The sequence below is a fragment of the Ciceribacter sp. L1K22 genome (genome assembly GCF_017599385.1).
Classification (GTDB): Bacteria; Pseudomonadota; Alphaproteobacteria; order Rhizobiales; family Rhizobiaceae; genus Allorhizobium.
The window spans coordinates 3,015,927-3,071,029 of record NZ_JAGFPK010000001.1; the positions used below are offsets into that span (position 1 = coordinate 3,015,927).

The 55,103-nt window shown below is 63.4% G+C and carries 57 protein-coding genes and 1 other annotated feature (2 of these 58 cut by a window edge); of the genes, 25 read left to right on the forward strand and 32 right to left on the reverse strand.

The window, feature by feature from the left end:
• Together J5J09_RS14975 and J5J09_RS14980 are read left to right on the forward strand one after the other, a co-directional pair.
• Positions 1–338, forward strand: the end of a protein-coding gene (locus J5J09_RS14975; protein WP_208551718.1) for an RNA-directed DNA polymerase. It extends 1,477 nt beyond the left edge of the window; the window shows 338 of its 1,815 coding nt (coding positions 1,478–1,815); its start codon lies off the left edge, out of view; it ends in the stop codon at positions 336–338.
• 132 nt (positions 339–470) lie between these two features.
• A complete protein-coding gene (locus tag J5J09_RS14980; protein WP_208551719.1) occupies positions 471–974 on the forward strand; it encodes a hypothetical protein in 504 nt (167 codons plus the stop codon).
• On the opposite strand, the gene J5J09_RS14985 is transcribed toward J5J09_RS14980, so the two are convergent.
• Positions 971–1,744, reverse strand: coding sequence for a pseudouridine synthase (locus J5J09_RS14985; protein WP_208551720.1), 774 nt, complete (start codon positions 1,742–1,744; stop codon positions 971–973). The two genes, J5J09_RS14980 and J5J09_RS14985, sit on opposite strands and share 4 nt — an antisense overlap.
• Before the next feature lie 117 nt (positions 1,745–1,861).
• Between J5J09_RS14985 and prmB the strand changes: the two genes are divergently transcribed.
• Positions 1,862–2,773, forward strand: a complete 912-nt coding sequence (prmB, locus tag J5J09_RS14990; protein ID WP_208551726.1) for a 50S ribosomal protein L3 N(5)-glutamine methyltransferase — start codon at positions 1,862–1,864, stop codon at positions 2,771–2,773.
• 3 nt (positions 2,774–2,776) lie between these two features.
• Here prmB and J5J09_RS14995 read toward each other — a convergent pair whose 3' ends face one another.
• Positions 2,777–3,643 carry a DMT family transporter gene (locus J5J09_RS14995; protein ID WP_208551728.1) on the reverse strand — a complete coding sequence of 289 codons (867 nt, stop codon included), beginning with the start codon at positions 3,641–3,643 and terminating at the stop codon, positions 2,777–2,779.
• 112 nt (positions 3,644–3,755) lie between these two features.
• Between J5J09_RS14995 and J5J09_RS15000 the strand changes: the two genes are divergently transcribed.
• Together J5J09_RS15000 and J5J09_RS15005 are read left to right on the forward strand one after the other, a co-directional pair.
• Positions 3,756–5,171: a PLP-dependent aminotransferase family protein gene (locus J5J09_RS15000; RefSeq protein ID WP_208551731.1), complete on the forward strand. Its 1,416-nt coding sequence runs from the start codon at positions 3,756–3,758 to the stop codon at positions 5,169–5,171.
• A gap of 195 nt (positions 5,172–5,366) precedes the next feature.
• A complete protein-coding gene (locus J5J09_RS15005; protein WP_208551733.1) occupies positions 5,367–5,582 on the forward strand; it encodes a DUF2798 domain-containing protein in 216 nt (71 codons plus the stop codon).
• Positions 5,583–5,622: 40 nt separating this feature from the next.
• Here J5J09_RS15005 and J5J09_RS15010 read toward each other — a convergent pair whose 3' ends face one another.
• The 5 genes from J5J09_RS15010 to J5J09_RS15030 all read right to left on the reverse strand — a co-directional run bounded on the left by J5J09_RS15010 (position 5,623) and on the right by J5J09_RS15030 (position 11,058).
• Positions 5,623–7,098 (reverse strand): SulP family inorganic anion transporter, encoded by a 1,476-nt coding sequence (locus J5J09_RS15010; RefSeq protein WP_208551734.1) that lies wholly within the window; start codon positions 7,096–7,098, stop codon positions 5,623–5,625.
• Positions 7,099–7,170: 72 nt separating this feature from the next.
• Positions 7,171–7,226: a sequence feature (sul1 is cis-regulatory element that is thought to sense ions involved in sulfur or methionine metabolism; They are found in Alphaproteobacteria), on the reverse strand.
• A gap of 106 nt (positions 7,227–7,332) precedes the next feature.
• A complete protein-coding gene (locus tag J5J09_RS15015; RefSeq protein WP_208551737.1) occupies positions 7,333–7,569 on the reverse strand; it encodes a DUF2798 domain-containing protein in 237 nt (78 codons plus the stop codon).
• 185 nt (positions 7,570–7,754) lie between these two features.
• Entirely contained in the window at positions 7,755–9,446 is a 1,692-nt protein-coding gene (locus J5J09_RS15020; protein WP_208551739.1) for a PAS domain-containing methyl-accepting chemotaxis protein, read from the reverse strand.
• Positions 9,447–9,613: 167 nt separating this feature from the next.
• Entirely contained in the window at positions 9,614–10,198 is a 585-nt protein-coding gene (locus J5J09_RS15025) for an ATP-dependent Clp protease proteolytic subunit (protein ID WP_208551741.1), read from the reverse strand.
• 170 nt (positions 10,199–10,368) lie between these two features.
• A complete protein-coding gene (locus J5J09_RS15030; RefSeq protein ID WP_208551745.1) occupies positions 10,369–11,058 on the reverse strand; it encodes a TetR/AcrR family transcriptional regulator in 690 nt (229 codons plus the stop codon).
• A gap of 162 nt (positions 11,059–11,220) precedes the next feature.
• Between J5J09_RS15030 and J5J09_RS15035 the strand changes: the two genes are divergently transcribed.
• Positions 11,221–12,090, forward strand: coding sequence for an NAD(P)H-binding protein (locus J5J09_RS15035; RefSeq protein WP_208551750.1), 870 nt, complete (start codon positions 11,221–11,223; stop codon positions 12,088–12,090).
• A gap of 7 nt (positions 12,091–12,097) precedes the next feature.
• On the opposite strand, the gene J5J09_RS15040 is transcribed toward J5J09_RS15035, so the two are convergent.
• A complete protein-coding gene (locus J5J09_RS15040) occupies positions 12,098–12,529 on the reverse strand; it encodes an Lrp/AsnC family transcriptional regulator (RefSeq protein WP_208551751.1) in 432 nt (143 codons plus the stop codon).
• A gap of 127 nt (positions 12,530–12,656) precedes the next feature.
• On the opposite strand from J5J09_RS15040, the gene J5J09_RS15045 reads away from it, so the two are divergent.
• Both J5J09_RS15045 and J5J09_RS15050 read left to right on the forward strand, forming a co-directional pair.
• Positions 12,657–13,760: a saccharopine dehydrogenase family protein gene (locus tag J5J09_RS15045; protein ID WP_208551752.1), complete on the forward strand. Its 1,104-nt coding sequence runs from the start codon at positions 12,657–12,659 to the stop codon at positions 13,758–13,760.
• A gap of 245 nt (positions 13,761–14,005) precedes the next feature.
• Positions 14,006–15,385: an EAL domain-containing protein gene (locus tag J5J09_RS15050; RefSeq protein WP_208551754.1), complete on the forward strand. Its 1,380-nt coding sequence runs from the start codon at positions 14,006–14,008 to the stop codon at positions 15,383–15,385.
• An 11-nt stretch (positions 15,386–15,396) separates the two neighbouring features.
• Here the strand turns inward: J5J09_RS15050 and J5J09_RS15055 are convergent, their stop codons facing one another.
• The 7 genes from J5J09_RS15055 to J5J09_RS15085 all read right to left on the reverse strand — a co-directional run bounded on the left by J5J09_RS15055 (position 15,397) and on the right by J5J09_RS15085 (position 22,477).
• Positions 15,397–16,827 (reverse strand): coniferyl aldehyde dehydrogenase, encoded by a 1,431-nt coding sequence (locus tag J5J09_RS15055; protein ID WP_208551756.1) that lies wholly within the window; start codon positions 16,825–16,827, stop codon positions 15,397–15,399.
• Positions 16,828–17,951: 1,124 nt separating this feature from the next.
• On the reverse strand, positions 17,952–18,251 hold the full coding sequence (locus J5J09_RS15060) for an addiction module antidote protein (protein ID WP_208551758.1): 300 nt from the start codon (positions 18,249–18,251) through the stop codon (positions 17,952–17,954).
• Positions 18,238–18,549, reverse strand: coding sequence for a type II toxin-antitoxin system RelE/ParE family toxin (locus J5J09_RS15065; protein ID WP_208551761.1), 312 nt, complete (start codon positions 18,547–18,549; stop codon positions 18,238–18,240). Before J5J09_RS15065 ends, J5J09_RS15060 begins: the two co-directional genes overlap by 14 nt.
• A gap of 86 nt (positions 18,550–18,635) precedes the next feature.
• Complete coding sequence (locus tag J5J09_RS15070) at positions 18,636–19,064, reverse strand: HIRAN domain-containing protein (protein ID WP_208551762.1); 429 nt, start codon at positions 19,062–19,064, stop codon at positions 18,636–18,638.
• 157 nt (positions 19,065–19,221) lie between these two features.
• Positions 19,222–19,539, reverse strand: a complete 318-nt coding sequence (locus J5J09_RS15075) for a BrnA antitoxin family protein (RefSeq protein ID WP_208551763.1) — start codon at positions 19,537–19,539, stop codon at positions 19,222–19,224.
• Positions 19,515–19,799, reverse strand: coding sequence for a BrnT family toxin (locus tag J5J09_RS15080; RefSeq protein ID WP_208551765.1), 285 nt, complete (start codon positions 19,797–19,799; stop codon positions 19,515–19,517). Before J5J09_RS15080 ends, J5J09_RS15075 begins: the two co-directional genes overlap by 25 nt.
• Positions 19,800–19,915: 116 nt before the next feature.
• Positions 19,916–22,477, reverse strand: a complete 2,562-nt coding sequence (locus tag J5J09_RS15085) for an FAD-dependent oxidoreductase (protein ID WP_208551767.1) — start codon at positions 22,475–22,477, stop codon at positions 19,916–19,918.
• 419 nt (positions 22,478–22,896) lie between these two features.
• Between J5J09_RS15085 and J5J09_RS15090 the strand changes: the two genes are divergently transcribed.
• Positions 22,897–23,952 carry an AraC family transcriptional regulator gene (locus J5J09_RS15090; RefSeq protein WP_208551769.1) on the forward strand — a complete coding sequence of 352 codons (1,056 nt, stop codon included), beginning with the start codon at positions 22,897–22,899 and terminating at the stop codon, positions 23,950–23,952.
• A 21-nt stretch (positions 23,953–23,973) separates the two neighbouring features.
• Here the strand turns inward: J5J09_RS15090 and J5J09_RS15095 are convergent, their stop codons facing one another.
• Both J5J09_RS15095 and J5J09_RS15100 read right to left on the reverse strand, forming a co-directional pair.
• Entirely contained in the window at positions 23,974–24,408 is a 435-nt protein-coding gene (locus J5J09_RS15095; RefSeq protein WP_208551771.1) for a pyridoxamine 5'-phosphate oxidase family protein, read from the reverse strand.
• Between the two features lie 141 nt (positions 24,409–24,549).
• On the reverse strand, positions 24,550–25,374 hold the full coding sequence (locus tag J5J09_RS15100) for a helix-turn-helix transcriptional regulator (protein WP_208551772.1): 825 nt from the start codon (positions 25,372–25,374) through the stop codon (positions 24,550–24,552).
• A gap of 99 nt (positions 25,375–25,473) precedes the next feature.
• Between J5J09_RS15100 and J5J09_RS15105 the strand changes: the two genes are divergently transcribed.
• Entirely contained in the window at positions 25,474–26,361 is an 888-nt protein-coding gene (locus J5J09_RS15105) for an SDR family oxidoreductase (protein WP_208551775.1), read from the forward strand.
• 14 nt (positions 26,362–26,375) lie between these two features.
• On the opposite strand, the gene J5J09_RS15110 is transcribed toward J5J09_RS15105, so the two are convergent.
• The gene (locus J5J09_RS15110) at positions 26,376–27,833 is read right to left on the reverse strand and encodes a protein adenylyltransferase SelO (RefSeq protein WP_208551778.1); all 1,458 of its coding nucleotides are present in this window, start codon (positions 27,831–27,833) and stop codon (positions 26,376–26,378) included.
• Between the two features lie 221 nt (positions 27,834–28,054).
• On the opposite strand from J5J09_RS15110, the gene J5J09_RS15115 reads away from it, so the two are divergent.
• Positions 28,055–28,609: a DUF612 domain-containing protein gene (locus tag J5J09_RS15115; RefSeq protein WP_208551780.1), complete on the forward strand. Its 555-nt coding sequence runs from the start codon at positions 28,055–28,057 to the stop codon at positions 28,607–28,609.
• 103 nt (positions 28,610–28,712) lie between these two features.
• Here J5J09_RS15115 and J5J09_RS15120 read toward each other — a convergent pair whose 3' ends face one another.
• The 3 genes from J5J09_RS15120 to J5J09_RS15130 form a co-directional block, all read right to left on the reverse strand.
• On the reverse strand, positions 28,713–29,615 hold the full coding sequence (locus tag J5J09_RS15120; protein WP_208551783.1) for a DUF4238 domain-containing protein: 903 nt from the start codon (positions 29,613–29,615) through the stop codon (positions 28,713–28,715).
• Between the two features lie 332 nt (positions 29,616–29,947).
• Positions 29,948–30,571, reverse strand: coding sequence for a hypothetical protein (locus J5J09_RS15125; protein WP_208551785.1), 624 nt, complete (start codon positions 30,569–30,571; stop codon positions 29,948–29,950).
• 343 nt (positions 30,572–30,914) lie between these two features.
• Positions 30,915–31,106, reverse strand: a complete 192-nt coding sequence (locus tag J5J09_RS15130; protein ID WP_246745849.1) for an XRE family transcriptional regulator — start codon at positions 31,104–31,106, stop codon at positions 30,915–30,917.
• Positions 31,107–31,160: 54 nt separating this feature from the next.
• Between J5J09_RS15130 and J5J09_RS15135 the strand changes: the two genes are divergently transcribed.
• Complete coding sequence (locus tag J5J09_RS15135; protein WP_208551791.1) at positions 31,161–32,336, forward strand: peptidase S41; 1,176 nt, start codon at positions 31,161–31,163, stop codon at positions 32,334–32,336.
• A 12-nt stretch (positions 32,337–32,348) separates the two neighbouring features.
• Here J5J09_RS15135 and J5J09_RS22880 read toward each other — a convergent pair whose 3' ends face one another.
• Positions 32,349–33,392, reverse strand: a complete 1,044-nt coding sequence (locus tag J5J09_RS22880) for an XRE family transcriptional regulator (RefSeq protein WP_246745850.1) — start codon at positions 33,390–33,392, stop codon at positions 32,349–32,351.
• Between J5J09_RS22880 and J5J09_RS15150 the strand changes: the two genes are divergently transcribed.
• The 4 genes from J5J09_RS15150 (at position 33,277) to J5J09_RS15165 (ending at position 35,710) form a co-directional block, all read left to right on the forward strand.
• Entirely contained in the window at positions 33,277–33,828 is a 552-nt protein-coding gene (locus J5J09_RS15150) for an NADPH-dependent FMN reductase (protein ID WP_208551796.1), read from the forward strand. The genes J5J09_RS22880 and J5J09_RS15150 overlap by 116 nt on opposite strands.
• 109 nt (positions 33,829–33,937) lie before the next feature.
• Complete coding sequence (locus J5J09_RS15155; protein WP_208551798.1) at positions 33,938–34,264, forward strand: metalloregulator ArsR/SmtB family transcription factor; 327 nt, start codon at positions 33,938–33,940, stop codon at positions 34,262–34,264.
• A 2-nt stretch (positions 34,265–34,266) separates the two neighbouring features.
• Positions 34,267–34,725 carry an SRPBCC domain-containing protein gene (locus tag J5J09_RS15160; RefSeq protein ID WP_208551804.1) on the forward strand — a complete coding sequence of 153 codons (459 nt, stop codon included), beginning with the start codon at positions 34,267–34,269 and terminating at the stop codon, positions 34,723–34,725.
• A 184-nt stretch (positions 34,726–34,909) separates the two neighbouring features.
• Positions 34,910–35,710: an endonuclease/exonuclease/phosphatase family protein gene (locus J5J09_RS15165; protein WP_208551805.1), complete on the forward strand. Its 801-nt coding sequence runs from the start codon at positions 34,910–34,912 to the stop codon at positions 35,708–35,710.
• Positions 35,711–35,745: 35 nt separating this feature from the next.
• Here J5J09_RS15165 and J5J09_RS15170 read toward each other — a convergent pair whose 3' ends face one another.
• Complete coding sequence (locus tag J5J09_RS15170) at positions 35,746–36,645, reverse strand: AraC family transcriptional regulator (protein ID WP_208553600.1); 900 nt, start codon at positions 36,643–36,645, stop codon at positions 35,746–35,748.
• A gap of 98 nt (positions 36,646–36,743) precedes the next feature.
• Here J5J09_RS15170 and J5J09_RS15175 point away from each other — a divergent pair, with 98 nt between their 5' ends.
• From J5J09_RS15175 to J5J09_RS15200, 6 genes are all read left to right on the forward strand, one after another.
• Positions 36,744–37,496: an SDR family oxidoreductase gene (locus J5J09_RS15175; RefSeq protein WP_208551809.1), complete on the forward strand. Its 753-nt coding sequence runs from the start codon at positions 36,744–36,746 to the stop codon at positions 37,494–37,496.
• Positions 37,497–37,831: 335 nt separating this feature from the next.
• Positions 37,832–40,762 (forward strand): PAS domain-containing protein, encoded by a 2,931-nt coding sequence (locus J5J09_RS15180; RefSeq protein WP_246745980.1) that lies wholly within the window; start codon positions 37,832–37,834, stop codon positions 40,760–40,762.
• Between the two features lie 217 nt (positions 40,763–40,979).
• A complete protein-coding gene (locus tag J5J09_RS15185) occupies positions 40,980–41,552 on the forward strand; it encodes a HupE/UreJ family protein (RefSeq protein ID WP_208551816.1) in 573 nt (190 codons plus the stop codon).
• A 243-nt stretch (positions 41,553–41,795) separates the two neighbouring features.
• Positions 41,796–42,569: an amino acid ABC transporter substrate-binding protein gene (locus tag J5J09_RS15190; RefSeq protein ID WP_208551817.1), complete on the forward strand. Its 774-nt coding sequence runs from the start codon at positions 41,796–41,798 to the stop codon at positions 42,567–42,569.
• A gap of 252 nt (positions 42,570–42,821) precedes the next feature.
• Positions 42,822–43,502, forward strand: a complete 681-nt coding sequence (locus J5J09_RS15195; RefSeq protein WP_208551821.1) for an amino acid ABC transporter permease — start codon at positions 42,822–42,824, stop codon at positions 43,500–43,502.
• Positions 43,499–44,254: an amino acid ABC transporter ATP-binding protein gene (locus J5J09_RS15200; RefSeq protein ID WP_208551825.1), complete on the forward strand. Its 756-nt coding sequence runs from the start codon at positions 43,499–43,501 to the stop codon at positions 44,252–44,254. Before J5J09_RS15195 ends, J5J09_RS15200 begins: the two co-directional genes overlap by 4 nt.
• A 126-nt stretch (positions 44,255–44,380) precedes the next feature.
• Here J5J09_RS15200 and queF read toward each other — a convergent pair whose 3' ends face one another.
• Complete coding sequence (gene queF, locus J5J09_RS15205) at positions 44,381–44,845, reverse strand: preQ(1) synthase (protein ID WP_208551826.1); 465 nt, start codon at positions 44,843–44,845, stop codon at positions 44,381–44,383.
• Positions 44,846–44,863: 18 nt separating this feature from the next.
• Positions 44,864–45,772: a cation diffusion facilitator family transporter gene (locus tag J5J09_RS15210; protein ID WP_208551828.1), complete on the reverse strand. Its 909-nt coding sequence runs from the start codon at positions 45,770–45,772 to the stop codon at positions 44,864–44,866.
• Between the two features lie 253 nt (positions 45,773–46,025).
• On the opposite strand from J5J09_RS15210, the gene J5J09_RS15215 reads away from it, so the two are divergent.
• Positions 46,026–46,592, forward strand: coding sequence for a dual specificity protein phosphatase family protein (locus J5J09_RS15215; protein WP_208551830.1), 567 nt, complete (start codon positions 46,026–46,028; stop codon positions 46,590–46,592).
• Between the two features lie 12 nt (positions 46,593–46,604).
• Here J5J09_RS15215 and J5J09_RS15220 read toward each other — a convergent pair whose 3' ends face one another.
• The 3 genes from J5J09_RS15220 to J5J09_RS15230 all read right to left on the reverse strand — a co-directional run bounded on the left by J5J09_RS15220 (position 46,605) and on the right by J5J09_RS15230 (position 49,486).
• On the reverse strand, positions 46,605–46,937 hold the full coding sequence (locus J5J09_RS15220) for a type II toxin-antitoxin system RelE/ParE family toxin (RefSeq protein ID WP_208551832.1): 333 nt from the start codon (positions 46,935–46,937) through the stop codon (positions 46,605–46,607).
• 5 nt (positions 46,938–46,942) lie between these two features.
• Entirely contained in the window at positions 46,943–47,203 is a 261-nt protein-coding gene (locus J5J09_RS15225; protein WP_208551833.1) for a hypothetical protein, read from the reverse strand.
• Positions 47,204–47,296: 93 nt separating this feature from the next.
• The gene (locus tag J5J09_RS15230; protein ID WP_208551834.1) at positions 47,297–49,486 is read right to left on the reverse strand and encodes an anthranilate synthase; all 2,190 of its coding nucleotides are present in this window, start codon (positions 49,484–49,486) and stop codon (positions 47,297–47,299) included.
• Between the two features lie 464 nt (positions 49,487–49,950).
• On the opposite strand from J5J09_RS15230, the gene J5J09_RS15235 reads away from it, so the two are divergent.
• Positions 49,951–50,814, forward strand: coding sequence for an extensin family protein (locus tag J5J09_RS15235; RefSeq protein WP_208551835.1), 864 nt, complete (start codon positions 49,951–49,953; stop codon positions 50,812–50,814).
• A gap of 19 nt (positions 50,815–50,833) precedes the next feature.
• On the opposite strand, the gene J5J09_RS15240 is transcribed toward J5J09_RS15235, so the two are convergent.
• From J5J09_RS15240 to J5J09_RS15250, 3 genes are all read right to left on the reverse strand, one after another.
• Positions 50,834–51,223, reverse strand: coding sequence for a nuclear transport factor 2 family protein (locus J5J09_RS15240; protein WP_208551838.1), 390 nt, complete (start codon positions 51,221–51,223; stop codon positions 50,834–50,836).
• Between the two features lies 1 nt (position 51,224).
• A complete protein-coding gene (locus J5J09_RS15245; protein WP_208551840.1) occupies positions 51,225–52,052 on the reverse strand; it encodes an MBL fold metallo-hydrolase in 828 nt (275 codons plus the stop codon).
• 68 nt (positions 52,053–52,120) lie between these two features.
• Positions 52,121–52,756, reverse strand: a complete 636-nt coding sequence (locus tag J5J09_RS15250; RefSeq protein ID WP_208551851.1) for a DsbA family protein — start codon at positions 52,754–52,756, stop codon at positions 52,121–52,123.
• Between the two features lie 110 nt (positions 52,757–52,866).
• Here J5J09_RS15250 and J5J09_RS15255 point away from each other — a divergent pair, with 110 nt between their 5' ends.
• Positions 52,867–53,778 carry a LysR family transcriptional regulator gene (locus J5J09_RS15255; RefSeq protein WP_208551860.1) on the forward strand — a complete coding sequence of 304 codons (912 nt, stop codon included), beginning with the start codon at positions 52,867–52,869 and terminating at the stop codon, positions 53,776–53,778.
• Positions 53,779–53,842: 64 nt separating this feature from the next.
• Here J5J09_RS15255 and J5J09_RS15260 read toward each other — a convergent pair whose 3' ends face one another.
• Positions 53,843–55,103, reverse strand: the 3' portion of a protein-coding gene (locus J5J09_RS15260; protein WP_208551862.1) for a xanthine dehydrogenase family protein molybdopterin-binding subunit. The gene runs 932 nt beyond the window's last position; 1,261 of the gene's 2,193 nt are visible here — the last part of the coding sequence; its start codon lies beyond the right edge, outside the window; its stop codon occupies positions 53,843–53,845.

Here is a 55,103-nt window from a genome sequence, read left to right on the forward strand (position 1 = left end):
GGTTGGCTCGGGCAGCGGCAGGGGCGATTCCACGCTTTATTCACTCGAAGGATTCGTTTTCCGGTTTTCATGACCTAATTTCCGAGCTCCAAAACGAGGAAGCTCAGAATGTGGCGAGGTACTTGCTGGATATTTCTGAAATGGGATCAATCCCGCAAAGCCTTAAGCTGTATCTGAATGCTCCGAACAGCTCTTACCCGCAGAATATCTATTTCCCGAAGGTGATCATCCTTCTCGCTGCATGCAAAAATGCAGAATGGAAGAAATTACTGCCAAACATACACAAGACGCATGTCGCGTTGCGGGCAGATCCGTTTTTCAAGGATATGGGCTTTTAGCCGTCGGCGAAATCGGTGTCGGCTCGGAATGTACTACGCCTCGGCTAGGGCATCCACAACGCCCCCATATCCACCCCGCCCCCACCATGCTACGAGGCCGCCACACACCATTCCACGCTCGCCGAGACCCTGATGCCCCCAGCCCTCCACCCCGACCTCACCGCATCCCTCCGCCCCCTCCTCACCGAACTCCACCACACCCCGGACCTCTTCCAGACCTGGGACGCCCATCTGGAGCTCGTCGCGGCCGGTGGTCTCGTTGTCGTGAAGTCGAAGCGGGCGAAGGGGCTGGTCGACAGTCTGTTCTGGGGCCGCGCGCCGAATAGCCAGGAAAACAAGCAGCTTCCGGAGGCGACGGCCTTCGCCGCGATCGATCGCTTCCTCGGCCTCGGCGCCCATCTCGCCCTGTCGGATGCCCTGCCGGAAGGCGCCCTGCTGGACGCGGCCTATCCGCATTGCGCGGTGAAGATGAACTACCGCAAGAAGGGTGCGCCCAAGGCGAAATCGCTGTCGATGATCCTCATCGGCTTCAACGACGAGGGGGATGCCCTGGCCTATGCCGAGCGCGCCGGCACAAGCCTGCCGCTGGGCACATCCAGGCCGCTGATGGGTGACAAACTGCACGAGTGGCGCTAGCGCCTCAGCCCCCTCACCTCCGCCTCCGTCAGCGCCCGCACCGCGCCTTTCTCGAGTGTGCCCAGTTCCAGCGAGCCGATCGCCACGCGCACTAGCCGCAGCACCTCGATCCCCATCGCCTCCAGCATGCGGCGGATCTGGCGGTTCTTGCCCTCGTCCAGCACCACCTCGATCCAGGCGTTCCTGTCACCCTCGCGCAGCAGCGCCGCCTTGCGCGCCCGCAGCAGGTCGCCGTCGTGCATAACCCCAGCCATCATCGCCGCCAGCACGTCCGCATCGACCAGACGGTCGACCTGCACGTGATAGGTCTTCGGCACATGCGTCTCGGGGTCCAGCAGCCGGTTGGCGAAGTCGGTGTCGTTGGTGAAGATGAGCAGCCCCTCGCTCGCCTTGTCCAGCCGCCCGACCGGCGAGATATGCGCCCCGGCATGGTCCCCAAGGCAGTCGTAGACCGTCGCCCGCCCCTCCGGATCGTGCCGTGTGGTCACCAGCCCGCGCGGCTTGTTGAGCATCAGGTAGATTGGCTTTTCCGCCGCCACCCGCGCGCCGTCCACCGCGATCGCCGCCACGGCCAGATCGACCCAGGCCTCGACATCCGTCACCACCCGCCCGTCGACGCTGACGCGCCCCGCCGCAATCAGCGCCTCGGCCTGCGTGCGCGAGCAGTAGCCAAGCTTGGAGAGCGCCCTCGGCAGCGTCACGCGCTTGCCCTCGGCCTGCGCCTTGGGCTTGCTGTTGGCGGGCTTTGTCCGCTTCGGCTTGTCCTTCATCAGTCGCGTCCTCGACGTGGCGACGGTTGACCCGCCGCCCCCGGCCTTCTAGAGCGAAGGCACAACCTTTGTCCCCCGCAATAAGCGAGCGGGCCGCCATTGAAAAGCGAGAATGCCGTGGACGACATCACCAGAGACCTCGTGACCCTGCGCGATTACTGGCGCTATGCGATCTCCCGCTTCAACAAGGCCGACCTGAGCTACGGCCACGGCACCTCGACCGCCGGCGACGACGCCGCCTTTCTGCTTCTGGATTCGCTCGACCTGCCGATCGATGCGCTCGATCCCTTCCTCGACGCCCGCCTGCTGCCGTCGGAGCGCAAGCTGCTGGCCGAGCGCATCGAGACCCGTGTCACCACCCGCAAGCCCTCCGCCTATCTCACCGGCCGCTCCTATATCCAGGGCGTGCGCTTCCATGTCGACGAGCGGGTCATCGTGCCGCGCTCGCATATCGGCGAGATCCTGTTCCGCGAATATCTGGGCGAGCTCGGCTCGTCCTTCCTGCCCGATCCGATGGCGGTCGAAAGCGCCGTCGATATCTGCACCGGCTCCGGCTGCCTCGCGGTGCTGGCGGCGAAATTCTTCCCGCAGGCGGAGGTCGATGCCGTCGATCTCTCGGGCGATGCGCTCGAGGTGGCGAAGCTCAACCTCGCCGAACACGAGGTCGAGCAGCAGGTGAGCCTGCACGAGGGCGATCTCTTCGCCCCGCTTGCCGGCCGCACCTACGATCTCATCATCACCAACCCGCCCTATGTCGACCACGAGGCGCTCGACGGCTACCCGCCGGAATACCGCGCCGAACCGAGGCTCGCCCATGACGGCGGCGTCGACGGGCTGGACCTCGTCCGCCGCATCCTCGATGAAGCCGCCGCGCACCTGAACCCCGGCGGCGGCATGATCTGCGAAATCGGCTCGGGCCGCGAAATCCTCGAGGAGGAATACCCCCACCTCGATTTCGTCTGGCTGGAAACCGCAAGCTCCCAGGACGCCGTCTTCTGGCTCTCGGCCGAGGCGCTGGGGGTGGAATAAGCCCTAGCGGGCGAAACGCCGCGCCCCCGCGACGCAGCCGACCACGGCGACCGTGACGGCCGCCATCGACCAGCTCACCGCCTCGCCAAGCAGCCCGGCGGCGAGCGCCAGTCCGAAGAAGGGCTGCAGCAGCTGCAACTGCCCGACCGCAGCGATGCCGCCGAGCGCCAGCCCCCGATACCAGAAGATGAAGCCGATCAGCATCGAGAACAGCGAGACATAGGCAAGCCCCAGCCATGCCGCCTCCCCCACGCCGCCGAACGTTGCAGGGCGCGTGACAAGAGCGAGCACCACCATCACCGGCAGCGACAGGATCAGCGCCCAGGCGATCACCTGGAAGCCGCCGAGCCGCCGCGAAAGCCGCGCGCCTTCAGCGTAGCCGAGCCCGCAGGCGATCACCGCCGCCAGCATCAGCCCGCCGCCGATCAGCGACACCTCGCCGCCCTTGCCGCTCAGCGCATACCCCGCGACCATGGCGCTGCCGAGCACCGAGAAGGCCCAGAAGGCCGGCTTCGGCCGCTCGCCGCCCCTGAGGACCCCGAAGGTCGCGGTCGCGAGCGGCAGGAGCCCGATATAGACGATCGAATGGGCCGAGGTGATATGCTGCAGCGCCAGCGCCGTCAGCAGCGGAAACCCGACCACCACGCCGAGCGCGATCACCACGAGCGACGCGATCTCGTCCCGGCGCGGACGCGCGCCCGGAAAAAGGAAGACGAGCGGCAGCGCCAGAAGCCCGGCGATGGCGCCCCGCGCCGTGGTCAGGAACAGCGGATCAAACCCCGCCACCGCCACCCGCGTCGCCGGCAGCGAGGCCGAAAAGATCAGCACCCCCAGCATCCCGTTGATCAGCCCTTCCATCGTTCTCGTCATGCCATGTCACTCCGTGAATTCCACGTTCCGGATGTAACGCCGGACGACTGGCGTTCCGAGAGACAGTCCAGTACAATATCCGCAAACTGTATGGATCACGAAAGCAGTACGGATGGACCAGACCGTCACCCACCCCGACACGACGGGCACCTCCCGCGTCGAGCATGTCATGGCAACGATCCGCCAGCGCATCGCCTCGCGCACCCTGCAGCCGGGCTCCCGCCTGCCCTCCATCCGCCAGTGCGCGACCAGCCTCAAGGTCTCGCCCTCCACCGTGGTCGAGGCCTATGACCGCCTGGTCTCCGACGGCCTCATCCTCTCCCGCCCCGGCTCCGGCTTCTATGTCGCCGCCGCCCATCCCGCCCCGCTCGTTCTCGCCGAGATCGCCCCGCGCCTCGACCGTGCGGTCGATCCCTTCTGGGTCTCACGCCAGGCGCTGGAGGCGGGCGCCGAAACGCTGAAACCCGGCTGCGGCTGGTTGCCGCCGTCGTGGTTTCCCGAACGCGAGCTGCGCCGGGCACTGCGTGATCTCTCCCGCGCCGAGGATACGCTGCTCACCGACTACGGCACGCCGCGCGGCCTGCCGCCGCTCCGCCAGCTGATCGCACGGCGCATGAGCGAGCGCGGCATCGAGACCTCGCCCGACCGTATCCTGCTCACCGAGTCAGGCGTGCAGGCCCTCGATTTCGTCTGCCGCTTCCTGCTCGAACCCGGCGATACCGTGCTGGTCGACGATCCCTGCTATTTCAATTTCCTGGCGTTGCTCCGCGCCCACCGCGTCACCGCCGTCGGCGTGCCCTACACGGGAACCGGCCCCGACGTCGAGGCCTTCGCCGCCGCCCTCGCCACCCACAAGCCGCGCCTCTACGTCACCAATTCCGGCCTCCACAATCCGACCGGCGCCTCGCTCTCCCCCGTCGCCGCCCACCGCATCCTGAAGCTCGCAGAAGCCGCCGGTCTCACGATCGTCGAGGACGACATCTTCGCCGATTTCGAACAGGACCCCGCCCCGCGTCTCGCCGCCTTCGACGGCTTCGAGCGCGTCATCCAGCTCGGCTCCTTCTCGAAAACCGTATCGGCCTCCGCCCGCCTCGGCTATATCGCCGCCCGCCCGGACTGGATCGAAAGCCTGATCGACCTGAAGATCGCCGGCAGCTTCGGCGGCAACGCGCTGTCGGCGGCGCTCACCCTCTCGGTCCTGAAGGACGGCGGCTACCGCCACCATCTGGCGACGCTGAAGACGCGGCTCGCCAGCGCCATGGGCGAGACGATAAGGCGCCTTGCACCCCTCGGCATCAGACCCTGGCTTGAACCGCGCGGCGGCCTCTACCTCTGGTGCCGCCTGCCGGATGGTCTCGATGCCGCCGAGATCGCCCGCAAGGCGCTCGCCGAAAACGTCATCCTGGCCCCCGGCAACGTCTTCTCTGTCTCGCAGACGGCGGGCGACTTCCTGCGCTTCAACGTCAGCCAGTCGGCCGATCCGAGAATCTTTAACGTTCTGGAAAGGGTGCTCGACGCCCGGAATTGACATCCCCCAAGGGACGGATTAGGGAACCCACGCCGAAAAATGAACGGCTGGTCCGGTTATTCCAGCCCCCGTCTCCACGGGAATTAGTCGCTGCAAGCGAACCCACGGCATCAACCCCAACCGGGGTGGTGCTGCGCGACGATTAAAAAACGGCCTTCCCGCACGCTCCACCCCCATCTGTCGTGGAGACAAGAAATGACCAACAGAAAAACCCTGCTTCTCGCCCAGGTCCTGATCGCCGCCATGATGGCCGGCCTGATGAGCGGCTACATGTCCTTCCTGCACGCCGGCCCGACCGCCGCCTGGCTGTCGGAATGGGTGCGCGGCTTCGCGTTCGCCTTCCCGGTCGCCTTCCCGCTGTCCCTCGTCGTCAGCCCGCTCGCCTTCCGCATCGCCCGCGCGCTCACCTGACAAGCAACGGGACGCCGTGGCGTCCCGTCGACATTTGTCTCTAGTGCGCCTGCAGCACCCCGCCGTCCTTGTCGTGCACCGCGAACCGGTCGAGCATGTGGGCGCTCGCCTCGTTGACCCCGATCACATCGACCACCACGCCGTGGCGGCGGAACTTCAGCACCACCTTGTCGAGCGCGCCGACGGCGGTGATGTCCCAGAGATGCGCCTCGTGTACGTCGATCACCACCTTTTTCAGCGGCTCCATGAAATCGAAGGCCAGGATGAAGGCCTCCGTCGAGGCGAAGAAGATCTCTCCGTCCACGTGATAGGTCCGGACCTGGCCGTCCTCGCTGATGACGGAGCGGACATGGAACAGCTTCGCCACCTTGCTCGCGAAGAACACGCCGGACAGCAGCACGCCGACCAGCACGCCCTTGGCGAGATCGTGCGTGCCGACAGTCGTCACCACCGTCGCCAGCATCACCACGGAAGACTGCCAGGGATTGCGGCGCAAATCGAGGATGGACCGCCAGGAGAAGGTGCCGATCGACACCATGATCATCACAGCCACCAGCGCCGCCATCGGAATGATGCGCACGATGTCGTCGAGAACAAGGATCAGGAACAGCAGGAAGGCGCCGGCAACGAAGGTCGAGAGACGTCCGCGCCCGCCGGATGTGACGTTGATCACCGACTGGCCGATCATGGCGCAGCCACCCATGCCGCCGATCAGGCCGGACGCAATGTTGGAGCAGCCCTGGCCGATGCATTCCTGGCTCTTGCGGCTCGACGTATCGGTCATGTCGTCGACGATCTGCGCCGTCAACAGGCTTTCCAGCAATCCCACGGCGGCGAGCGCGATGGAGTAAGGCAGGATGATCTGTAGCGTTTCCAGCGTCAGCGGCACCTGCGGCAGCGCAAAGATCGGCAGCGCCGAGGGCAGCTCGCCGAGATCGCCGACCGTGCGCAGGTCCATGCCTGTGAACCAGGCGACCAGCGTCAGCGCCACGATTGCGACCAGCGGCGACGGGATCGCCTTCGTGACATAGGGGAACAGATAGATGATGCCGAGCCCTGCCGCGATCATCACGTAGGTGAGATTGGGCACGCCGATCAATTCCGGCAGCTGCGCCATGAAGATCAGGATCGCGAGCGCGTTGACGAAGCCTGTGATCACCGAGCGCGAGACGAACCGCATCACCCGCCCGAGCTTGAGGATGCCCGCGAAAACCTGGATCAGCCCCATCAGCAGCGTCGCCGCGAAGAGGTATTCGAGCCCGTGATCGCGCACCAGAGTGACCATCAGCACGGCGGTGGCCGCCGTCGCCGCCGAGATCATGCCGGGCCGTCCGCCGGTGAAGGCAGAAACGACGGCGATCGCGAAGGAGGCAAAGAGCCCCACCTTCGGATCGACGCCCGCGATCACCGAAAAGCCGATGGCCTCGGGGATCAGCGCCAGCGCCACGACGATGCCGGAGAGGATGTCAGCGCGAATGTTGGAAAACCACTCTCGCTTGTAAGCTATTATATTCATGAGAAAATTCCGCAAAAGGAGATCAACCGGGACGATGGGAGGATCGGCCGTTTTCAAGGTTTGATGCTGATGCGTTGTCTGGCGGATCGGCGGCCAGAAGAGCCACCCGGAGTTTCACCGGGTCCGGGGTGAGTGGGTGTCTTATAAGCAAGCACGGTCGGCATGACAACCGTCAACCTGTTGCGGCGCAAAAGCAGACGTCCGACGACAACGCCAGACGTCCGCGGCATCACATCACACGCGTCCGGACACACCGGCAAGACGCAGCGCGATCATCCGGACCGGTCCGCCGATCGCCGTCGCGATCAGGAATCCGATAGGCCAACCGATCGCGATGCCTCGTCCCCAGGCCCACAGCCAGTCGGCACCGAAGCCGAATGCGCGGTAGGTGAAGAAACCGGAAAAGAACAATGACATCGCGAACGACATCATCAATGAGGTGAGCAGTGCGACTTTGATCTGAGGCGCCATGGCCGTCTCCTTTTGATGGAGGGCAGGCGCGTTGAAAACACAGCGACACCTGCCCGAGGGTTTCGGGTTCAAGCGTCGTGGGTTCATTGAAAACGTGGCCCGCGTCAGCGGTGCCCGGCGACCATGCGGGCTAAGCCTCTTTTCGACAGCGGGAGAGTAGCGGATGCAACCCCTGGCGGCAAGCCTCAGGCGCTGCGCCGATACGCCTGCCGCTCGCCGCCGGACGCACCGGAGCCGACCTTGAAGCGGCCGATCAGACCAGCGAGGCTTTCGGCTTCGGCCGCCAGCGACTGCGAGGCTGCATTGGCTTCCTCCACGGTTGCCGCCGCCTTCTGCGTCCCTTGGTCGAGAATGTTGATGGCCTCGTTGATTTCGTTGATGCCGGCCGATTGTTCCTGCGATGAGGAGGCGATCGCGGCGACGTTCGCGTCGACCATCTGCACTTTCTCGGCGATCTCGTCGAGCGACGATCCGGTTTTCTCGACCAGTGTCACGCCGCTCTGCACGGCCGCGTCGGCGGTGCGGATCAGTTCACGGATTTCCTTCGCGGCCGTCGCGGAGCGCTGGGCAAGCTCGCGCACTTCCTGGGCGACGACGGCAAATCCCTTGCCCGCCTCCCCCGCACGCGCCGCCTCGACACCGGCGTTGAGCGCCAGAAGATTGGTCTGGAAGGCAATCTCGTCGATCACGCTGATGATGTTGCCGATCTGGCGGGAGGTTTCCTCGATCCGAGCCATGGCTTCATTGGCATCCCGCACCACGTTTCCGGAAGCTTCGGCACTGGAGCGGGTGTCGGCCACGAGCCGACCGGCCTCGACGGCGCGGCGGCTGGAATCCTTGACCGTGGTGTTGATTTCCTCAAGCGCGGCAGCCGTTTCCTCGACCGATGCAGCCTGGCGCTCGGCCGTCCGGGCGATGTCGTCGGAGACCGACCGGATCACCTTGGCGTTGGCGGCGAGGGTATCGGAGGAATCTCGTATCGACAGCATCGTCGATTGCAGGGCGCGCGCGGCAGTATTGAAATCCTGGCGGGTGCGCTCGAGCAGCCGGTCAACCTTGTCGGCGATTTCCGTCGTCAGGTCGCCTTCGGCCAACCGGCCGATCGCAGCGCCGATGATTTCCACTGACTTCATGGTTTCCGTAATGTCGGTCGCCACCTTGATGACCTTGTAGACGCGACCCTTGGCATCAAAGATCGGCGTATAGGCCGCCTGGATCCAGACCTGCCGTCCGCCCTTGCCAATGCGGATGAAATTATCGGCGATCATCTCGCCGCCGTTCAGGCGCGGCCAGAACTGCGCGTAGTCGGCGGAGGCGGTATAGTCCCGGTCGCAGAACATGCTGTGATGCTTGCCCCGGATTTCCTCCATCGTATACCCCATCGCGCCGAGGAAGTTCGCGTTGGCTTCGACGATCGTGCCGTCCGTCTCGAATTCGATGATGGCCTGGGACTGATCGATCGCCTTCAGCCGGTTGGCGTCGTGCAACGCTGCGGTCTTGCTGGCGGTGATGTCGCTGGCGATCTTCAGGATCCGCACCACCTTGCCGCCGCTGAACACCGGATTGTACGAAGCCTCGATCCAGATGTCCTGACCCTTGCTGTCCACGCGACGGAACTGGCCCTGCTTGAATTGGCCGGCCGCCAGATCGCGCCAGAACGCATTGTAGTCGGGAGAATCGACGATGTCACCGTCACAGAAGGTGCGGTGGTGCTTGCCGACGATGTCCTTCAACTCGTACTGCAACGCCTTGCAGAAGTTCTCGTTGGCGTCGATGACGGTCCCGTCGGGTTTGAACCAGATCAGCGCCTGAGATCGTGAAAGCGCGGCGACGTCTTCCGACAGACCGCGCGCGTGAAGGAAGTCCCGAAGTGCCATGCTTGTTGTTCCGAATTGTATTTCGCCAAATACAACCTTAAAGAAATTTATAAAATACTAAATAGAAACATAAAAAGTAGCACCGCCGTTTTTGGGAGTCGCGCGCTCCAAAACAAAACCCCGCCGAAGCGCTCCGACGGGGTTTGAAAATGACATAAGAAGCTCGATCAGCCGATGTCGGCGTGGCTCTCGATGATCTTGCCGACCAGACCGTATGCAACGGCGTCTTCGGCCGACAGCCAATAGTCGCGGTCGATATCCTTGGCGATCTTCTCTTCCGACTGGCCGGTGGCCTTGGCGTAGATCTTGATCAGGCGCTGGTTCATCTTGATGATTTCGCGGGCCTGGATCTCGATGTCGGAGGCCATGCCGCGCGTGCCACCGGACGGCTGGTGCATCAGGAAGCGGGTGTTGGGCAGCGCCAGGCGACGTTCCTTCGGCACCGAGACGAAGATCAGCGAACCGGCGGACGCGGCCCAGCCGGTCGCGATGATCCAGACCTTCGGCTTGATGAAGCGGATCATGTCGTGGATCGCGTCGCCGGCTTCCACATGGCCGCCCGGCGAGCAGACGAACACGCGGATGTCGTCGTCGGAGGCGGCAGCGAGTGCGACGAGCTGGGTGCAGACCTTCTGCGCCAGCTCCATGGTGATCCCGCCATAGATGAAGATCGACCGCGACTTGAAAAGGTTCGCTTCCGTTTCCTTGCCGATCGGCAGTTCCTTGCTCTTGTCGTCTTCGTCTTCATTCATCGGAGGTCTCTCCAGCGTTTCCGTGTCATTGAATCGGCACATAATGCGACTCAAGGTCTAAAACAATGGCTGGCGAACGGAAAGGCCAGAGCTGCCGAATATCCGGTGGTTCGAACAAGATGGTAAACCGGCTTGTGTTCGAACGTCGAACAGATGGACCACCGAGCTGCTCAATCCGACGCGATGCGCCTCAGCCACTCGTCAAGAAGCCTGCGCTCCGCATCCGACAAGACATCGACCTCCGCCAGTTCCGACCGAAGAGCCGAGGCGGCCACCGGCGCGCGATGATCGGCGAGCACGTGCACATCTGTCGTGATCGCCGCCAGCACGGCCTCGCGGGCAGCGACGGAGAGCGAGCAGTCCCGCTCATGCTCAGGCATCGATAGCAGAACGAATACGGTGCCGCATCCGCCCACCTGGATCATTTCCGCGGCGCGCTCCTCGCTCACCTTCAGCCGCCCAGCCGCGGCAATCGCGCGGATATGCGTCAAGAGACCTGCCCGCGCGGAGAGGACCGCCGGCGAGGCATTTCCGGGCCGCGGTTCGCCATACATCAGCGAAAACAGCGCCGGGTTCGATAGCCCGAAAGCAACATGGAGGTCCCATCCGTGGCGCATGTCCTCAACCGGATCCGATTTGGGCGTTCGCGCGAGCTTGTCCGCCAGGTAGCGGGTGAACCCATGCTCGGCCACGGCGTCGAGCAAGCCGTCCTTGTCGCCGAACAGACGGTAGATGTTGGGTGCCTGCGTACCCGCAGCGGAAGCGACGGAGCGGGTCGTCAGCGCCTCGCGCCCACCCTCGTCAAGCAGTGCCGCCGCCGCCTCAATGATGCGCTGCCGGAGACCGTCATGTACGTCCATGCTCAAAACCTTTTCTGCCACTTGATTCACATCCAGTGCATTCTCCCGAGCAACGATAACAAATTTCTGTTTCCAGTGAATTGACATTATCGATATCAGTGATAACAAAATAGAAATATCATTGATATGGGCGAAATGTGATCGCCGGAAAAGGAGATCTTGATGATCATCGTCGCAGGCGCGACCGGCCAGCTCGGCCGGCAAATTCTGGAACATCTTCTCGAAACGACGCCCGCATCGCATATCGGCGTCAGCGTACGCGATCCAGACAAGGCGACGGAGCTCGCCGAGCGCGGCGTTCGGGTCCGCGTCGCCGACTACGCGGATCCGGCGAGCCTCGCCCGCGCCTTCGAAGGCGTCGATCGGCTCTTGTTCGTGTCCAGCAATACGGCCGGCACGAACATGCCGGACCAGCATGCAAACGTGATCGATGCGGCGAAGGCCGCCGGGGCGTCCCGCATCCTTTATACGAGCCAGATGGCTTCCGCGCGCGACTCACGCTTTCCGCCCATGCTGAACCATGCCGCGACAGAGCAGATCCTGAGCGATAGCAGCGTGCCGTTTACCGCCTTGCGCCATGGCTTTTATGCATCCTCGGCATGGCAGGCAGTCGAGAGCCAGATCGCGTCCGGTACGCTCGCCCTCCCCGAGGATGGCCCGATCGCATGGACCGCCCATGCCGACCTCGCCGCCATCGATGCGCTTGCGCTCACCGAAGCAAGAGCGTTCGACGGAATCACGCCGCCGCTGACCGGCCGCGACATGCTCGATTTTTCCGACATCGCGGCCATCCTGTCCGATCTGTCGGGCCGCGAAATCAAACGCATCACCATATCCGACGAGGCATTTTGCGACCGGTTGAAGCAGCTCGGCGTGCCGGAGAACCGCATCGCCATCGCCATCGGAATGTTCAAGGCCGCACGGCGCGGTGAATTCGCGAGAACCGATCCCGCACTCGAACGCGCGCTTGGAAGACCGCCAATCTCGTTTCGACAGGCCGCGGCGAAATTTCTGGCGCATCAAGCGGCCTGACCCGCCGCTATCTTGATATCCGCGTCGAGAGGATGATCGACGACAGTGTGCGTTCGACGCCGCCGATCTCGCCGATCCGGTCTATCAGGCGGTCGAGGTCCGATATCGACGGCGCCGCGATGATGGCGATGAGGTCGAACGTGCCACTGACCGAATGCAGCGTCGTCACCTCGCGGATCGCACCGAGTTCGGCTGAAACCGCCGCAAGTGATTTCGGCGCGATGGTAATGAGCACATGAGCCCGAACCAGCCCGGACAGATAGGACTCCGAGAGTTTGAGCGCATAGCCGGCGATCACCCCATCCCGTTCGAGCCGCTCCATCCGAGCCTGCACCGTGGTGCGCGAGACACCGAGCCGCCGGGCGATCGTCGCCACCGGCATCCGGGCGTTTTCCGACAACAGCGCCAGAAGCTCGCCATCCTTGTCCGATACCTGCATTCTGCCCAGCTCCTTCGTCGAATTGTTCATTATCATACATCTTTTTGCCCGGAATGACACTTGGAATTGTTCAGTCATCGCCCGCATCCTGTCTCGACCTGACAACGATCAATCGAGGGGAACGACCATGCAGGACATCGTCATCATCGGCGCGGGCAAGATCGGCGGCGCCATCGCGCTCATGCTGGCAGCGAGCGGCGACTACCGGGTCACCGTCGCAGACCGCAGCGCCGAACAGCTGGCAGGCCTCGACAACCATCCGATGATCGCGACCGCGACGGTCGACATCACCGACCGCGCCGCGCTTGAAGCGCTGCTGAAGAACCGCTTCGCCGTCCTCTCCGCCGCCCCCTTCCACCTGACCGGCGCGATCGCGGAAGCGGCCGCCGCGACCGGCACGCATTATCTCGACCTCACCGAGGATGTCGCCACCACGAAGCGCGTCGAGGAACTGGCGAAGGACGCCGATAGCGCCTTCATTCCGCAATGCGGCCTCGCCCCCGGCTTCATCTCGATCGTCGGCCACGACCTGACGAAGCATTTTGACAAGATCGACAGCCTCCGCATGCGGGTCGGCGCCCTGCCGCAATATCCGTCCAATGCGCTGAACTACAATCTGACCTGGTCGACGGACGGCCTCATCAACGAATACATCGAGCCCTGCGAGGCGATCGTCGAAGGCCGGCTGGTCACCGTTCCGGCCATGGAGGAGCGCGAGGAATTCTCCCTCGACGGCGTCACATACGAAGCCTTCAACACCTCGGGCGGCCTCGGCACGCTGGCCCGCACGCTGGACGGCAGGGTCCGGACGATGAACTACCGCACCATCCGCTATCCCGGCCATCAGGCGATCATGAAGGCGCTGCTCAACGACCTCAACCTGAAGAACCGCCGGGACGTGCTGAAGGACCTTTTCGAGAACGCCCTGCCCGCCACGCTGCAGGACGTGGTCGTCATCTTCGTCACCGCCTGCGGCTGGAAGGACAATCGCTACCTGCAGGAGACGTATGCCAACAAGGTCTATGCCGGCCCCGTCGCCGGCCGCAAGATGAGCGCCATCCAGATCACCACCGCCGCCGGCATCTGCACGGTGCTCGATCTTCTGGCTGAAGGCCGCCTGCCGCGGAAGGGCTTCGTCCGGCAGGAAGAGATCGCCCTGCCCGACTTCCTCGAAAACCGCTTCGGCCGCGTCTACGACCCTGACGTTCTGAAGATCGCCAAGGCGAGCTGACCACTCCTGCGGGGAGGAGGACCGCCCACGGTCCGGGAGCGGCGGAAGAACAAGCATAAAGAGCCGCTCCCCTCTTCCCCGCTCTCGCCGTCTGAGGGCAAAGGGCCGGGTGCTTACCATTCATTCATCACGCCCGCCCACCACTTCGTTAAGCCGGCCATGTTAGCAAGACCTGCAATACGGTGACCCGACCGAGGCGGGAAGACGCGCCTTGTCGCCTCAAGCGGCATGGCAATGGACAGGCAATGGGCAAGGACGCAGGCGGATCGCGGCAGGCGCGGAAAGTGGTTGTCGCCTACAGGGCGGCGGCGCTGGTCGTCTTCGTCATGTCGCTCGCCTGGGCGCTGATCTTCTCCGTCAGCGGGCATCACGCCATGGCCCGCGCCGAACTCTTTCCCGCCGCCGTCGCCATCCTCTGCTTCATCCTGATCGAGGCCGGGCGGCTGGAGCTGGTCCTGAAGGTCACCCAGATCGCCTGCTTCGTCTCCATCGTCTATTTCTGCCTGCTGTTCGATACGCCGGACCCAGCCTATCCGCGGGTGACGCATCTCTTCCTGCCGCTGCTGGCCATTCTCGCCTATCTCGATCACATCCGCCGCCCCTCCCGGTTCCAGCTTGCCATCATCGCGGCAAGCGTCATCGCCTTCGTGGTTCTGCATGTCTCGGCCTATGCGCCACCCTTCGCCGAACCGATCCCGCACGAGTTGCGCCGGGTCGGCATCTGGGTCAACGCGACGCTCGCGACCGCGACTTTCTGCTCAGCCGTCTGGCTCTTGCAGCGCCGTCTCACCGCGCCGAAAGGGCTCGCCCGGGACTTGCTTGCCGCGCTTCAGCGGGATGAACTGACGCTCGCCTACCAGCCGCAGGCCGATCGCGACGGCCGGATCGTCGGCGCCGAAGCGCTGCTGCGCTGGACGCATCCGGTGCGCGGCACCGTCTCGCCCGCCACCTTCATCCCCGTCGCTGAGGAGGCCGGCCTCATGCCGCTCGTCGGCGGCTTGGTGCTCGAGGAAGCCTGCCGGACGCTTGCCCGCTGGTCCGCCGACCCTGCCCTTGAGCGGCTGACGCTCTCTATCAATGTCTCCGCCGGCCAGTTCAACGAAAGCGACTTCGTCGCCTCCGTCCGCAGCACCATCCGAGCTCACCGGATCGACCCGGCGCGGCTCAGACTCGAGTTGACCGAAAGCGTGCTGATCGCCGGGCTGGATGCCGTCGCCGCCAAGATGGAGGAGCTGCGCGCGCTCGGGCTCTCCTTCTCGCTCGACGATTTCGGCACCGGCTATTCCTCCCTGTCCTATCTCCGCCGCCTGCCGGTCTGCGAGCTCAAGATCGACCGCAGCTTCGTCGCCGGTGCGGCAGACGACGGCCGCGATGCCGCGCTTCTCCGATCGATCATAGCCATGGCCCGCGACCTCGATTTGTCGATCGTCGCCGAAGGCGTCGAGACCCAGCCGCAGTGGACGGCGTTGAAGCGTTTCGGCTGCGATGTCTTCCAGGGCTGGTTGATCGGCAGGCCCGGACCGGCAGCCGATCTCGAAGCCGCCGTCTGCAAGCAGGGCCTGCCCGAACCGCTGGCCCTGCAGTCGCGCATCCGGATGGCGACCGCCAAGCCCGCCACCCGCTGACCGGCACGGCGTTACGCGAAGCGCGACAGCAGTTTCAGCAACCAATCCGCCAATCGTCCATAGGGCGGATAGAGCAGCGCCACCGCCGACCACCGCGCCTGCCGCAGCACCGGCTTTTCCTTGCTGAGCGCCAAAAACCCCGCCTCGCCATGATAGGCGCCGTAACCGGAGGCGCCGACGCCGCCGAACGGCAGGTCGTCCTGCGACAGGTGCAGGATCGTGTCGTTAACGGTGACACCGCCGGCGATGGTGCCGGTCAGGACCTTCCGCTCCGAAACCCGGTCGGTGCCGAACCAGTAGAGCGCCAGCGGCCGGTCGCGATGGTTGATGTAGGCGATCGCCTCGTCCACCGTCTCGTAGGGCACGACCGGCAGGATTGGCCCGAAGATCTCCTCTTGCATCAGCGCGCAATCCTCAGGCGCCCCGACGACCGCGACCGGCGGGAACAACCGTCGCGCCGGATCGCCGGGGCCGCCGAGCGCCACCACCTCGGCGCCCTTCTCCCGCGCTTCCTCGACGAGCCGCCTCAGCCGCTCGAAATGCCGTTCGCTGATGATCGAGGTGTAGTCGCCATTGCCCGATATCGCCGGATATTGCGCCGCCACCGCGGCCTTGGCGGCGACGAGGAAGACCTCGATCCGGTCGCGCGGCACCAGCACATAATCGGGCGCCACGCAGGTCTGGCCGGCATTCAGCAGCTTGCCCCAGATCAGCCGGGGCACGGCGCTTTCGAAATCGGCGGAGCGGTCGAGGATCGCCGGCGACTTGCCGCCGAGCTCCAGCGTCACGGGCGTCAGGTTCTTCGCCGCCGCTTCCGCCACCTTGCGGCCGACGGCCGTGGAGCCGGTGAAGATTAGATGGTCGAAGGGAGCCGCCGTGAAAGCCGCCGCCACCTCCGGTCCGCCGGTGATCACCGCCACCTCGTCCTCGGCGAAGTGCTCGCCGACAGCCGCCTTCAGCGCCTCGGAAAAGCCGGGCGTCAGTTCCGACGGCTTGAGCATCGCCCGGTTGCCGGCGGCAAGCGCTCCCACGAGCGGCGACAGCACCAGGTTGAGCGGATAGTTCCACGGCGCGACGATGCCGACGACGCCGAGCGGCTGGCGGATGAGCAAGGCAGAGGCCGGCCAGCCTGTCCAGGAGAGACCGACGCGCCTCGGCCGCATCCAGCGCTTCACATGCCGCCGCGCATGCCTGATGGCGGCGAGCGTCGGAACGATGTCGGTGAGCGTGGTGGAGACCGGCGACCGGTTGCCGAAATCGGCGGAGATCGCCGCCGCGAACCGGTCGCCCCACGCGGTAATCATCCGCTCCAGCCGGTCGAGCTGGTCAAGGCGCACAGCGGCGTCGGGCGTCACATCTGCGGACCACGCCGTCTTCTGCCGGGCGAGAATGTCGGCGATCCCCTGGCCTGCGTCACCCTGCCCCGGCATCGATCCGTCCATATTCTCTCTCCTTTCCCGTTTGTCTCACAATGTGCGCGATGCGGCGGATTGTTCAAGATCGAACGGATGAGTTTGTTTTGGGTGACACCGCTCCGACACCTCCCGTGGAGCCCGCCCCTCATCCCTGCCGCCACCCGGCCCGCCTTCGCCAGAGCTCAAGGCGTTCGTTGCTGCCTCTCTCCAGCCTCATGCCGCGGTGCGCCGTGAGGCGCCTCGAAGCATCTGGGCTGGCCGCGCCGGTGTCATGCCCCACATGATCCTTCGAGGCCCTCGCGTTGCCGAGGACGCCTCAGGATGAGGGCGTGCCGGGTGGCGCTCCGCCAGCTTCGTCATCGCCAAGTGCCCCTCATCCGGCTGCCGCCACCTTCTCCCCGCTCGCGGGGAGAAGGGACTCGTGGCACCGCCGGCGCTCCATCCTCCTTCTCCCCGCCTGCGGGGAGAAGGTGCCGGCAGGCGGATGAGGGGCATGCGCTGTCGTCTCCAAGTGTCGCTGCACCGGTGGCAGGCTCTTGCGTCCTTCCCCTGCCACCAGCGCCGGCCCCGCCTCGCCACAACGCCTTGTGGTGTATCCGCGACGGAACGGGAACAAGGATACGGGCGTGGAAAAGAAGGGGGACGCGGAGGGTGTGAGATTTTTTTTGAGGGATGGTGTGTTTTTCTTTTAAGGGTATGATTTTGTTGGGGGATAATTTTCTGTCGTGCCTTGCCACGACCCCCTCACCTGAAAAATCTGGCACTTAGCTGACGCTAAGACGCCGATTTTTCTTCCTCTCCCACCAAGGGAGAGGTAGGGCCGCACCGGCGCGGCCGACTCCTCCTCTACCCTTGTGGGAGAGGAAGCAATTTCAGCTCTTAGCTGAAAGCTAAGTGCTAGAAATTGCCGGTGAGGGGGTCCGCTATGGGGCACGCCGCCTGCCCATCTCCCCCCTTGCGGGGGAGAAAGCGAAATCGAGGAATTGGCCCGATCAGGGCCAAACCTCAGATTTCGAAAGAGAGGGGCTCGGTGAGGGTGGTGCCTACAGAACTGCGCCCCTCTCCAGGAAAATCTGAAGTTTAGGCGGCTTGCGCTCGCCTAAGCCTTCGATTTTCCGTCCTCCCCCGCATGGGGGGAGGTGGGCATCGCTCTACTCCTTGTCGATCGGCAAGGCCGAAAGCTTCAGCCCCATGGCCTTCATCAGCTTGAGCACGGTCGCGAATTCCGGATTGCCGTTGTCGCCGAGCGCCTTGTAGAGGCTCTCGCGTCCCAGCCCCGCCTCCTCGGCGATGGCGGTCATGCCAAGCGAGCGGGCGACCGTGTTGAGCGCCCGGCGGATTTCGACGGCGTCGCCCTCCTCCAGCGCCGCTGCCATGTAATCGGCGCGTGCTTCCGCCGTGCCGAGATAGTCGGCGCCGTCGAATCGGGGCATGTCCTTAATGGAGGTCATTGGGCCAATCCTTCAATTCACTTGCCAGTCTTTTCGCGGTTTCGATGTCTCGTGCCTGGGTAGACTTATCGCCGCCGCACAGCAGGATCACGACCAATGAACCCCGTTGGACGTAATAGACCCGGTAGCCAGGCCCATGATCGATCCGAAGTTCCTGTACCCCACCGCCAACACTCTTGTGATCGCCGAAGTTGCCGTCCGCGATCCGTTCGAGCCGCAGCAGGATCTTTGACACCGCGCGCCTGTCCCGAAGGGCGTGCATCCAGCGATCGAATAATGGATGCCTGCGTATATCCATTACGTATCCTATGGAGTACAAAAATGCAATCTCGAGACTTCCGATAAGCACGGCAGGAGCGGACGCTTACCTATTGTCGCTGCCCTTCAACGCCGCCGCACCTCAATTGCGCCTCTGTTGGGGACACCCAGTCGAACACCGAAAAATCCACTGTCGTGCTGATTGGTTCTCCATCCCCCGTTGATCAGAGCATTGCAGAATAGAGGATTTAATCCATTCGAACGCATAAATGAGGCCACCCTTTCGGCCTGAGCGCGCGGCAAGTACCCTGCGGTCATGCCGGAGATGGTGATCCGGACAGCATTGGCATCGTGAGGATTTTGAGGCTCCAGTTCCAGGCACGCCTCAACCACTTTGTCTTGTCCTTGGCGGCTGAAACCTCCGCAGATCCGATGCAACGCGTCCTGATAGTTACTCTCTCCCACGACCTCCATCGGAAAGGAACCATACTTCCAGATGATGAAGTTCTTTAGCCTCTTATTCGGTGAACGAAACGGAAAAGACAGCAGCCCCATCGCAAGTTACTCCCACAAGGAGAGTAAACACAACCAGAATTAGAAAGTCTAGATTGCTGCGGAAACATCAAATGGTCACACATAACCGGAGTACGACCAAAAACCGCCCGTCTCCTAGCCGGCGGGTACACTCCCCACCACCCCAGCTACCTCCCCCTCAAATCCCGACCGCCTTCCGCAGCGCCGCGTTCACGCGTCCCTGCCAGCCCTTGCCGGTCTCACGAAACTTCTCGATCACGTCTTCGTCGAGCCTCAGCGTGATCTGCTTTTTGGGATTGGCGACGGCGGGCCGGCCGCGCGCGCGGCGGTGGTCGTCCATCGCCTCGAAGAATGCGGGCGGCAGGACCTCTTTGGCCGGACGCATTCGCGCCAGTTCCTCGTCGCTCAGTTCGGGAGCATCGACCGCGTCCCAGTCCGCGCGGTCATAGCCACGTCCGTCCTCGAAGGTCTTCAGGGTCTTGTTTTTGGTGGCCATGGGAGCCTCCTTCTTTCTCTGTCGTTTGCCGGGCGAAAGCTGATGATCGATATGGCTTCCGATCCGAGAAGGGCGAAGACCACGGCAGCCGTTCCGTCGCGGAAATATCCGATCGCCTTCAGCCGTCGCCGGCCATCCGCATCTGGCCTGCCGTCTTCGATAATGGCATTCTCCCAATCGAGTTCGCTGACGTCGGCGAAGTCGAAGCCATGTTTTTCCAGGTTGGCACGCCGCTTGGGCTCATCCCAGACGATCTTCATGATTAAATGTAGCTACATTTAATAACGGTATCAAGACGTCCCGACATGGCGCATCAAAAAAACCGCCGGCCTCACGACCGACGGGTCCATAACCCTCCGAGCGAACCGCCCCCGCCTCAGCTCCGCGGCTTCAAATTCTCCGGATCGTACAGCGGCTTATACCCCACAGCCGCGACCTCGACCGGATACGTCTCGGCGAAATACTCCACGTTCAGCTTCCGCCCTACCTCACAATACTCCGCCGGCAGATAGGCGAGCGCGATATTCTTCCCTATGGTCGGGCCGTAAGCCACCGAGGTGGTGTAGGAGCGGCGGCCGAGCGAGTCGATCAGGACTTCGCCCGAGGCGGGGTCGACGACCGGCATGGAGCCGACGGGGTAGCGGGCGACGCCGTTCGAGTCGACATTGTCGGTCATGACCAGCGTGCAGAGCATGGCGGGCTGCTGGGCGCGCGCCTTGTACTCGAGATGCTTGGCCTTGCCGCGGAAATCAGCCTCCTTGACCTTCGGGCGCGCGAGATCCGCCTCGATCAGGTTGTACTGGGTGAGCAGATCGGCGTTCTGCAGGCGCAGGCTCTTTTCCATGCGGCGGGAATTGGCATAGGTCTCGACGCCGAAGGCCATGACACCCGTCGCACGAAGGGCATCCCAGACTGCGAGGCCGTCCTCGTATTTCATGTGCAGTTCCCAGCCCTGCTCGCCGACATAGGAGATGCGGAAGGCGGTCACGGATTTGCCGGCAATCTCGATCGGCTTGATCGCGGCGAAGGGGAAGTTTTCCGGGTCGAGGCCGGCCGGATCGGCGACGGCCTTCTTCAGTGTGGCGCGAGCGTTCGGGCCCCAGATGCCGATGGTGATGTATTTTTCCGAGGTGTCGGTGATGGTGACGTCAAGCCCGCGATCCTGGGCGACGCGCTTCATGTAGTGGAAGTCGCGCGGGCCGGCGTCCGCCCCGTTGACGAGGCGGCAGCGGTCGGCCATGCGGAAGACGGTGAAGTCGGCGCGCACCATGCCCTCGTCGTCGAGGAAGTGGGTGTAGATGCCCTTGCCGATATTGGCGTCGCCGCCGATCTTGGCGGCGCAGAGCCATTCGAGCAGTTCGACATGGTCAGGACCCTCGATGTCGACCATGTGGAAGTGGGAAAGATTGACGATGCCGCAATCCTCGCTCATCGCAAGATGTTCGGCATTCGAAACGCGCCAGAAGTGCCTGTTATCCCATTCGTTTTCGCGAACGGGCACGCGATCGCCATATTTCTCCAGGAGATGCTCGTTGGCCTTGTAGCCGTGGGCGCGCTCCCAGCCGCCGAGCTCCATGAAATAGCCGCCGAGCTCGACCTCGCGCTCGTACATCGGCGAGCGCTTGATATTGCGGCCGGTGGCATAGGGCTCGCGGGTGTGCACGGCCGGGAAGTAGATCTTCTGGGCGGCCTCGTAGGTGCGGCCCTCGATGAACTTTTCTTCCAGCTGGTGCGGGTAGAAGCGGGCGTAATCGATCGAGTTGTGGTCGATCTCGGTGCGGCCGTCGGTCATCCAGTCGGCGATCAGCTTGCCGTAGCCGGGGCCGTCCTTGACCCAGATGGCGACGCAGTACCAGAGGCCGCGCACCTTCTGGCTTTCGCCACAGGACGGGCCGCCGGCGGCCGACACCTGCAGCAGGCCGTTGAAGCTATGGCTCTCGTTATAGCCAAGCTCGCCGAGGATCGGGGTGAGTTCCATGGCGCGTTCCAGCGGCTCGAGGATCTGCTCCATCTCGAGGTCGCGCTGCGAGGGCGACAGGCGCGACTCGTGCTTTTCGAGGATCTCGCGCGGGTGGCAGAGGCGCGGATTGGTGGTCTCGTAATAACCCCACTCGATCTGGCCGCCCTCGGTGGTCTTCGGATCGCCGGTATCGCGCATATAGGCGGAATTGCCCTGGTCGCGCAAAAGCGGGAAGCCGATCTCCTTGCCGGTGCCTTCGAATTCGTTGTACGGGCCGAAGAAGGTGAGCGGATGGTCGACCGGCATGACCGGCAGGTCCTCGCCGACCATTTCGGCGATCAGGCGGCCCCAGATGCCGGCGCAGACGATGACGTGATCAGCCATGATCGTGCCGCGATGGGTGACGACGCCCTTGATGCGGCCGCCCTCGACGATCAGCGACTTGGCCGGGGTGTTTCCGAACATCTTGAGCTTGCCGGTCTTCTCGGCGGCATCGACGAGCTTGCCGGCAACCGTCTGGGAGCGCGGGATAACAAGGCCGGCGTCGGGATCGAACAGGCCGCCCATGACCTGGTCTTCCTCGATCAGCGGGAATTTTTCCTTGATCTCGGCCGGCGAGACATAATGGGCGCGGGTGCCGAAGGCGCGGGCAGAAGACAGCTTGCGTTTGATCTCTTCCATCCAGGTGTCGTCGCCGGTGCGGGCGACTTCCAGACCGCCGATGCGGGCGTAGTGGCCCATCTTCTCGTAGAAATCGATGGAGTATTGCGTGGTCCAGACCGAGAGATAGTCGTGGGACGTGGTGTAGCAGAAGTCCGACGCGTGCGCGGTGGAGCCGATGTCGGTCGGTATGCCCGACTTGTCGATGCCGACGATGTCGTCCCAGCCGCGCTCGATCAGGTGATGCGCGATGGAGGCGCCGACAATGCCTCCGAGACCGATGATGACGACTTTTGCCTTGGTCGGAAACTCTGCCATGACCCTCAAAACCCTGCCTGCGAACCGTGTTGGAAAATCTGCCCGGATATTAGGGGCGAAGATGACACATTTGCAGCCTGTCTGCGACATTCTTCAGGGGACCGGCGACCAAGCCGCAGGCCGCGCGCATCGGGTGCGTTCCCCGGTGAGGGCACCTATGTGCGCACGTCGGCGGGCCGGCCGCTCCGGTCGCCGTTTGCGCCATCGCAGCCCGACCGAGCGTGCACTGCAGCATATCCAACTGTAAAAAACACATGACATCTGTGGATCGGTGCAGCAATTCCCTTTCAAAATCTTCAATCTGATGTTCAAATACTTGTCGACGTACAAGCATCGCCAATGTCTAACAAAGCAGGACTCAAGAGAACGGACGACAATACTATTTAAGAATTTCCACATATATTAGGGGGCTAATAGACATGAATACCGAAGCAACGGGGTCGGCCACCGATCCGGATCCTACCCTTAATCCCGCCTTCATGTTTCACACCGCCTATCTGGCGCCGGATGAACAGCTGGACGCGTTTCGCACGGTCGCCTCGGTCATGGGGGAAGCGACGAGCCCGAAACGCGACGCGCACAAAACCGGCTTTTACGCGGAAATGACCGTCTATGCGCTGGGCGACCTGCCGATCGGCACGGTGACCACCGAGGACTCGATCCTCACGCGCCATCGACGCACCGGCAGCGTCTTTGGCGACGACTACTGGATGCTGACAGGCCTTTTGAATGGCAGCGCGAGGACGGTCCTCGACGACCGGGAAATCATCGTTCCCAAAGGCGGGCTTGAGCTTCGCAACATGAGGGACGCGCATACCGCGATCGGCAACAGCACGCAGATGATCGTGCCGCTGTCGCGGCAGGATTTCGACGACATCGCGCCGCTGCTCGACCGGCTTTCGCGCGATGATCTTGCCGGCCGCTATCACGCTTTGCTGCCGGGCTATCTTCTGTCTCTCGTCAAGGCCGCGCCGACCATCCGCCACTCGGAGGCCTCTGTCATCCGCCAGGCGACAATCGACATGATCCGCGCCTGCATCACCTTGACGCCTGATGCCATCGCCGCCGCCGAACGCCCGATCCTCTCCGCGCAGCAGGAACTCGCCAAAAGCTTCATCCGCCGCAATCTCGCCAATCCGGAGCTCGGCATGGAAACCATCCAGGCGGCGCTCGGCGTATCGCGCCGGCAGATGCACAAGCTGTTTTCAGCCCATGGCGGGGTGATGAACTATGTCCGCGCCCAGCGGCTGAACGCCTGCCGGGTCGAGCTTCTCGATCTCGAACGGCACACACGATTGCGGGACATCGCCGAAAAATACGGCTTCAGCGAGGGCACGCATTTCAACCGGCAGTTCAAGGCCATGTTCGGCTATGCCCCGAGCGAGGTGCGCGAGGCCGGGCGGGACATGGAAGGCTCGCCCGCGACGCCGATTCTCGAAGCGCCTCGCCGGCGCTTCCTCGGACTGGATAGCTGAGGCGCAGCGACGGGCCGGGCCTCACTGGACCCGGATCGTGCCGTTGTCTTCGCCGTCCCAGTAGTGGACGGCATCGGCGTGGACCTTGATCAGGATGATGCCGGGCGTGTCCACGCCTTGCGGAAACCAGCGGTCGAGATCCTTCACCCAGTGGGCCTCGAACACCGCCCGGTCGGCGATCAGGCTGGCCCTGCCCTCCACCGCGACGAAGATGCCGGGCTTGCCGAGCAAACTCGGCGGCGCGGTGAAGGTGAGCGACACGGTCGGGTCGGCGGTGATCTGCCGGATCTTGTTCGTGTCCTCGTAGGAAAAGAAGAAGCTGTCGCCGTCATAGGCGACATCGCCATTGTTGCTCATCGGCCGGCTGGCGATCGCGCCCTCGCCCGACTTCGTCAGCATCATGCAGAAATCGATCTTCTCCATCTTCTTCGCAAGGTCGGGCAGCGTCAGCGTCATCGGGTATCCTCCGGCTGGGGTTGGCCGGGGATAAGGCTGGCGGACGGGATTTGTTCCGCCGGCCGGGCACTGCGGAAGAAATGACATATCGAGCCGGAAGGCCGGCGCGCCGCAAGGGCCGCACGGTTCCCGGGGCGAAATTCATAGGCCGTTCACGACCAGACGACGAATGTGGTCCGCCACTGTAGGGTCGACGGGCGTATAGACCATCAGGTTGAGGTCGACGCGGCCATCGACGGCGAAGGTGGAAAATTCGAGATCGATGGTCCCGAAGATCGGATGCACCAGACGCTTCGCCCCTTCGCCAGGAACGCTGATCTCGTTATCATTCCAGATCCGGTGGAAATCCTCGCTCTTCTCGCAGAGTTCCTCCACCAGGGCTCCGATCTGCGACACGGCACCGGCGCGCGCGGCATCGGCCCGGAAGGCGGCGATGCAGAAGCGGGCGATCGTCTCCCAGTCATGCTGCTTGGCGCGCACCTCCGGATTGCAGAAGACGAAGCGCAGCATGTTGCGCTCGCCGGGCGGCAGCTTGCCATAGTCGGACAGAACAAGAGTGGCGGCCCGGTTCCAGGCGACCACCTCCCAGGTGGCTGTCTTGACCACGGCGGGGCAGGTCTCCAGCCGGTCGATAAAGCGCTGGAGGCGCGGACTGACGCCCTCGACCGAAGCATAGCGCGCCTCGGGAGGACGGCCGAGACCCAGCATGAACATGTGCTCGCGCTCGGCTTCGGTGAGCAGCATGGCGCGGGCGATGCGGTTCAGCACATCGGCAGACGGCGCGCCGCCGCGCCCCTGTTCCAGCCAAGTATACCAGGTGGGGCTGATATTGGCGCGCTGGGCTACCTCCTCGCGCCTGAGACCCGGCGTACGCCGGCGGCCGGCAAGCCCGAAGGTGGCGGGATCGAGCCGCGTCCGGCGATCGCGGAGAAACGTGGCAAGCGTGGCGGCGGACATGACGGTCATCGCGATCCTGGAAGAAATTATACTAGGATAAAGTCACTACTTTAACAGTATACCAGATCTGTCATTGCTTGTCCCGTCACAACTCCAAAGGAAAAGCACATGCGTATTTTCGTTACCGGCGCGACAGGCTTCATCGGCTCGGCCCTCATCCCGGAACTCAAGGCCGCCGGCCATCAGGTTGTCGGCCTCACCCGATCCGAAGAGGGCGCAGCCAAATTGAGGGCGCAAGAGGTCGAGGTGCATCGGGGCACGCTCGAAGAACCGGAAACGCTGACGCGGGGCGCGGAACAGGCCGATGCCGTCATCCACCTCGCCTTTGACCACGACTTCTCGGATTTTCCCGCCAACTGCCGGAAGGACGCGGCAGCGATCGCGGCTCTCGGCGGGCCGCTGATCGGATCGGACCGACCGCTGCTGATCACCTCGGCCGTCGGCATGGGAACCCGCGCGCCCGGCGAGGTTGCCCGTGAAGACGTCTTGAACCTTGAGCAAAGAAATCCGCGCACGGCGACGGAGAGGGCCGGACAGGATCTGCTGGAGCGCGGCGTCAATGTCACGGCCATCCGCCTGTCGCAGATTCACGACACCCGGCGCCAGGGCCTTGTCAGTTTTCTCCTCGACATCGCCCGCGGGCGCGGACAAGCGGCCTATGTCGGCGAGGGAGACGCCCGCTGGTCGGCCTGCCATGTCGCTGACGCCGCCCGCCTCTACCGACTTGCGGCCGAGAAGGCGACATCCGGCGCGCGCTACAATGCCGTACACGAAGAAGGCATCCGCATGCGGGAGATCGCCGAAGCGATCGGGAAGAGCCTCGACCTGCCCGTCAGATCGATCGCGCCCGACGAAGCCGCCGACGAATTCGGCGCGATGGCGCACTTCGCGGTTCTCGACATGGTGGCATCATCCGCGTGGACGCAGGCTCAGTTGGGCTGGACACCCTCCGGACCCTCCTTGCTAGACGACCTCGCGGCCATGCGTCACGCCTGAAATCTCCTGCGGCCTCACGTCCCGCAGAACGTCCGCGTCACCACCTGCTCCGGCGTCGGCGGTATCAGATAGTCCGCGTATGCCGGCTTCTCCGCATAGGGCTCGGCGAGCGCCGCGTGCAGGCGCTCGAAGAAGGAGAAGTCGTCATAGGTGGCGGTCTGGATCGCCTCCTCGATGCGGTGGTTGCGCGGGATGACGGCGGGGTTGACGGCCTCCATCGCGGCCTGCACTTCGGAAGACGTCGCGCCGCGCCTCATGTGCCAGCGGGCGAGCCACGGGGCGGGATCGGCGGGGGCGGACAGAAGCGCGGTGAAGCCGCCCTCCTCCACGCCGCCGGCGAGCTTGCCGAGCGCCCGGAAGGCAAGCGTGAAATCGGCCTCGCCCTGGTGCATCAGCGTCAGCAGGTCGTTGACGAGTTCAAGATCGCCCTCCTCCTCGCCCGTCAGCCCGAGCTTGGCGCGGAAGGCATTCAGCCACGCGTCCTGGAAGACCCGGCCATACTCGACCAGCATGGCGTTGGCCGCCTCGACCGCTCTGTCCTGATCCGCGTCCAGCAGCGGCAGAAGCGCCTCGGCGAGCCGCGCCAGGTTCCACTGGCCGATGCCCGGCTGGTTGGAATAGGCATAGCGGCCCTGCCGGTCGATGGAGGAGAACACCTTCATCGGATCGAAGGCATCCATAAAGGCGCAAGGGCCGAAATCGATGGTTTCGCCTGAAATCGTCATGTTGTCGGTGTTCATAACGCCATGGATGAAGCCGACCGCCATCCAGCGGGCGATGAGCCGCGCCTGCCTGTCCGCGACGCCCTTGAGCAGGCCGAGATAAGGGCTTTCCGACCCCACGAGCTCCGGGTAGTGGCGGGCGATGGCATGGTCGGCGAGCGCCCTGACCGCCTCGTGGTCTTCCCGCGCGGCGAAATACTGGAAGGTGCCGATGCGGATATGGCTCGAGGCAACGCGGGTGAAGACGGCGCCCGGCAGCACGGTTTCGCGGATGACGGGCTCGCCGGTCAGCACCGCTGCGAGCGCCCGCGTCGTCGGAATGCCGAGCGCGTGCATGGCCTCCGACACGATATATTCGCGGATGACGGGCCCGAGCGCCGCCTTGCCGTCGCCATTGCGCGAAAACGGCGTCTCCCCCGAGCCTTTCAGATGAATGTCGCGGCGGCGACCCTCACGATCGACCACCTCGCCCAGCAGCAGCGCCCGGCCATCGCCAAGCTGCGGATTGAAATGACCGAACTGGTGGCCGGCATAGGCCATGGCGATGGGGGCGGCGCCATCAGGCACCCGCGCGCCGCCGAAGAGCGCCGCGAGATCGCCGTCCGACAGCCCTGCGACATCGATGCCGAGTTCGTCGGCCAGCGCATGGTTGAAGCGGATCAGCTTCGGCGCCGGCGCTGTCGCCGGGCGCACCGGCCGGTAGAGCCGGTCGGGCAGCCGCGTGTAGCTGTTGTCGAAGGATATGCGCATGGGTTGTGCCTTTCGCCGGCCTCGTCCGTCTGGCCGTCCTTGCCCCCAATATGGCGTCTAACCCGGACGGGACAAGCATGATCCACAACCGTGTTGTCGCCTGGGGACGATCAAGGCCAAATTTGGGTTGATCGGCAAGGGCACCTGTCGCAGTTTCGCCTGGGACAGTAGTGTCGCGCGCGAACAACGCGGCGTTGCACAGTTACTTTGGGGGTATGATCATGAAATTCCGTCTTGCGGCGATCGTTGCGATCGCGGGCGCGATCCTTGCCGGCTGCACCACCACCGAGGAGGCCCAGCAGGTCATCCAGTCACGCTGGATCGGCCAGCCGGTGGAGGTCTTCTTCACGCAATACGGCCCGCCCTATGCCGAATATCCGATGGCAAGCGGCGCGACGATCTACAGCTGGCGCGGCGGCGACACGACCCGCTACATCGCCCCGACCTACGCAACCCCGGCGGAAAGCGAACAGGTGATCAAGAAGACCACCACCAAGACGACAACGGAAACGGGCAAGAAAAACAAGAAAGACAAGGACAAGAAGAAAAAGAAGGACAAGAAGGTCACCGAGACCACCACGACCACCACGGTCGTCGTGCCGCAGCAGCCGCAAATGATCTCGCCGCCGCGCTACGAGGACCTGTTCTGCGAACTGCAGATCACCGCCGACACGAGCAGCCGCATCATCGCCATCCGCGCGACGAACGACACGGACGGGGAAGGCCTGAGCTTTTCGCGGTGCGCGGAGGTTTTGAACGCGCATCCGCAGAAGTGAGGGTGTGGGGTTTGGGAAAACGGGTGGGGGCCGTCCGTGGGGCGGCCTCTTGTGGGTTGACGTACCTCCCATTAAGCCCATCAGACTGAACTTGGTCACGACGCTAGACGTTATCGCCATACTTGGCATCGAGGTCTCTTGAGAAGGTTTTTATAAAAGATGGCGCTTCGCGCTTTCCAATCTTGCGCTTCACCTCAGAAAAATTGCTGCGATCTATAGAGTAAACGTATTTCCGAGCTTGCCCGACCACCGCATCGTTAACCTCTCTAACGATTTTACCTGTCGGCAAAGCACAAAAGCGCTCCGCAAAATCGACTGCAGTAAATGCGAGGAACATTCGCGTTGGGCTGATAGGAATGCCGTAATGCCCATCAAACCTCATTAAGCCAGAGCTCATTACAACAGGTCGATCGGACGTCATCAGACGGTTGCTTACCTTGCCAGTATCAAGAACTACCCAATACATGTTTCTAAGGAGATGCAAAGCGTTGGGATGTTCGATTAATCTAGCCATCGCTTTGATCGCCTCACGTTCGGCATACGTAGGGTCATTGTGTTGAATCCAGTCTTCGAAAAGGACTGGATCTTGATCTTTTCTAATTGCCTGATAGCGGCTTTGAAACTCCGCCATGGGGGTCATAAGGCGCCTCGCAAAGTCGGCTTTGAACTGCGTCAGTTCTTCAGGGTTGCGAAATACAAGGGATAAAACAAAGCGAGCCCAGGAATACCTCAGATCAGGATCTCTAGGGATTATCCCATCCAACAGCATGTCACGAGCCTTGACGGCAGAGTTGTCAACAAAACCCATGAAGTACCGCTCAATGTTTTGTTTGGTCTCCTCAGTGACGCCCGGAACTACGTAAAGGTCTTCTTCATAACCGGTCGACACAGTCCCATATCGCTTCGTCTGCAACCTACCTTTATGGCCCCGTCTGAATTCTTGAAGCTTGTGATCAGGCCCCAACCATTGACGAAGATAAAATTGAGGAATGTAGTGATGCTTCATTGGCTGTGACAATCGCCCTGCCGAGACACGAAAGAAACGTCCCCGTCCTTCGTCGAATCGGTTCTGTTGCCGAAATAGTTCGACAAGTTGACCTGAAAGTATCGGCACGAAAAACTTGTTGCAACGCTATCTTTGAAGACGGCTGAGGCCGTCACCCCACACTAATGCCTCGATCTCCACATGCACCGCCGCCACGATATTGACCGCGCGTCGAGGGAGAATTTGGCAAGCCTGCCGCAAATGATATCGCCACCGCGCTACGAGGACTTGTTCAGCGAACTGTAAAATCACCGCCGACACAACAAACCGCATCATCGCCATCCACGCCAGCATCAGCCGCTAGCACAAGCTGAAGCAGACGAATTCTCTAAAACCTTCTCACGATCAGCCGCTATCGCCTGACTTGATGTTACTGCGCTGAACGGCATAACCTCTTTCACTTGCTCTTTGGTCAGCTTCCTTCGCGACATCAAGAATGGGCCGCAGACTACCTCGTGCCCTGTATTTAAGAACATATAAACGCCGGAGATTACGGACGGGGGCTTAGTATAAGACGCATGAAACAATATTTGGGTGGGTGATCCATCTTCTACGTCGACTCCTCGCGCAGCATATTCACGGCCGATCTTGTTGATCGTATAAGCATTTCGAGAGGTACTCTCATTTGGCCGAATCCATTTTAGCATGAAACGACCGCTCCATTCCCTATAGATGACAACCTTCGGCTCAATGAGCTGATATCTACTACTATTAGACCAGCGGTAACAAAAATACTCGCCACAATACGATACAAGTTCGCTACTGAACCTACTTTGGAATAAAGATTTTATTCTACGCCAAGCAAACAAGGTCCAACCAGCAAGACCAATTCCCAGTATCTGAAAACTATCGAGTATAACGCTGGCCCACCAAGGTGCCTCGTCAATACCCGCAATTTCAAGGAAATATTCTACCACTCGAAGCCTCTCCAAAATATGATCTCACCCATACAAAGAAAGCAGAAACAAGTTTACGTAGACGCAACATGCCCGGTAGTGGTCGACCAATCATTTTGTAGCGATTGAAACCCAACTCATGGCCATCACATACAGAAATGCACAATATTAATTCCGCCCCCTAAGATTGTTATCAATATAATGGTTTAAGGCAATATCCTCGAGCTTGCGAGACAACCGTCGCAAAACGTCTCGATGGAAGGATTACCTGAAGAGATTAGCCATGGCCTTTGCGTCGAGCGACAGCTTTGAGTAAACCATAAAGCCCGCGTGAGCGGCCGAGACGAAGCGCAGACCTCCGTCATCACGCCGCATCCCGCACCTTGATCTCGATCTGCAGATGCGCCGCCGCCGCGATGTTGACCAGCGCGTCGAGGGAGAATTTGGCGAGCTTGCCGCGCAGGAGGTCGTTGGTGCGCGGGCGGCGGTGCTTGCATCGCCCGGCGGAACGCTCTGCTTGACCGATGCACAGACGGCGCCCTCGCCAGCATCTCAAACTCCGGCACTGTGAATCTGGACATCGACACCCAACTCTGCGCACGTTGAGCCCATGTCCCTCACGCAAGACCTCGACACAATTCTGGACACCGTCCTTCCAAGCGATCCGAGCTTCCGGCGGATCGAACGGGCGGTGATGGACGACTGTATCAGCGATGCCAGACGACGCGCTTCGGAAGGCTCGACGGAGGCCTTTCTGTTGGCCGCGATGCGGCTGCTGGCGCTCCCCGGCAACGGGCACACGCGGCTGATCCCGAACGATGGCATCCAGGTGCTGCCGCTCAGGTTCGTGAGCCTCGGGACGGCGGTGCGGTTGATGGCAACGGCGCTGGAAACCGAGGCACCACGGGGCGAGCTGGTCGCGGTCAACGGCACGCCCGTCGGCGAAATCGAAGCGGCCGCGGAGACATTTCTGGCGGGGACGCCTCAGCGGAAGCGGGTCATCGGGCCGATCCTTCTCGCATGGCCGCATGCCCTGGCGCGCCTCGGTTTTTCTGCCGGCGAGAAGACGACGGCGTATCGCCTGAAAGACGACAACGGGCGGATCACCGACCTGACGGTGGAGAACGGGCGGACGGTTCCCGCATCGAAGCTCTACCCGAGAAGCGAGCATGGCAGGGCCGATCCGGCCTGGAAACCCGGGAGTTTGGCGGAGATCACCGACTGGCAGGGGATGGGGCTTTCGATCGAGTTGCCGAGTTTCTTCGATCCGGATGGGCGTGCGCTGCCGGAAGCCATCGCGGGCGCGGCGAAGCATGTCAGGACCGGACCGAGCAGGAACCTTGTGATCGACGTTCGCGGCAACACCGGTGGCGACTTCCTCAAAACGCTGCCGCTGGTCGACGCCATCTGTGTTGACCAAAGCCGGCGGGTCGCCGTGCTCATCGACAAATTCACGTTTTCCGCCGCGGTCGTGTTTGTCGCCATCCTCAGGCATCGTCTGGGAGATCGGCTCACAGTCATCGGCGAAGAGATGGGCGACGGTTTCACGTTTTTCGCCGAGGGCGGCCTGCTCGATCTGCCGGTCAGCGGCGCGGTCGTCCGATACTCGACAGCCTTTCACGACTGGGAGAACGGAACGAGCGACGAGACCACACCGCCCGAGATCGCCCGGCACATGGTCCCGGCCGGAAAGCTGACGCTGGATCGGGAATGGGACGAAACGTCTACCGCCGGGAATGAAGAGGGCGCGTTTTATCGACGGGTTCTGACGAGCCTGGACGACTAGGCGGAGCCCACCTCACGCCGCATCCCGAACCTTCACCTCGATCTCCAGATGCGCCGCCGCCGCGATGTTGACGAGAGTGTCGAGGGTGAATTCGGCGAGCTTGCCGGCGAGCAGGACGTCGGTGCGGGCGGAGGACAGCCCGAGGCGTTTGGCGGCCTCCTCCGTCGGCAGGTTCCAGGCCAGGACCGCCTTGCGGATTTCGTAGAGCAGCGCCGAGCGCAGCTTCAGGTTGGCGGCCCCGTGCGGCGTATCGGCCACGGCGTCCCAGACGCTACGATCTACGCTGACTGCCATCGCTGCCTCCGCTGATGCGGAGACGGGTTGCGGCCACTTGAGAAACCGAAACGACACGAGATCGATGAACAGCCCGTAGGCCAGGACCAACCCGATGAAACTCGCCAGTACGTCAGCCGGGCTCAAGGGGGAGAAGGCAGTGGAAAATCGATGCACGAGCGCCAAACCTACAAGGAAGCCGGCAGCCAACAGGTATCGCCGATTTCGCAGCAACAAACTGGTTTTTTCATCAAGATACGTGGCGTACTTCACCCTGTTGCTGATCAATTCGTGGGCGGAAAAAGCGAGGCTGAGGCCGAAGAAGGCCAAAAGGTAAAGCGGGATAGGCCGCGCCTCCTCGATGCGGCCGAGAAACATCATCACGAAGTAATAGGCCAGCGCGATCGACCCAAAGACCGCAAAACTCAAAAACTGGAGTGTGACGACGGCCCTGAGGCCAAATTTCATCATTAACAATAGAGGCTCCCGTAGCACTCGTAAGTTCCTGACCCGGACGATAGCCGCAAAGGTCGGAGACCACCAGCAGCGGTTGCACCACGCTCGTGCGAAGGTAAACAAAGCGATAGAGGCACACGGATGTTTACCATCCCGCCCCTCCCCCGCCCGGCCGATTGCCGGCGCGCGTCCGGCGCGATACGGTCGGGCGATGAGGATACTGGCGATATCGGGCAGCGCACGGCGGGGATCGAGCAATACGGGGCTTTTGCGGGCCCTGGCCGCGGTCGCGCGCAAGGGCATGGTTGTCGACGTGTTCGACTGCATCGGCGATCTTCCGGTGTTTTCGCCCGATCTGGAGGGGCCGGAGCGGCCGGCGGGCGTGCGGGCGTTTCAAAGGCGGATTGCCGAGAGCGACGGCATCCTGATCTCCAGCCCCGAATATGTCAGAAACATTCCAGGCGGGCTGAAGAATGCGATCGACTGGCTGGTCTCCGGCGACGAGATCGTCGGCAAACCGATCGCGCTCGCCCATGCCTCGCATCGCGGCGACGACATGCTGACGGCGCTGCGCACCGTGCTGTCGACCGTCAGTTCCGGCTTCAACGAGACCCTGTTCTTCCGGCTGCCGGTGATGAAGGAGACGCCGGAGGCGATCCGCGCGCGTCTCGACAGACCGGAAGACCGGCAGGCCGCCGAGCGATTCCTCGAGGACTTCGCCGCCTTCTGCCGCAACCGGCAACGGACCGGGCCGAGTCCATGACGCTCTAGCCGGCATGGCGGCTGCGGCGCGCGTCCTTGGTGGGGGAAAATAGATAGCCGATGAGCTACCTGTCTTGACGATGGCTTGCGACACGCCTATAGGTAGCCATATGGATACCTATCAACAAGGCCTTCCGCGCATCTTCGGCGCGCTCTCCGACCCGACCCGGCTTGCGGTGATCGACCGGCTGCTCGACGGGCCGGCCTCGGTCAGCGCGCTGGCCGAACCTTTCGACATGGCGGGGCCGTCCTTCCTCAAGCATCTCAGGGTGCTGGAGGAGGCCGGCCTCGTCGTCTCCACCAAGTCCGGAAGGGTGCGGACGGTGAGGATCGTGCCGGAAACGCTGTCCTGGGTCGACCATTGGGTCCGGCATCACCGGGCGCGCCTGGAAGCCAGCCTCGACCGGCTGGGTGTTTTTCTCGATCAGGAGCAATAATCATGACGACTGCCGCGCAGGAACACAGGACCATCACCATCGAACGCATCTATCCGAACTGCGTCGACCATGTCTGGGCCGCATGGTCGATCGCCGAAAAGAAGCGGGCCTGGTTCGGCGAAGGGCTGAAGGACTTCGACTTCCGCGAGGGCGGCGTCGAGCGGAGCGGTTTCGACACCGACATGGGCACGCATGCCAACGAGACCCGTTACTTCGAGATCAGCGCCAAGACACGCATCGTCTTCGCCTATTCCATGGCGCTGAACGGACGCATCCACACGGTGTCGCTGGCAACGGTGCTGTTTGCCGACCATGGCGGCGGAACGAAGCTCACCTATGTGGAACAGCTCTGCGTGATCCCGCCCAGCGACGGCGCCGAAGGCCGCGAACACGGATGGCGGGCACTGCTGGAAAGCCTCGCGGCCTATCTCGCCGAGGATACCCGCGCCAAAAAAGGCTGACGGCGGCACTCCCACCCGTCTCGTGACCGCCACCGACACGCGCTCGCCGAGAAGGCATCGGCCACGTCGGTGAAGGCTACCTTCGGCCATTCGCTGCCCCCGCCAGAGGAGTCCGACGAGGCCGTATTGCCGACCGCCTTCGAACTCGCCAATATCCGGCCTGCGATGTTCGAGAGGTGGGCCCGTGAGGATAATGTGCCTGAATGGCTGGGGCGGGAGGCTGCATGACGCATTGCTTCCCTATGTCGAAGCCACCGCGCCTGACATCCTATGCCTGCAGGAGGTCATTCACAGTCCGGCCTCCGAGAAGGACTGGCTGACCTATCGCGATGGCGACCACATTCTGCCGCAGCGCGCGAACTTCTTTCGCGACGTCTCCCGTGCCCTGCCCGATCACCTCGCGATCTTCTGCCCGGCGGCCCAGGGCGTTCTGTGGGATGGGGACCGGTCCATTCCGTCGCAATGGGGACTGGCGACCTTCGTGCATCGGTCCCTGCCGATCATCGGGCAGGTACAAGGGTTCGTTCACAAGGACTATTCCCCCGACGGATACGGTGAACATCCGCGATCCCGCACCGCGCACGGAGTTCGGGTTTACGACCCCGTCGCAAATCGGCCGGTCAGCGTCACGCATATGCATGGACTGCGCGATCTGAATGGCAAGGCCGACACACCGGAACGCGCCGAGCAGGGAATGAAGCTGCTCGGCATGTCCAGGATACTCTCCACGCCGCAAGATCTGGTCGTGGTCTGCGGCGACTTCAATGTCGAGCCCGGAAGCGAGACGCTTGCGATATTGTCCGGGGATGGACTGACCGAGCTGGTCACCGGACGTGGCTTCGACGGGACCCGGAGCTCCCACTACAAGAAGCAGGTCCGGTTCGCGGATTACATGCTCGTCAATCAAGAGGCAGCGGTAAAGGACTTCAACGTGGTCCGGGATCCCGAGGTTTCCGATCACTGTCCGCTGCTGCTCGACCTGTAGTCTCTGGCTCCGCGGTTATCCGCAGGACAGCAAAATCACTCTATCCTCCGCGCATACACCGACGGCGGCACGCCCACCCGCCGCGTGAACGCCACCGAAAACGCGCTGGCCGAGCTGTAGCCCAGGCGTTCAGCGATGTCGGTGAGCGCGCCCTCGCCGCGGGTGAGGAAGGTCTTGGCGAGCGCCATGCGCCAGGAGAGGAGATAGTCCATCGGTGTCACGCCGACGGCGCGGGTGAAGCGGTCGAAGAAAGCGGAGCGGGAGAGAGCGGCCTCGCGGGCGAGGGCGGCGACCGTCCAGCTGCGGCCGGGCTCGGCGTGCATCAGGTGGAGCGCCTCGGACAGCCTGGTGTCGGCAAGCCCGCGCAGGAGGCCGGGCGCCGCCTCCGGTCGGGAGGACGAGCGCAGCGCCTCGATCAGCATCACCTCCAACAGCCTTTCCAGCACCACCTCGCGGGCCGGACGCTCCGCCCTCGCCTCCTCGGTGACAAGCTCGACGATCATGGACAGCCGCCGGTCGCCGCGGACATGCACGACATCGGGCAGAAGCGGTACCAGCAGGTCGGCATCCGGAGAGCCGAAGGAGAAATGGCCGATCAGCATCCGGACATCGGCCGGCGCATCCGGGTCTCCGTGCCGGGTCTCGCCAGGAAGCAGCGTCACCACGTCGGGATCGTTCTCGCCGGCGGCGGCCGGTCCGGTGCTTGACATCGTGAAACCGAAGGCGGCCGGGACCAGCACAAAATCGCCGGTCTTCAGATCGACGGGTGCACGCCCGTCGACGGCAAGCCGCGCGGTGCCTTCCATCAGCACGCAATAGAACGGCCCGCCGCTTTCCTGCCGCCGCACACGCCAGGCGCCGGCGCCGCTCGCGATCTTGGAGCGCAGCGCGCTGGGCTGCAGCAGGTTGACGATATCGGACACCGGATCTGTCAAAACAGGACTCATTCGAATGCATTGCGGATTTATGATCATAAACAGTCCGACATCTCACGTCTAGGATAGGTTCATCGAAACGAAGAAGGACGTCTCCCATGAACACAATCCTGATCACCGGCTGCTCCTCGGGGTTCGGCGCCGATATCGCCCGGCATTTCCTCGGGCATGGCTGGAAGGTCGTCGCGACGATGCGCACGCCCCGCGCCGACGTGCTGCCGGCCTCCGACCGCCTGACCATACTGCCGCTCGATGTCACGGATCCGGCGGGCATCGCCTCGGCGGTCGCGGCGGCGGGCCCGATCGACGCGCTGGTCAACAATGCCGGTATCGGCTGGCTGAACGCGCTGGAAGGCACGCCGCTGGAAATCGCCCGCGACCTCTTCAAGACCAACACGCTGGGCACGATCGCGATGACGCAGGCCGTGCTGCCGCAGCTTCGCGAGCGGCGGGCGGGCGTCATCGTCAACGTCAGCTCGTCGGTGACGCTGGAGCCGCTACCCCTGCTCTCGGTCTATACCGCCAGCAAGGCGGCGGTGAACGCCTTTACCGAGGTCCTGGCGCTGGAACTCGAACCCTTCGGCGTGCGCACCCATCTCGTCCTGCCGGGACGGGCGCCGGACACGAGCTTCGGCGCCAATGCGAGGGCACGCTTGCCGGAGGGCAATCCGTTCCCCGAGGCCTATGGCGATCTCGTCCAGCGCGTCTTCGCCGGCTGGGCTGAGGATACCGGTCCGGTGACGACCATCGAGGCCGTAACCGGGGCCGTCTGGCGCGCCGTGACCGACCCGACCGCTCCGCTCAGCATTCCCGCCGGCGCGGATGCCGAGACGCTGGCAAAGGCAGGCTGACAGCGATTGCCCAGCGTTTGAGCCGCCCCTTCCCGGTGATGCCGATCCCTTGCAGGCATCACCGGCCTAGACAGAAGACAGCGGCACAGAGCCATCGCGGGAACCGTAAAGAGGCGGCCACAAACAACACACGCGCCGGAAAAATCGACGGCTGACGCGCTTGGTATGCCGCATACGTTGACAGGCGAAATTCCTTCTGCCACGAGGCTTGAATGGAAGATCGTCAGCCGCTTGGCATCGTGCTCTCTCCGGAGCTAGAGGCCTTCATAAACGAGAGCGTTGCGTCCGGCGGTTATTCCGGCGCTGACGATGTCATCAGCGCCGCTCTGCGGGCGATGAAGGCCAGCGCGGCACGGCCTGCCGACGAATGGCTGATCGGCGGCGGCATCTGCGGCAAGCTCATCCGTGAAAAGGACTGGAGCCAGACGGCGCTCGGGCCCTCCGACACATGGTCGCTGACGCTGCGCACGACGGTCGCCAACGTCGCCAATTCCCCGGTTGCCAAGGTGCTGATGTGGGGTCCCGATCATGTCATGATCTACAACGATCCTTATATCGATATCGCCGGCGCCAATCATCCGGCCGCGCTTGGCGGCACCGTGCCGGGGATATGGCCGGAGATCTGGGACTGGAACCGCGAGATGCTGGAAGCAGGCTTCCGCGGCGAGCTCCGCTCCTACCGCAACCAGCCTCTGGTTCTCGTCCGCAACGGCGTGTCGAAGACCTTCATATTCGATCTGTTCTACACCCCGGTCTACGAGGAGGACGGCTCCGTCGGCGGGGTGCTGTGCACCGTCGTAGACAACAGCGACCGGGCGGAGATGGAAAAACGGCTGGCTGCAAGCGAGGCCGAGCTTCGCCACGTCACCGATGCGGTGCCGATGCTGATTTCCTATGTCGACCGCGACCATATCTACCGCTTTGCCAACGCCACCTATGCGGAGTGGTTCGGCGTCGATCTCGAAAACGTCATTGGGCGTCACGTCCGAGACACGATCGGCGAGACCGTCTATGCCAATCGACGCTCCGCGATCGACCGGGCACTGGCAGGAGAAAGCTTTACCGACGAGGCCAATCTCGGCGTGAGAAGCGGCAAGCCGTTGCGCCTGGAAATCCGATACATTCCGCGTGTCGAGCCTGATGGATCGATTCCCGGCGTCTACATCCTCGGTATCGACATCGGCGAGCGGGCTGACCGCGAGGCCGAGCTGGCGGCGAGCAATAGCCGCTTCCGTGCCGCGATGCAGGCAATACACGGCGTGCTCTGGACCAATAGCGCCGACGGCAGGATGCTGGGTGACCAAGCCGGCTGGGTGGCTCTGACAGGCCAGAACGAAGAGCAATACAGCGGCTACGGCTGGGCAAACGTAATCCATCCGGAAGATCGCGCGGGGACCGTCGAAGCCTGGCAGAGATCCGTCGCCACCAAGAGCATTTTCGTCTACGAACACCGGGTTTGCCGACATGACGGCGAGTGGCGCCGTTTTGCCGTGCGGGCACTGCCGATCATTGGCCCGGACGGAGATATCCTCGAATGGGTGGGCGTCCACACCGACATCACTCATCAGCGCGCGGCCGAAGAGGCTCTGCGCCAGCTGAACGAGACGCTGGAAGCCCGCGTCATCGCCGAAATCGAGGAGCGCCGGCAGGCCGAAGCCAAGCTCGCCCAGGCCCAGAAGATGGAAACCATCGGCAAGCTGACGGGCGGCGTGGCGCACGACTTCAACAACATCCTGCAGGTCGTCTCCGGCAACCTGCAACTGCTGGCCCGTGATGCCGCCGGCAACGAGCGCGCCGAAACGCGGATCGCCAACGCGCTTGCCGGCGTGGCGCGCGGCTCCAAGCTCGCCAGCCAGCTGCTCGCCTTCGGACGGCGGCAGGCGCTGGAACCGAAGGTCGTCAACATCAGCCGCTTCGTCCGCGACATGGACGACATGATCCGCCGCGCCATCGGCGAGGCGATCGAGGTGGAAACCGTGGTCGGCGGCGGCCTCTGGAACACCTTCATCGATCCGAACCAGATCGAGAACGCCCTTCTCAACCTGGCGATCAACGCCCGCGACGCGATGGACGGCCAGGGCAAGCTGACGATCGAGCTCGCCAATGCGCGTCTCGACGATCACTATTCGCTCGGCCATGACGAGGTGACGCCGGGCCAGTACGTGATGATGGCGGTAACCGATACCGGCTGCGGCATGCCGCCAGAGATCATCGACAAGGTGTTCGAGCCGTTCTTTTCCACCAAGGCGGAAGGCAAGGGCTCGGGCCTCGGCCTCTCGATGGTCTACGGCTTCGTCAAGCAGTCGGGCGGACACGTCAAGATCTACTCGGAGGTCGGCCAGGGCACGACCATCAAGCTCTATCTGCCGCGCGCCTATGAATCGGAAGACGTGGCCGTTGTCACAAATAACGGCTCGGTCACCGGCGGTTCGGAAACCGTGCTCGTTGTCGAGGACGATCCGCCGGTGCGCGAGACGGTCGTGGCGATGCTTGCCGATCTCGGCTACCGCGTGCTGCAGGCGGTGGACGCCGCAAGCGCGCTGATCGTGATCGAAAGCGGCATTCCGATCGACCTTCTGTTCACCGACGTGGTGATGCCCGGCAAGCTGAAAAGCCCTGAGATGGCGCGCAAGGCCAAGGAGCGGCTGCCCAACCTCGCGGTCCTCTTCACCTCGGGCTATACCGAAAACTCCATCGTCCACGGCGGCAGGCTGGACCCCGGCGTCGAACTGCTGTCGAAGCCCTATACCCGCGAGGCGCTGGCCCGGAAAATCCGCCATGTTCTCGCCAACACCGCGCAGAGGACCGCGACCGCGCGGCCCGCCACGACCAAGGCGCTGCAGCAACCGAACCGGCAGCCGCAGCCGACGTCGATGGAACCGCCCCCGACAGCCGAGGCCCCTGCCCGGTTCACGGTGCTGCTGGTCGAGGACGACGGATTGATCCGCATGAGCACGGCCGATGCTTTCCAGGAAGCGGGTTTCCAGGTGATGGAAGCCGCCGACGGGCAGGAAGCCGTGACCGTGCTGGAGAGCACGGATGTCGACGCGCTGGTCACGGATGTCAACCTGCCGCGCATGTCGGGTCGTGAGCTCGCAGCGCGATGCCGGACGATGCGGCCCGATGCCCTCGTGGTCTTCACGACCGGCGATCCCGGCAGCGTCAGCGACGAATCGAACGCGCTTGTGTTTTCCAAACCCTACGATCCAGACCGGCTGGCAAAGGAAATCCACCTGCGCTGCGTCGGGCGCCAGACCTCGGCCTGACATTCGTGCGCAGAAAAACAGCCGGCCGATGTCGTGAAGGCGCCATCGGCGCGGCGCGTTTTCGCAGGCGTGGCGACCCAGCCAAGCGCATTCTGCGGATCGAAAGCTTTTGCCGTTTACAGCGATTGAAGGCTTACGCTAGTCTTTCCGACGATCTATAGACGGGGCTGGCGCGACCGATGTCCGGGCGCCATGTCGACCAAACAGAGGGACAACAATGTTCAAGCGCATTTCACTGACCGCCGCCTTTTTCGCAGCAGCCGCCGCCCCCGCCTTTGCCCACCTTGATCCGGCCGCGCACGGCTCGTTCATGGCCGGCGTTTCCCACCCGCTGTTCGGCGCCGACCATATCCTGGCGATGATTGCCGTCGGTCTCTGGGCCTCGCAGATTGGCGGCCGCGCGCTGATCGCCGTTCCTGCCGCCTTCGTCGGCACCATGGTGCTCGGCTTCGCGCTTGCTGTCGCAGGCATCGGCCTGCCTTTCGTCGAGCCGGCGATCCTTGCCTCCGTCATCGGTCTTGGCCTTCTGGTCGCCACCGCCGTGCGCCTGCCAGTCGCCGTATCGGCTGCCGTCGTCGGCGTCTTCGCCCTCTTCCACGGCCATGCCCATGGCGGCGAGCTCGGTGCCGCCGGCGCGCTGCAGTTCGGCCTCGGCTTCCTGATCGCCACCGCCGCACTCCATGCCGTCGGCATCGCCGCCGGTCTCGGCCTGTCGCGTCTCGGCCCGGTCGTCACCCGCGTTCTCGGCGCGCTGACCGCCCTCGGCGGCGCGGCCCTGATCCTCGGCTGATCCATCGATCCGGGCGGCCAAGACCGCCCGCACACTTCGACCGCCGCAAGGACCGGACCTGTACCGGGAACCTTCGCGGCGGTTTTCTGTTTGAGTGGCCTGGTACCTCGGGAGATCCGGCCGCGCGCGCAAATGAGCAAAATATTCTCATTTGCTGAATTTGTTTGCATTTTCCTCTCACGCAAAGCCGGTCGTCACCTCCTATCTACGGGCCATCGAACAGCAGTGTGAAAGGAATACCCCATGAGCTGGCTCAAGACCCTCGCCGCAGCGGCTGCCCTGCAGGCACTTGTGCTCACCCCGGCGCTCGCCGGCGAAAACCTCGACCAGATCAAGTCGGCCGGCGTCATCAAGATCGGCACGGAAGGCACCTATGCCCCGTTCACCTATCATGACGCCTCCAACGAACTCGTCGGCTTCGACGTCGAGATCGGCCGCGCCGTCGCCGAAAAGCTTGGCGTGAAGGCCGAGTTCGTCGAAGGCAAGTGGGACGGCCTGATCGCCGGTCTCGACGCCAACCGCTATGACGCCGTGATCAACCAGGTCGGCATCACCGAGGCGCGCAAGCAGAAGTACGACTTCTCCGATCCCTACATCGCGTCCAAGGCCGTACTGATCGTCAAGCAGGACAACGAAGACATCAAGGGCTTCGAAGACCTCAATGGCAAGAAGGCCGCCCAGTCGCTGACCAGCAACTTCGGCAAGCTGGCCGAGGAGGCCAGCGCTGAACTCGTCGGCACCGATGGCTTCGACCAGTCGATCCAGCTCGTCCTGACCGGCCGTGCCGATGCAACGATCAATGACAGCCTCTCCTTCCTCGACTTCAAGAAGCAGAAGCCGGACGCGCCGGTAAAGGTCGTGGCCGAGAAAGCCGACGCCGACTATTCGGGCATCATCGTCCGCAAGGGCGACGCCGAGCTGGTCGCCGCGATCAACGAGGCGCTGGCCGCCATCAAGGCCGACGGCACCTACGAGGCGATCTCGCAGAAGTATTTCGGCGCCGACGTGTCGAAGTAAGACATGACAGTCCCCTCTCCCCGCATGCGGGGAGAGGGCCAGGGTGAGGGGCATGGCACGCCCTCTCTGCTCTGGTGTCGGCGGCGAACCAGCCGAACCGCTCCACCGCCCCAACCTTTCTCAACCGCCCCCTCATCCCCCTGCCGGGACCTTCTCCCCGCACGCGGGGAGAAGGAGTTTGCCGCACCGATTACCTTCCCCTGAGACGCTTGGCGGGCTATTGAGGTCGAAGGCCATACGAGGACACCGCCCATGCCGCACTGGCTGCAACTGATGCTCGACTCGCTTCCGACGCTTTTGTGGGCCGGGCTGAAATTCACGATTCCGCTGACGCTGATCTCCTTCGTGCTGGGACTGTCGCTCGGTCTGGTGACGGCGGTGACGCGGCTCTTTGCACCGAAGCCGCTGGAACTGCTGGCCCGCTTCTATGTTTGGATCTTCAGGGGCACGCCGCTGCTCGTGCAGCTTTTCGTCATTTTCTACGGTCTGCCGAGCATCGGCATCCTGCTCGATGCCTTTCCCGCCGCCGTCATCGGCTTTACGCTCAATGTCGGCGCCTATTCCTCGGAGATCATCCGCGCGGCGATTTCCTCGGTGCCCAAGGGCCAGTGGGAGGCCGCTTATTCGACCGGCATGACCTGGCGGCAGGCCATGCGACGGACGATCCTGCCGCAGGCCGGCCGCGTCGCGGTGCCGCCGCTGTCGAATACCTTCATCTCGCTGGTCAAGGACACATCGCTCGCCGCCGCGATCACCGTGCCGGAACTTTTCCAGTCCGCCCAGCGCATCGTTGCCACGACCTACGAGCCGCTGATCCTCTATATCGAGGCGGCATTTATCTATCTCGCCATGAGCTCCGTCCTGTCGGCGCTGCAGTCCAGGCTCGAAACCCGCTTCGCCCGCTATGGCGGCATGCTGGAGGCAAACCGATGATCGAGCTATCCCATATCGAAAAGCGCTTCGGCGAGGCTGTCATCCTCAAGGACGTCTCGCTGTCCTTCCCGGAAGGCAGCGTGACCGCGCTGGTCGGCCCCTCCGGCGGCGGCAAGAGCACGCTGCTTCGAACCATCAACCTGCTCGAACTGCCGAGCAAGGGCAGCGTGCAGGTAGGGGAAAATCGCGTCGACTTCACCTCCGGCCGCAAGGTCCCCTTCGCCGATATCCAGAGGATCCGCTGCGAGACCGGCATGGTGTTCCAGAACTTCCAGCTCTTCCCGCATCGCACCGCGATCGAGAACGTCGTGGAAGGACTGCTCACCGTGCAGAAATGGTCGAAGGACAAGGCCCATGCCCGCGCCATGGAACTCTTGACCAAGGTCGGCATGGCGCACAAGGCCGACGCCTGGCCGGCCAACCTCTCCGGCGGCCAGCAGCAGCGCGTGGCGATTGCCCGGGCGCTCGCCCCCTCGCCCAAGGTCCTGCTCTGCGACGAGCCGACCTCGGCGCTCGATCCGGAACTGGCGGGCGAAGTGGTAGACGTATTGGGCACGCTGGCGAGCGAAGGCACGACCATGGTGATGGCAACGCACGACCTGAGGCTCGCCTCGAAGATCGCCAACAACGTGGTGTTCCTGGAAGCCGGAGAAGTGGTGGAGACCGGTACCGCCGAGGCGATCTTCCAGTCACCCAAGCGCGAGCGCACTAAGCGCTTCGTGTCCTCGATCAGCGCGGCGCAGACGCTTTAGCGGCAGCCATCAGCCTTAGCGGCGCGAGACAGAGATACCGCGTCCATTGAATCACTTTGTGTGCGGCGCACCATAGAGCCTTGAAAAGACTCCTAGCTTCGCGATCGCTAAACTTCATCCAGAGCGTTAGCCGCGACCGCGATAAGTCGCAACGCCCTGCTCCGGCAGCCAGACACCCTGTGGCGCCTCGCCCGTCTGCCAGAACACGTCGATGGGGATTCCGCCGCGCGGATACGAGTAGGCGCCGATCCTGAGCCACTTCGGATCGAGAAGCTCGACAATGCGCTTGGCGATATAGATCGAGCAATCCTCGTGGAAGGCGCCGTGATTGCGGAAGGAGAACAGGAAGAGCTTCAACGACTTCGATTCCACCAGCCAGTCGCCGGGGATGTAATCAATGACGATATGGGCGAAATCCGGCTGGCCGGTCATCGGGCAGAGCGAGGTGAACTCCGGCGCGGTGAAGCGCACGACATAATCGGTGCCGGCATTGCCGTTCGGCACGCGTTCCATGACGGCCGTTTCCGGACTGACGGGCGCTTCCACGCTCTGGCCGAGCTGGGTCAGCCCGGACACATCGGTCTTGCTCATTGCGAAAATCCTCTTCGTTCAGTGTCCGAGTTCGACGTCGGCGCCGTGCGCCATCTCGTTTTCGGGTTCGACATGGATGGTGACCCGCGTGCCAGGCACGGCATTGTGCACGGCAAGTTCCAGCCGGTCGCAGATGACATGCGCGTCGCCGACCGACATGCGCGCGGGAACGACGAGATCGAAGGCGACGAAGGTGGCGGCACCGGCGCGCCGCGACCTCAGATAGTGCACGCCGAGAGACCCCTCGGAGTTCGCCTTGATCGCCTGGCGGATCGCCTCTTCCTCCTCCGGCTCCACGGCCTTGTCCATCAGGCCGTCGACCGAATGCGAAATCACCTTCCAGCCCTGCCAGATGATGTTGCAGGCAACCACGATGGCAAGAATCGGATCGAGGATCGCATAGCCGGTCGCAATGACGAGACCGAGGCCGACCAGAACGCCGGCCGATGTCACGACGTCGGACATGATGTGATGGCCGTCGGCCGACAGCGCCGGCGAGCGATGGCTCTTGCCGACCCGGATCAGAAGCCGTGCCCAGACGAGATTGATGACGGCGGCGGCCGCGTTGATCGCCAGACCGAGAACGGGTGCATCCAGCATTTCTGGAGACCTGAGCGCCGCACCGGCCTCCCGGATGATCAGCAGCGCCGCCACCACGATCAGAACGCCTTCCAGAACCGCCGAGAGATATTCCGCCTTGTGGTGACCATAGGGGTGGTCGCGGTCGGCGGGCTTCTGCGCATAGCGGATCACGAAATAGGCGATGAAGGCGGCAACGACGTTGACCGTCGATTCCAGCCCGTCCGACAGCAATGCAACCGATCCCGTCACCCACCACGCGACGAGCTTCAGCCCCATGACGCCGAAGGACAGCGGAATGCCCCAGAAGGCGAGACGCTGGACGAGAGTATCAGTGTGGGTCGCCATGACCGGCCCCTTTGCTGTTGCAAGCGAATTGCAGAAGCAATTCCAGAAACGACGAAACCGCCCACGGGTGGCGGGCGGTTTCAGAGAGTTGCCGCCCAATAGGACAAGTCCCCGGCAGCGTCAATGCCGGCTCCGGATGGGTGCGACTTTATCAGTGGATCGATAACGTTTTCGTACATATAAAAACCATAATATGCGCTTTCATCGCGAATTTCGGCGGCCGCATCGGCCAGCAGACCCTGGGGACCCCAATATGAGATGGAAAAGACTGCTGAAGCGCGCGGGACTCGGAACGCTTGTCGTGGTGCTCGGTCTGGGCGCCTGGCTCGGCTATCTGCAGTTCAGCGGCAATTTCCATGAGGTTCTGCCGGGCAAGTTCTACCGGTCGGCGCAACTCTCCCCCGAGGCGCTGGCGGGCTATATCGACCGCTACGGCATTGCCACCGTCATCAACCTGCGCGGCGAAAATCCGCAGGACCAGTGGTATCGCGACGAGATGAAGGCGGTACAGGATCGCGGCGCGGTCTATCTCAATTTCCGCATGTCGGCGAAACGCGAACTGACGATGGAAGAAAGCTTCAGACTCGTCGCCCTGATGCGCGATGCCAAGGGCCCCATTCTCGTCCACTGCCAGGGCGGCGCCGACCGCACCGGGTTTGCCTCCGTCCTCTACCTGCAGCAGATCGCGGGCGTCGACGAGGAAACCGCCGAACTGCAGCTCACCCCCCTCTTCGGCCACCTGAACCTGCCCTTCCTCGGCGCCTATGCGATGGACGAGACCTGGGAAGCCTTCGAAAAGGCGATCGGGCTGGATAGTTGAGGCTGAACCAGATCAATCGCGTTCAAACTTCACGTGAAGCTCTCGCATAAACCTTCGCAGAACGTCCGCGCTACGTTGCCCGCGTGTATCGCGGACGTCGATGATCCAGACGCAGTCATCGGCGATCGTATAAAGCAGCGAGAACGGTGTGCCGCCGACATGATATTCGCGGACACGTAGGAAGTCCTCGAAAGTCTCGCCGCTCTCGGGAAAATCACGCAACATCTGCTCGGCTTTTTTGAGAGAACCTAACATCGCGTCGCGATTAAGCTGCGGATTGCTCTTGTAGTAGCTGCGCAGCCATCGCAAACCGGGCTCGGCGGTCGCAAGATAGCGAAGCCGCATCGCGGTCAGCGGCCGGAGGGAAACGGACGGTCTTCATCCGCGAGAAGCCAATCGTGCACCGCCTCAGGCTCCGCGCCATCCTTTCCGGCATCGACCAGCGCCAAGCCGAGTTCGACCAGATCCCGCATCGCCTGACGTTCCTCGACAAGATTGCGGATCGCCTGGCCCGCCAGATCGGACGGCGACAGGTTGTCGAAGCGCGCGATTTCCGCAAGCGCGTCGTTCAGATCTTCTTCAATGCGGGTTGTTAGCGAAACCTTGGCCATGACATACAGCCCTTCGTGCAGGCGGAAGCAGACCGCAGTCTATCCTGGCCGCAAACCAAGTCAAACGGGGCGCCGCAGCGCCCCGTCCAATCCTCAAGCCGCCTTTACCTTCGCCCGCTTGGCGAGATGCGCCACCACGTTCTCGATCATCCGCATGCCGGCATCCTGGCCGAGCGTCATGATCGATTCCGGGTGGAACTGCACCGCCGCGACCGGCTCCTTGGTGTGCTCGATGCCCATGATCGTGCCGTCCTCGCTTTCCGCGGTGATCATGAAATCACGGTGCAGGGTGGCGGGGTCGGCGAAGATCGAGTGGTAGCGGCCGACGGTGACTTCCTTCGACAGTCCTGAGAAGACGATGCCGGGTTCCAGCACGCGGATGCGGGACGGCTTGCCGTGCATGGGGATCGCGAGCTGGCGGAGTTCGCCGCCATAGGCCTCGGCGAGCGCCTGCAGGCCGAGGCAGACGCCGAAGATCGGCAGCTGGCGGGCTCGGGCCTTCTTGATCGTCGCCTTGCAGTCGAAATCGGACGGCGAGCCGGGGCCGGGCGACAGGACCACGAGATCCGGGTTCAGCCGCTCGAACACTTCCTCCGGCACCGGCGTGCGCACGGTGTTCACCGTCGCACCGGTCTGGCGGAAGTAGTTGGCGAGTGTGTGGACGAACGAATCCTCGTGGTCGACGAGCAGGATGTTGACGCCCTGGCCAACCTTGGCGACGCCGCGCTTGGCCTTGCTGTCATTGCCTGTCTTCGCGTCTCTTATGGCTGCGATCATGGCGGATGCCTTCAGTTCGGTTTCGGCCTCTTCCTCTTCCGGAATGCTGTCGTTCAGAAGCGTGGCGCCGGCCCGCACCTCGGCGATGCCGTCCTTGATCCGCACGGTGCGGAGCGTCAGCCCGGTATTCATGTCGCCATTGAAGCCGACCATGCCGATCGCGCCGCCATACCAGGCGCGCGGGCTCTTTTCGTGTTGCTCGATGAAGCGCATGGCCCAGAGCTTTGGCGCGCCTGTCACCGTGACGGCCCAGGCGTGGGACAGGAAACCGTCGAAGGCGTCCATGTCGTCGCGCAGGCGCCCCTCGATATGGTCGACGGTGTGGATGAGGCGCGAATACATCTCGATCTGGCGCCGGCCGATGACCTTGACCGAGCCCGGCTCGCAGACGCGGCTCTTGTCGTTGCGGTCGACGTCCGAGCACATGGTGAGCTCGCTCTCGTCCTTCTTGGAGTTCAGGAGTTTGAGGATCTGTTCGCTATCGGCGATAGGATCGTCGCCGCGCTTGATCGTGCCCGAGATCGGGCAGGTCTCGATGCGGCGGCCGTTGACCCGGACGAACATTTCCGGCGAGGCGCCGACAAGATATTCTTGGTGGCCGAGATTGATGAAGAACGAATAGGGCGACGGATTGATTTCCTTGAGGCGCTTCGAAATCTGCGAAGGCTTCGATTCACAGCGCTCCATGAACTTCTGCCCCGGCACCACCTCGAACAGGTCCCCCCGGCGGAAGCTCTCCTTGGCCTTGACGACCAGCTCGGCATATTCGCCCGGACGATGATCGCCGCGCGGCGGGATCGTGTCGGTATGCTGGAACGGTTCCGGCGCGATCTCTTCCGATTTTCCGTCGGTGGTGACGCCATCCTTCTCGAAATCGTAGCGGTCGATCCAGGCCTTGGCCGAATAGTGGTCGACGACGAGGATCTCGTCCGGCAGGAACAGCACCATGTCGCGCTGGTCTTCCGGGCGCACGAGCGACAGCTTGATCGCGTCGAACTGGAAGGCGAGATCGTAGCCGAAGGCGCCGAACAGGCCGATGGCGCTGTCGGCCTCCGAATAGAAGAGATCGGTGATCGCGCGCAGCACCGTGAACACCGTCGGCATCTTCGAGCGCTCTTCCTCCGTGAACACCCGGTCCGGCTCGTTGACGGTGAGGTCGAGGCGGGTGGCGGTGGACGCGCCGAGCGTCAGGTCGCCGACGGTCTTGAGCTTCGCCGCAATGAACGAGAGCAGCACCTCGCCGCGCCCGTTATAGGCCTCGATCCAGACCTTACGGCCGAAGGAGGAAAGACCGAGCGGCGGATCGACGATCGCGGTATCCCAGCGGGTGTAGCGGCCCGGATATTCGTAGTTGGAGGAAAACACCGCACCGCGCCGCTCGTCGAGCTTGTCGACATAGGTGGAGATCGCGTCGGCATAGGTGGTCGGACGCCGCGCCCGTGTCACCTTGATGCCGCCGCGGGTCTCGTAGGTCTCCGAACCGTCGTCCGCTATGATCGTGGCCATGCTCGTTCCGTCTCCATGTTCAGGCCCTGGTTTCCCTGGCGCCTGAATACAAAAAAGCCGCCTCAGGAAGTCTCCGGGCGGCTTTGGGTCACGTTTTCATGGACATGACTGGTCAAGGCCGCGTCAGCGAGCCCACCACCAGTTGCCAATGTTCAAAAACGTCGTCATGGCGGAAGTCATAACCGCAAGCGGGTTTGGGCGCAAGATGTCTTGCGCGGGAGGGTGGGAACAATCCATTGCCCTTCGCCGCGCAGGAGTTGCCCCTCATCCGGCTGCCGCCACCTTCTCCCCGCGAGCGGGGAGAAGGGACAAGTGGCACCCCCGGCGCTCCATCTCCCTTCTCCCCGTCAAAACGGGGAGAAGGTGCCGGCAGGCGGATGAGGGGCGGCAGCCCGACGATACCCCGCTGAAACCAAACCCCATCTTCGCCCGTTGTCGGAACGCCCGAAACGGAGACCGGACCTTTGCTGACACGTCTTGCGCTGGCCGCAGCCCTTTTCGCCCTTCCCGCGCTCGCCGCTCCCGACACGATCCCCGCCGAGCCGCCGGTGCCGCTGCCGAAGCCGGTGGAGGAGCAAGCGCCTGTGGAGGCCGAACAGGCGGCGCCGGCGGAGGTTCCGGTGCCGGTCGAGAAGCCGGAGGAAGCGCCGGCGGACGTAGAACCCGAGGCAGACAACACTGCCGAAGAGCCGCCGGCCGAGATGCAGGGCCCGCCAAAGCCGCCCGCACCGCCTCCCCCGCCCCCGGCCCCGCCGGTGGAGAAGGAGGACGAAGAGGCCTACCGCGCCTGCATCGGCGCGCTGAAGACAATGGGGGTGACGTTCAAGGAACTGCCGCGCATTGATGACGGCGTCGGCTGCGGCATCGACAAACCGATCGCCGCGACGACGCTGTCATCGGACGTGACGGTCGAGCCGGAACTGACCGCGCGCTGCGAGACCGTGCTGCAGCTCGCCCGCATGACCCGCGATTTCGTCGAACCCGCCGCCGGTCTCGGCCTCGCCGGCCTGGGAGCGCTGAAGACCGTGCGCCAGGCCTCCGGCTATGTCTGCCGCAAGCGCAACAGCGCCGAGGAGGGCAAGATTTCCGAACACGCGCGCGGCAACGCCGTCGACATCGCCGGCCTCGACTTCGAGAAGGGCTCGGTTGCCATGGTGATCGCCAAGCCCGAGGACTCCGACCTCGCCTCAGCCTTCCAGCGCGCCCTCAACGCCTTCGCCTGCCTCTATTTCTCGACCGTCCTCTCCCCCGGCAGCGACGCCACGCACCAGGACCATATGCATCTGGATGTGATGGAAAGGCGGGGTGGGTATCGGTATTGCCGGTGATGGGTGGAGCTGGTTGAGGTCAGGAAAGCGCCTTCGCCACCATGACGCTGTCGACATACTGGGTCATGCGCCGGATCTTGCCATCCTCGATATCGTAGAGATGCGCAAAGGCCGCACGCATCGGCTTGCCGGTCGCCTTGTAGGTGCCGGAGTAGACGCCAAAGGCGGCAACGCGGTCACCATCGGCAAGGTAGGTTTGGACGTCGGCGCGGTAGTCTATCCACTCGCTACCGAGGCGGGCGAAGACGCCCGCCATCAAGGCATCGATGCCGACATAGGTGCCGGCATACGGAAAACCTTCCGCCTCCGTCCACTCTACATCGGGATGAAGAACGGCCATCAGGTTTCGGCCGTTCTCTTCCGACGAGCCTTCGTAGGTCGCACGGATCAGGTCAAGATTGCTGATCATATCAGCCCCACTTCATCTCGCCGGTAGCAACCTTCGATCCGATGTCGAGCGCAACGCCCATGCCGAGACCGGGGAAGCGGGCTTCCATCGCTGCCTTGAGCGCGGCAGAGTCGGCGGCCTTGCCCAGTTCCTCTTCGAAGGCGAGAAGATAGGCCTTCGTGTGCGCGACGGCGGAGAGGTCGATCGCGGCCTGCGGCTCAAGGTGGCCGGGCACCACGACCGATGGCTTCAGGTCGGCGATCCTGTCGAGGTTGGCGACCCAGGCGGCGCGGGCTTCCTTGCTCTGCGTGTCGGCGGTCCACACATGAACGCCTGAGAAGATCAGCACGCCACCGAATACGGCATCGAGCGAGGGAACGCGCAGATAGCGCCGGTTCGCGAGCCCTTCCGCGCTAACGATTTCAACCGTTTCACCGTCAACCGTGAGGTCTGAACCGTCGAAGGCCTCGGGCAGCACGATATCGGCGAGCGTCTGCGGACCATTTTCCTTGAGCTGCGGCCCCCAGACAGCCAGCTTCTTCTCGACATTGCCGTTGATGGCGGCAACTGTTTCGGAGGCGGCGATCACCCTGGCGTTCGGGAAGGCCTCGCGGACCGGTTTCAGGCTGAAATAGTAGTCCGGATCGGACTGGCTGACATAGATGGTCGTCAGCGTCTTGCCCGTCGCCTTGATTGCCTCGGCGAGCGCGCGCCCGTCCGGATAGGTGAAGCCGCCATCGATAAGCAGCGCTTCGGTCGGCCCTTCCAGCAGCACAGGGGCGCGGAAGAAGCCGGTCTGGCCGGCGGGGAAATGTTTCCAGGTCAGTTTCGAGGACGTATTGCTAGACATTTTTGCTCTCCATAAAGTGGAATGTGTCAGGGGTCTGTTGAAGTTTGGGATCAGAGATCAGCGACGCCTCAGGCAGCGCGCAACTGGGCGGCCAGAGCATCGAAAGAACCGAACAGGACGCTCGTATGGACGAGCCGCGGGCCAGACGCGCCGTCGTCGACAATGAGGGCAGGAACGCCCTGGACGCCGAAGCGGGCCATCTCGGCGCGCGCCGCGGAAATCCGGTGACGATAAGCGCCAAGCAAACCCTCGTCCGGGTTGCGAACGCGCCGGGCGGCTTCGGCGAAGCCGGCTGCATCGAGGGTTTCGACAACCACAGCGAGGTCAGAATTGTCGCGACCATCCTGATAACGGACACGCTGCAGCGCCTTCAGAGCTTCAAGCTCGCGTGCCGGCTCCGTCAGGCCGACCGCGACGAGGCCGAGTGTTGCCGGCGCGGAGTCAAACAGGCCGTCCAATGCGCCCAGAACATTCTCGCGATAAGCGTCTGTAAAAGGCTGGCCCGTCAGCCGGGCGATGCGCTGGTCATTCTGCCAGGCGTAGGCGGCGAACTGCCGGTCCATCGGACGCGACGCCTCACCCGCGAACAGGCCGGTCGGTGCCAGACTGAGTGTCACGCCGTCGATGTCCGCCAGCTTTTCCAGCGCCGGACCGGCGCCGTAGCACCAGCCGCAAAGAGGATCGAAAAGATAGGTGATCTGCATAACGGTTGTCCCTTGTTGTGTGGCTCAACAGATATGCGATCGCGATTGCGCCGACTATAGCGACCAATTATACTCACTGTATGCCTTTGGCTTACAATTTGGGTTCACGCATGGAAGCGATCAATCTCAATCGGCTCGCCTATTTCGTCGCGGTCGTCGACGCCGGCTCGTTCACCCGCGCCGCCGAGAGGCTGGGCATCACCAAGACGGTCGTCAGCCAGCAGGTGGCCCGGCTGGAGGCGGATTTGCGGACCAGCCTTCTCCTTCGAACGACCCGCCGCGTCGAACCGACGGAGGCAGGCCGTTTGCTGCACGCGCGGTCCGTCATCATCCTGCGCGAAGCCGAGGATGCCTTCGGAGAGGTCGCCGAGGTCACGGCGAGCCCGATGGGCACCTTGCGGATCGCCGCTCCGAACGACTTCGGAACATCGACCGTCGCGCCGCTGGTCGCGGAGTTCTGCCGGACTTACCCAGCTTGCACGGTCGACCTCGTCCTGTCGGACGCCAAGGTTGACCTCATCACCCATCACATCGACGTCTCGATCCGGGTCGGCTGGCTCGACGATTCCAGCCAGCAGGCCCGCCGGATCGGCGCATTCCGCCAGTTTCTCGTTGCCGCACCGGATTTCGCCCGGACGCTTTCCGTCGATGGCCCCGAGGACCTTGACCAGCAGCCGTTCATCGCCAACGGCGCCTTGCGCGAACCGCTGGTCTGGCATTTTTCGCGCACCGACTTCGACCGTCGCACCGTCCGCATGCGATCGGCGATGACGATCAACACGACGCCGGCCGTGCTTGCCGCGACGCTGGCCGGAGGGGGTCTGTCGGTACTGCCGGATTATCTCATCGCGGAGCCGTTGCAGCGCGGCACACTCGTTCGGGTCCTGCCCGACTGGTCCCTGCCATCCGGCGGCATCCACGCGGTCTACCCCGCCGCCCGGTTTCGCCCACCAAAGGTAACCGCCTTCGTCGCCATGCTGGAAGCCAAAGTGAAGCGACCGCCGATCAAGCGAGAAGCATGAACACGCTTTCAAAAAGGGGAATGCTTCCGCACTTTGCGCTGTTTTGAGTGGGCGTTGGCCCACCTCACATCCCCGCCATCACCTTCTCCAGCGTCGCCGGATACGCCCTGACCCTCACCCCCGTCGCGTTGAAGATCGCGTTCGTCACCGCGGCCGCCGCGCCGCAGATGCCGAGTTCGCCGAGGCCCTTAGCTTGCAGCGGGTTGGCGTGGTCGTCGCGTTCGCTGAGCAGGATCACTTCGATCTGCGGCACGTCGGCGTTGACGGGGATGTGGTATTCGGCGAGGTCGTGGTTGACGATGTGGCCGTCGCGCGGGTCGTGGGCAAGTTCCTCCGTCAGCGCCATGCCGATGCCCCAGATCATGCCGCCGAGGCATTGCGAGCGGGCGGTCTTGGCGTTGAGGATGCGGCCGGCGGCAAACGCGCCGGTCATGCGCCGCACGCGGGTTTCGCCTGTTACGGAATTGACCGCGACCTCGGCGAAATAGGCGCCATAGGTCGCCTGGCGGGCTTTCGAGGCGATGTCGCCGGGTTCGATATGGCCCCTGGCTTCCAGCGGCAGACCGGCCAGCAGCTCGACGATCGGCCGCTGGCGGTTGCCTGAAATCGCCATGCCGTCCTTCAGCGTCAGGTCGGCCTCCGCGCAGCCGGCGGCGGTGGCGAGCTTTTCGCGGATCTCCTCGCAGGCGAGGAACACGGCGGTGCCGCTCGACGCCGCGCCGAACGAGCCGCCGGAGCCGGAGCCGGGCGGCAGGTCGGTATCGCCAAGGCGGACGGTCACCTGCTTCGGCTGCAGGCCGAGCATCTCGCAGGCGATCTGGGTCAGTACCGCATAGGTGCCGGTGCCGATATCGGTCTGGTCGGTCTCGACCTCGGCGGTGCCATCGGGATTGAGCCGCACGCGCGCCTCGGCCTCCTGCAGCATGTTGACGCGGAAGGCCGAGGCCATGCCCATGCCGACAAGCCATTCGCCATCGCGCACCTGGCCGGGCGTGGCCTTGCGCCTGTTCCAGCAGAATGCTCGGGCGCCCTCGCTGAGCGCCTCGGCAAGCTTGTGGGAGGAAAACGGGATATGCTTCGACGGGTCCTCGTCGGGAATGTTGCGCAGGCGCAGTTCCACCGGATCGATGCCGGCCTTATGGGCGAGCTCGTCCATGGCGTTTTCGAAGACCGTCACGCCGACGGCCTCGCCCGGCGCCCGCACCGAGCCGGCGCAGGTGCGGTTGAGCCGGGCGATGCGGTGACCGATCACGCGGTTTTCGCCGCGATACATGAAGGGCGTTGCCTGGGTCACCGGCTCGGAGAAGCTCTCGTCGAACAGGCTG

Bases quoted from the DNA above. Each gene is read 5' to 3' on its own strand.
- J5J09_RS15200 (WP_208551825.1), top strand. From the start codon at position 43,499: ATGATCGAGCTATCCCATATCGAAAAGCGCTTCGGCGAGGCTGTCATC.
- J5J09_RS15175 (WP_208551809.1), top strand. From the start codon at position 36,744: ATGAACACAATCCTGATCACCGGCTGCTCCTCGGGGTTCGGCGCCGAT.
- J5J09_RS15255 (WP_208551860.1), top strand. From the start codon at position 52,867: ATGGAAGCGATCAATCTCAATCGGCTCGCCTATTTCGTCGCGGTCGTC.
- J5J09_RS15210 (WP_208551828.1), bottom strand. From the start codon at position 45,772: ATGGCGACCCACACTGATACTCTCGTCCAGCGTCTCGCCTTCTGGGGC.
- J5J09_RS15080 (WP_208551765.1), bottom strand. From the start codon at position 19,799: ATGAAGATCGTCTGGGATGAGCCCAAGCGGCGTGCCAACCTGGAAAAA.
- J5J09_RS15055 (WP_208551756.1), bottom strand. From the start codon at position 16,827: ATGGACGGATCGATGCCGGGGCAGGGTGACGCAGGCCAGGGGATCGCC.
- J5J09_RS15115 (WP_208551780.1), top strand. From the start codon at position 28,055: ATGAAATTCCGTCTTGCGGCGATCGTTGCGATCGCGGGCGCGATCCTT.
- J5J09_RS15155 (WP_208551798.1), top strand. From the start codon at position 33,938: ATGGATACCTATCAACAAGGCCTTCCGCGCATCTTCGGCGCGCTCTCC.
- J5J09_RS15230 (WP_208551834.1), bottom strand. From the start codon at position 49,486: ATGGCCACGATCATAGCGGACGACGGTTCGGAGACCTACGAGACCCGC.
- J5J09_RS15065 (WP_208551761.1), bottom strand. From the start codon at position 18,549: ATGGATATACGCAGGCATCCATTATTCGATCGCTGGATGCACGCCCTT.
- J5J09_RS15250 (WP_208551851.1), bottom strand. From the start codon at position 52,756: ATGCAGATCACCTATCTTTTCGATCCTCTTTGCGGCTGGTGCTACGGC.
- J5J09_RS15215 (WP_208551830.1), top strand. From the start codon at position 46,026: ATGAGATGGAAAAGACTGCTGAAGCGCGCGGGACTCGGAACGCTTGTC.
- J5J09_RS15195 (WP_208551821.1), top strand. From the start codon at position 42,822: ATGCCGCACTGGCTGCAACTGATGCTCGACTCGCTTCCGACGCTTTTG.
- J5J09_RS15070 (WP_208551762.1), bottom strand. From the start codon at position 19,064: ATGGGGCTGCTGTCTTTTCCGTTTCGTTCACCGAATAAGAGGCTAAAG.
- J5J09_RS15190 (WP_208551817.1), top strand. From the start codon at position 41,796: ATGAGCTGGCTCAAGACCCTCGCCGCAGCGGCTGCCCTGCAGGCACTT.
- J5J09_RS15045 (WP_208551752.1), top strand. From the start codon at position 12,657: ATGCAGGACATCGTCATCATCGGCGCGGGCAAGATCGGCGGCGCCATC.
- J5J09_RS15030 (WP_208551745.1), bottom strand. From the start codon at position 11,058: ATGGACGTACATGACGGTCTCCGGCAGCGCATCATTGAGGCGGCGGCG.
- J5J09_RS15120 (WP_208551783.1), bottom strand. From the start codon at position 29,615: ATGAAGCATCACTACATTCCTCAATTTTATCTTCGTCAATGGTTGGGG.
- J5J09_RS15060 (WP_208551758.1), bottom strand. From the start codon at position 18,251: ATGACCTCCATTAAGGACATGCCCCGATTCGACGGCGCCGACTATCTC.
- J5J09_RS15100 (WP_208551772.1), bottom strand. From the start codon at position 25,374: ATGACCGTCATGTCCGCCGCCACGCTTGCCACGTTTCTCCGCGATCGC.
- J5J09_RS15095 (WP_208551771.1), bottom strand. From the start codon at position 24,408: ATGACGCTGACGCTGCCCGACCTTGCGAAGAAGATGGAGAAGATCGAT.
- J5J09_RS14995 (WP_208551728.1), bottom strand. From the start codon at position 3,643: ATGACGAGAACGATGGAAGGGCTGATCAACGGGATGCTGGGGGTGCTG.
- J5J09_RS15180 (WP_246745980.1), top strand. From the start codon at position 37,832: ATGAAGGCCAGCGCGGCACGGCCTGCCGACGAATGGCTGATCGGCGGC.
- J5J09_RS15010 (WP_208551734.1), bottom strand. From the start codon at position 7,098: ATGAATATAATAGCTTACAAGCGAGAGTGGTTTTCCAACATTCGCGCT.
- J5J09_RS15150 (WP_208551796.1), top strand. From the start codon at position 33,277: ATGAGGATACTGGCGATATCGGGCAGCGCACGGCGGGGATCGAGCAAT.
- J5J09_RS22880 (WP_246745850.1), bottom strand. From the start codon at position 33,392: ATGCAGTCGAACACGTCGACAACCATGCCCTTGCGCGCGACCGCGGCC.
- J5J09_RS15025 (WP_208551741.1), bottom strand. From the start codon at position 10,198: ATGAATGAAGACGAAGACGACAAGAGCAAGGAACTGCCGATCGGCAAG.
- J5J09_RS15240 (WP_208551838.1), bottom strand. From the start codon at position 51,223: ATGATCAGCAATCTTGACCTGATCCGTGCGACCTACGAAGGCTCGTCG.
- J5J09_RS15005 (WP_208551733.1), top strand. From the start codon at position 5,367: ATGACCAACAGAAAAACCCTGCTTCTCGCCCAGGTCCTGATCGCCGCC.
- queF (WP_208551826.1), bottom strand. From the start codon at position 44,845: ATGAGCAAGACCGATGTGTCCGGGCTGACCCAGCTCGGCCAGAGCGTG.
- J5J09_RS15040 (WP_208551751.1), bottom strand. From the start codon at position 12,529: ATGCAGGTATCGGACAAGGATGGCGAGCTTCTGGCGCTGTTGTCGGAA.
- J5J09_RS14980 (WP_208551719.1), top strand. From the start codon at position 471: ATGCCCCCAGCCCTCCACCCCGACCTCACCGCATCCCTCCGCCCCCTC.
- J5J09_RS15110 (WP_208551778.1), bottom strand. From the start codon at position 27,833: ATGCGCATATCCTTCGACAACAGCTACACGCGGCTGCCCGACCGGCTC.
- J5J09_RS15050 (WP_208551754.1), top strand. From the start codon at position 14,006: ATGGGCAAGGACGCAGGCGGATCGCGGCAGGCGCGGAAAGTGGTTGTC.
- J5J09_RS15160 (WP_208551804.1), top strand. From the start codon at position 34,267: ATGACGACTGCCGCGCAGGAACACAGGACCATCACCATCGAACGCATC.
- J5J09_RS15105 (WP_208551775.1), top strand. From the start codon at position 25,474: ATGCGTATTTTCGTTACCGGCGCGACAGGCTTCATCGGCTCGGCCCTC.
- J5J09_RS15135 (WP_208551791.1), top strand. From the start codon at position 31,161: ATGTCCCTCACGCAAGACCTCGACACAATTCTGGACACCGTCCTTCCA.
- J5J09_RS15225 (WP_208551833.1), bottom strand. From the start codon at position 47,203: ATGGCCAAGGTTTCGCTAACAACCCGCATTGAAGAAGATCTGAACGAC.
- J5J09_RS15245 (WP_208551840.1), bottom strand. From the start codon at position 52,052: ATGTCTAGCAATACGTCCTCGAAACTGACCTGGAAACATTTCCCCGCC.
- J5J09_RS15185 (WP_208551816.1), top strand. From the start codon at position 40,980: ATGTTCAAGCGCATTTCACTGACCGCCGCCTTTTTCGCAGCAGCCGCC.
- J5J09_RS15075 (WP_208551763.1), bottom strand. From the start codon at position 19,539: ATGGCCACCAAAAACAAGACCCTGAAGACCTTCGAGGACGGACGTGGC.
- J5J09_RS15015 (WP_208551737.1), bottom strand. From the start codon at position 7,569: ATGGCGCCTCAGATCAAAGTCGCACTGCTCACCTCATTGATGATGTCG.
- J5J09_RS15220 (WP_208551832.1), bottom strand. From the start codon at position 46,937: ATGCGGCTTCGCTATCTTGCGACCGCCGAGCCCGGTTTGCGATGGCTG.
- J5J09_RS14985 (WP_208551720.1), bottom strand. From the start codon at position 1,744: ATGAAGGACAAGCCGAAGCGGACAAAGCCCGCCAACAGCAAGCCCAAG.
- J5J09_RS15035 (WP_208551750.1), top strand. From the start codon at position 11,221: ATGATCATCGTCGCAGGCGCGACCGGCCAGCTCGGCCGGCAAATTCTG.
- J5J09_RS15000 (WP_208551731.1), top strand. From the start codon at position 3,756: ATGGACCAGACCGTCACCCACCCCGACACGACGGGCACCTCCCGCGTC.
- J5J09_RS15090 (WP_208551769.1), top strand. From the start codon at position 22,897: ATGAATACCGAAGCAACGGGGTCGGCCACCGATCCGGATCCTACCCTT.
- J5J09_RS15020 (WP_208551739.1), bottom strand. From the start codon at position 9,446: ATGGCACTTCGGGACTTCCTTCACGCGCGCGGTCTGTCGGAAGACGTC.
- J5J09_RS15085 (WP_208551767.1), bottom strand. From the start codon at position 22,477: ATGGCAGAGTTTCCGACCAAGGCAAAAGTCGTCATCATCGGTCTCGGA.